The following is a 57,671-nucleotide window of genomic DNA, read 5'->3' as shown; positions in this document are numbered from 1 at the left end:
GCGTCGTGGCCGATATTCGCCGCGAGGTGTTCAACCATCTGGTTTATCTGCACCCAGGCTTCTACGAGAACAACCGCAGTTCGGAGATCCAGTCGCGGCTGACCGCCGACACGACGTTGCTGCAATCGGTGATCGGTTCGTCGCTGTCGATGTTCCTGCGTAATCTGCTCATGGTCATCGGTGGCGTCATCCTGCTGTTCGTGACCAACGCAAAACTCACCAGCATCGTGGTGATTGCCTTGCCGTTCGTGGTGGCGCCGATTCTGATTTTCGGTCGGCGTGTACGAAACCTGTCGCGGTTGAGTCAGGACCGGGTTGCCGATATCGGCAGCTATGTATCGGAAACCCTCGGCCAGATCAAAACCGTGCAGGCCTACAACCATCAGGTGCAGGACGAACAGCGCTTTTCGGCGACGGTGGAGGACGCTTTCGACACCGCGCGCAAACGCATTTTCCAGCGCTCATGGATGATCACCATGGTGATCGTGCTGGTGCTGGGCGCGGTGGCGGTGATGTTGTGGGTCGGTGGCATGGACGTGATCGCCGGGCGGATCACCGGCGGCGAACTGGCGGCGTTTGTCTTTTACAGCCTGATCGTTGGCAGTGCGATCGGTACTTTGAGCGAAGTGATCGGCGAACTGCAACGCGCTGCCGGTGCTGCCGAGCGCATCGCTGAATTGCTGCGTTCGGAGAACATCATCCAGTCGCCGACCACGGGCCTTGTGACCTTGCCGGCGCGCGTGCGCGGTGAGTTGCAATTGCAGGATGTGCGTTTTTCCTACCCCTCGCGTCCTGAAAGCTACGCCGTCAACGGCTTGAATCTGACTATCCGCGCCGGAGAGACGCTGGCGCTGGTGGGGCCGTCCGGTGCTGGCAAGTCCACGGTGTATGACTTGCTGCTGCGCTTTTATGACCCGCTGGAAGGACGGATCCTCATCGATGGCGTACCGCTGACCCGTCTCGACCCGTTGGACCTGCGCCGCCACTTCGCCTTGGTGTCACAGTCGCCAGCACTGTTTTTTGGCAGCGTTGAAGAGAACATTCGTTACGGCAACCCGGGGGCAACGCTGGACCAGGTCAAGCAAGCGGCAAGAATTGCCCATGCCCACGACTTCATCGAGAAAATGCCCAACGGTTACCAGACCCATCTCGGCGATGGTGGTCTCGGCCTTTCCGGCGGCCAGCGGCAACGTTTGGCGATTGCCCGTGCGTTGCTGGTCGACGCGCCGATCCTGCTGCTGGATGAAGCCACCAGCGCCCTCGATGCGCAAAGCGAGCATCTGATCCAGGAAGCTCTGCCAAGCCTGATGGAGAACCGCACCACGCTGGTGATCGCGCATCGACTGGCCACGGTGAAAAACGCTGACCGGATTGCGGTGATGGACCAGGGCAAACTTGTGGCCATTGGCACCCATCAGGAACTCATCGTCAGCAATCCGCTGTATGCGCGGCTCGCATCTTTGCAGTTCAACGATGGAAATAGCGCTTCAATGAATGCTGTTACCGATCCTGTAATTCACTAAACAACCGATCAGGTCGTGCACATAAAAAATGCCCGTATCTCGCGATACGGGCATTTTTCGTTACTCGGCATCAGCCGCGTGATCACTGATCGTCGAAGTAGCGCTCGTGCCAATCCACCAGCGGCTGTGGTGAATTGAGCTTCTGGCCGTAGATCACAGAATAAGACAGCACGTTCTGCACGTACTGACGGGTTTCGTCGAAGGGAATGCTTTCCACCCAGACGTCGAAGCTCAAGTGATCAGCGCCGCGCAGCCATTGGCGTACGCGACCGGGCCCGGCGTTATAGGCGGCGGAAGCGAGGACGCGGTTGCCGTTGAACTGGCTATGGACCTGGCTCAGGTAAGCGGCGCCGAGCTGGATGTTCTTGTCGGGATCGAGCACCTGCTGTGGCGAGGCCAGCGGAATGCTGAACTTGCGCGCGGTTTCCTTGGCGGTGCCGGGCATCAACTGCATCAGGCCACTGGCGCCGACGCCGGAGCGAGCGTCGTCCATAAACGCACTTTCCTGACGGGTGATCGCGAACACCCAGCTCGAATGCAGCCCACGTACCTTGGCTTCACGCACGAGGGTTTCGCGGTGGGCCATCGGGAAGCGGATATCCAGATCGTCCCAGTATTGCGCCTGACTGATCGTGCGGATCGCCGGGAAATACCATTTCAGGTCGTAGGCGAGTTTGGCCTGGGCGACCATTTCGTCGCGATTGAAGTGGCGGCTGACGTGATACCACTCGCGGCGACCGTCGACGATCTGCCCGCGGGCATGGAATTCCAGCGCACGGCGCACGCCCGGCGTGTTGCGCACTTTGTTGATTAGCGCCTGGCTCAGCACCAATGGCTTGTTGTTGAGCGAGTAGGGCGACTGCGAGCGGTCAGCGGCGAGGAAACCGTAGAAGTCCCGTTCCCGCGCCAGATTTTTGTACAGGGTTTGTGCTTGCGGGTTCTGCGGCTGGGCCAGTTCAAGGCTACGCGCCTGCCAGTAGCGCCAGCGGTTGGTGGTGGCCAGATCTTGCGGAAGACGCTTGGTCAGTTCGTATGCGTCGTCCCAGCGAGCGAGGCGCAGCAATAGGCGCAAACGCCATTCCGAGACGGTGTTGTCGCGTAACTCCGGGTCGTATTTGGTCATCACGTCCAGCGCGCGGCTGTCGAAACGCCGAGCGAGGGTCAGACCGATTTCCCGGGCAATCGCGACTTTTTCATCGCGGGAGAAATGCATGCTGCTGGCGTAACCGTCGAGCAATGCCATGGCCTTGTCCGGATCCTGACGTGCCAGGCGGCGCAAGCCGAGGCTGACCACATCGGACATCGGCTCATCGGCCGGGGTGAAGCGCGAAGGTTGATTGAGCAACTCCGGTTTTTGCGCCACATCCACCAGCAAACGACCGCGCGGGGCGAGGGTGGTCAGGCCGTTGACCAGACTGTTGGCCAGTGGATAGTTGCGTGCCTGGGCGGCGAGCTTGGTGCGTTCCCAGCGTTTCTGTTCGGTGAGCTGGCCATCGGCGGCCCAGATGCCGAATAGCGCGTCACACGCGGCGGGTTGCGATTTGCCGGTCAGCCACAGTTTGTCGGCATTGGCATAGCCTTCGGCCTTGTGGCCGCTACTGATCTGGTACTGCGCATTGAGGCAGTCGAGTTCAGTGAAGTTGAGTTTCGGGTCGTAATATTTGACGAAGGTGGCCCAGTCGCCACGGTCGGCGAGCCAGCGCAACCAGCGCAGCTTCATCCAGTTGGCCTGGGGCAGGTCGCCGTGCTCGGCGAGGAATTTCTCGATTTCGGCGTTGCTCGCGGTTTTCAGGCGCGCGGTCAGTTCGTCGTAAGCGAGGTATGGTTCCAGCGGATAATCGGCCAAGGCCTGGCTGTAGCGGAAATACGGCCCGGTATCGCCCTTGGCCAGCGCGCGTTTGGCTTCATCGTAATACTGGCGTTGGGTGGACAGGTCCACCGCCTGGGCGGATTGAGCGGCAGCGGCGGTAAGTAGCAAACAGGACAAAACACTGAGAAGGCGACTGCGCATGAGACATCCGGGCAGAGAAATCATGACAAGTGCCGACCTGAATCAGCACTGAATTGTCTGTAGCTTAGCCTTTTGCCAGCAAGCGGCGAAAGCTTTGCGGGCCTCACAGCACAAGTTCGCAACAAATGTTGTGCAGAGTGCTTCGACAGACAAATTGCCGGCCTGCTGAAGCCCTAAGTCAGGTAGAATGCGCGCCCGGTTTTTGGAGAAGCTCATGACCCTGCTCAAATTCAGCGATGTGTCCCTTGCATTCGGCGCGATGCCGTTGTTGGACAAGGTGTCCTGGCAGATCGCCCGTGGTGAGCGGGTGTGCATCATCGGCCGCAACGGCACTGGCAAGTCCAGCATGATGAAACTGGTCAAGGGCGACCAGAAGCCCGATGACGGCTCGGTGTGGCGTGCCCCCGGTCTGAAAATCGGCGAATTGCCGCAAGAATTGCCAGTGGCCGACGATCGGACTGTGTTCGACGTGGTTGCCGAAGGCCTCGATGGTGTGGGCGCGTTGCTCGCCGAGTACCATCACCTTGCGCAGAACTGCGTCACTGAAGAAGACCTCAACAAGCTGATGCACGTTCAGCAAGACCTCGAAGCCCGTGATGGCTGGCGCTTGCAGACCCTGGTCGAAAGTACCCTGAGCCGCCTGCAACTGCCGGCCGACAAGACCCTCGCCCAGTTGTCCGGCGGCTGGCGTCGTCGCGTGCTGCTGGCGCAGGCGCTGGTGTCCGAGCCGGATCTGCTGCTGCTCGACGAACCGACCAACCACCTGGACATCGGTGCGATTGCCTGGCTTGAAGAAGCGCTGAAAGATTTCCAGGGCGCTGTGCTGTTCATCACGCACGACCGTTCCTTCCTGCAAAACCTTGCCACGCGCATCCTTGAACTGGATCGCGGCGGTCTGATCGACTGGAACGGCGACTACGCCAGTTTCCTCGTGCACAAAGAAGCTGCGCTGGCGGCCGAAGAAACCGCGAACGCGTTGTTCGACAAGAAACTGGCTCAGGAAGAAGTCTGGATTCGCCAGGGCATCAAGGCCCGTCGCACCCGTAACGAAGGCCGCGTCCGTGCTCTGAAAGCCCTGCGTGTTGAGCGCAGCGAGCGTCGTGAGCGCACCGGCAAGGCCAACATTCAGCTGGACACTGCCGACAAATCCGGCAAGCAGGTGATGGTGCTCGAGAATGTGAGCTTCGCTCACCCGGGCGGCCCGTTCCTGATCAAGGATTTCTCGATGGTCCTGACGCGCGGTGACCGTATCGGTTTGCTCGGCGCCAACGGTACCGGCAAGACCACTCTGTTGAAGCTGATGCTCAGCGGTCTGCAACCGACCAGCGGCACAGTGGAAGAGGGTACGCGGATCGACGTGGCCTACTTCGACCAGTTGCGCCATCAACTGGATCTGGAAAAAACCGTTATCGATAACGTTGCCGAAGGTCGCGACTTCATCGATATCGACGGCCAGAGCCGTCACGTACTGAGCTACCTTGGCGACTTCCTGTTCAGCCCGCAGCGCGCCCGCACGCCGGTCAAGGCGCTGTCGGGTGGTGAGCGTGCGCGTCTGTTGCTGGCCAAACTGTTCAGCAAACCGGCGAACCTGCTGGTCCTCGACGAACCGACCAACGACCTCGACGTGGAAACCCTCGAGCTGCTCGAAGAAGTGCTGCTGACCTTCAACGGCACCGTGCTGATGGTCAGTCACGACCGGGCATTCCTCGACAACGTGGTCACCAGTACGCTGGTCTTCGAAGGTGAAGGCAAGGTGCGTGAATACGTCGGTGGCTATCAGGACTGGATCCGTCAGGGCGGCTCGCCGCGCCTGCTGGGCGTGACCGAAAGCAAGTCGGGCAAGGCTGACCTGAATTCGGCGGTGGTCACTGCTGAGCCTGCTGTGGTCGCAGCGCCTGCCGCCGCTGCCCCGGCTGCCAAGAAGAAGTTGAGCTACAAGCTGCAACGCGAGCTGGAAGCGTTGCCGGGCGATATCGACGCCAAGGAACAGCAGATCGCTGCTGTTGAGGCTGAAATGGCTGAAGCCGGTTTCTACCAGCGTCCAGCGGCTGAAACGGCCAAGGTGATTGCTTCGCTGGAGCAGTTGCAGGCTGAGCTGGATGCGTTGGTGGAGCGCTGGGCCGAGCTGGATGCCTGATTGTCTCTGATGTGAAAAAGCCCGGCGTTCAGTGATGAACGCCGGGCTTTTCATATGCGATGCGAGCTACAGGTCGATGCGGATCCATTGTTGGGGCGGGCTGCTCGCTCCCACAGGTTATGTATCTCAGCGTTTGACCAAGTGTACCGCCAACACATCGCAAGGTGCGCCGTGCAGTACATCGTTGGCGGTCGAGCCGAGCAGCAATGCCAGACCGTGGCGACCATGGCTGCCGACCACGATCAGATCGCACGCCTGTTCCTTGGCGAAATGATGGATTTCCTGGCGTGGCTGGCCGTAGGTCAAGTGGCAGTTGGCGCCTTCGAGTTCGGAGTACTTGAGTTTCAAGCGCTCAAGCCGCTCTTTGGCTTGATCGAACTGTTGCTGTTGCAGTTGTGACAGGTCCATTGGCACGTCGCCACCGAACGCCATGGCCATCGGCTCGACGATATGCACCAGCGACAGCTTGGCGCCGTTGCTCACCGACAGCTCTCGGGCGCGGTGGATGACAGGGTCGCACTCTTCAGTCAGGTCTACGGCGACCAGGATGTGGTGGTAGGGCATGAGGTGCTCCTCGTGAGGGTTCAATATTGTTAAGTATGGCTGGTTTCAAGCGCATTGGTTCCAAAGTGACGCAATGGGCTCATCAAGATTCGGGAGTACAGATATGACGGTCTGGATAGTGGTGTCAATCCTGCTGGTGGTATTGAGTCCGCTGGCGTGGTTGCGTCCATCGCGCGCGCAGAGCGGGCGCATCGCCCTGCGGATGGAGGCGCGGCGCATCGGGCTGGCCATGCAACTGGCGCCTCAGGAGTGGCCGCATTGGCTCTCGCAAGAGCCGCCAAGCCCCTGCGCGCAGTACCATCGCCCGCGGCGTGGCAATCAGCCGGCGTGCTGGACTTACTGGCAAAAATCGCCGGGTGTCTGGGTCAATCAGTGGCAGGAGGTCTGCGAGGATCGGGCACTGCTCAATCATTTCGAAAAATTGCCGGACAATGTCTACAAGGTCGAGGCGGATAAACAGATGATCGCCTTGTATTGGGGCGAGAAGGGCGATGCAACGGTTCTGCAGGATATCGACGCCACACTGAAAGCGCTGGCATGACGCGCGGACTTTTCGCACTGCAATGGTGTGACGCGTCCGGCAGACGAGCAATAAAAAGCCCGACATGATTCATCGGGCTGGGTTGGCCAGGCAGGCCGGAAACTTTTTTTGATGCCAGTCGCGTCGAGCGGCACGCGCACTTTCTCTGTAGTCCCAGCCAGCGTAGCCTTTTAAACAGGGCTCGTTGCGAATTAGGGCGAATTTTCTAACTATTGATTCTATGAATGGCTTCACATGCAGACGCGTGTTGCCGGTCTTCGTGGTACGGAAATGACCGCAAAGTCGCATTTCAACCCGTATTTTGGGCGATTGACAATTGTCGGAAATTCCGTGAAGGTGACGTACCCAAATCAAACGGGCGTATGAATTGAGCGTTTGTCTTACAGACCGCTCCTACAGAATCCCGACTATCGCGTTGGCGGGTGTGCCGGGTGGATTGGCGTCAGCATCGACGAAAAAGCGTCCTGCCAAGCCATTCGCCTGCGTCCGACGTGTACTGTTCAGCTTCCATATCGTGGAGATCAGTTGATGATTTACGAAGGTAAAGCCATCACGGTTAAAGCTCTTGAAAGTGGCATCGTCGAATTGAAATTCGACCTCAAGGGTGAGTCCGTCAACAAGTTCAACCGTCTAACCCTGAACGAACTGCGTCAGGCCGTAGACACCATCAAGGCAGATGCTTCGATCAAGGGCGTGATCGTCAGCAGTGGCAAGGACGTGTTCATCGTCGGCGCCGACATCACCGAATTTGTCGACAACTTCAAGCTGCCGGATGCCGAGCTGGTTGCTGGCAATCTCGAAGCCAACAAGATCTTCAGCGATTTCGAAGACCTCAACGTTCCGACAGTAGCCGCGATCAACGGCATTGCTCTCGGTGGTGGTCTGGAAATGTGCCTGGCGGCTGACTATCGCGTCATGTCAACCAAGGCCAAGATCGGTCTGCCGGAAGTCAAACTGGGCATCTACCCAGGCTTCGGCGGCACCGTGCGTCTACCGCGTCTGATCGGTGTCGACAACGCCATCGAATGGATTGCCGCCGGCAAGGAAAACCGCCCTGAAGACGCCCTGAAAGTCAGCGCCGTCGACGCCGTGGTTGCTCCTGAGAAGCTGCAGGAAGCTGCCCTGGAACTGATCAAGCGCGCTATCTCCGGCGAGTTCGACTTCAAGGCCAAGCGTCAGCCGAAACTTGAAAAACTCAAGCTGAACGCCATTGAACAGATGATGGCTTTCGAAACCGCCAAAGGTTTTGTCGCCGGTCAAGCTGGCCCGAACTACCCGGCGCCGGTTGAAGCAATCAAGACCATCCAGAAAGCCGCGAACTTCGGTCGTGACAAGGCGCTGGAAATCGAAGCTGCAGGTTTCGTCAAGCTGGCCAAGACCTCTGCCGCGCAGAGCTTGATCGGCCTGTTCCTGAATGATCAGGAACTGAAGAAAAAGGCCAAGGCCTACGACGAAATCGCCAAAGACGTGAAGCAGGCCGCTGTGCTTGGTGCTGGCATCATGGGTGGCGGTATCGCCTACCAGTCGGCCTCAAAAGGCACGCCGATCCTGATGAAGGACATCAACGAGCACGGTATCGAGCAGGGTCTGGCCGAAGCCGCCAAGCTGCTGGTTGGCCGCGTTGATAAAGGTCGCATGACCGCTGCGAAAATGGCTGAAGTGCTCAACGGAATTCGTCCGACCCTGTCCTACGGCGACTTCGGTCACGTTGATCTGGTTGTCGAAGCTGTGGTCGAGAACCCGAAGGTCAAGCAAGCCGTACTGGCTGAAGTCGAAGCCCAGGTCAAAGAGGACACCATCCTCGCGTCCAACACCTCGACCATTTCCATCAGCTTGCTGGCCAAGGCCCTCAAGCGTCCGGAAAACTTCGTCGGCATGCACTTCTTCAACCCGGTGCACATGATGCCACTGGTAGAAGTGATCCGTGGCGAGAAGTCCAGCGAGCTGGCCGTCGCCACCACTGTTGCTTACGCCAAGAAAATGGGCAAGAACCCGATCGTCGTCAATGACTGCCCGGGCTTCCTGGTCAACCGCGTGCTGTTCCCGTACTTCGGCGGTTTCGCCAAACTGGTCAGCGCCGGTGTCGACTTCGTCCGTATCGACAAAGTCATGGAAAAATTCGGCTGGCCAATGGGCCCGGCCTACCTGATGGACGTAGTCGGCATCGACACCGGTCACCACGGTCGTGACGTGATGGCTGAAGGCTTCCCGGATCGCATGAAGGATGACCGTCGCTCGGCCATCGACGTGCTTTACGAAGCCAAGCGCCTGGGTCAGAAGAACGGCAAGGGCTTCTATGCCTACGAGGCCGACAAGAAAGGCAAGCAGAAGAAGGTCGCCGATCCGTCGGTGCTGGAAGTGCTCAAGCCGATCGTTTACGAGCAGCGTGAAGTCACTGACGAAGACATCATCAACTGGATGATGATCCCGCTGTGCCTGGAAACCGTGCGTTGCCTGGAAGACGGCATCGTTGAAACTGCCGCCGAAGCCGACATGGGTCTGGTCTACGGCATCGGTTTCCCTCCATTCCGTGGCGGTGCGCTGCGCTACATCGATTCGATCGGTGTTGCCGAGTTCGTTGCCCTGGCTGACCAGTACGCTGATTTGGGCGCGCTGTACCACCCGACCGCGAAGCTGCGCGAAATGGCCAAAAACGGCCAGAGCTTCTTCGGTTAAGCGCCCCCAACTAGAGTGAGAGTGAACTTATGAGCTTGAATCCTAGAGACGTCGTGATTGTCGACTTCGGTCGTACTCCGATGGGCCGCTCCAAGGGCGGCATGCACCGCAACACCCGCGCCGAAGACATGTCGGCGCACCTGATCAGCAAATTGCTGGAACGCAACAGCAAGGTCGATCCTGCTGAAGTCGAAGACGTGATCTGGGGCTGCGTCAACCAGACCCTGGAGCAGGGCTGGAACATCGCGCGCATGGCGTCGCTGATGACCCAGATTCCGCACACTTCGGCTGGCCAGACCGTCAGCCGTCTGTGTGGCTCGTCGATGAGCGCGCTGCACACCGCTGCGCAAGCGATCATGACCGGCAACGGTGACGTATTCGTGGTTGGCGGCGTCGAGCATATGGGCCACGTGAGCATGATGCACGGTGTCGATCCGAACCCGCACATGTCGCTGTACGCGGCGAAAGCCTCGGGCATGATGGGCCTGACCGCTGAAATGCTCGGCAAAATGCACGGCATCACTCGCGAACAACAGGACGCTTTCGGCGTGCGTTCCCACCAGCTGGCCCACAAGGCAACTGTGGAAGGCAAGTTCAAAGACGAAATCATCCCGATGCAGGGCTACGACGAGAACGGTTTCCTGAAACTGTTCGACTACGACGAAACCATTCGTCCGGAAACCACCCTGGAAAGTCTGGCGGCCCTCAAGCCTGCCTTCAATCCAAAGGGCGGCACCGTGACTGCCGGTACTTCGTCGCAGATCACCGATGGTGCTTCGTGCATGATCGTGATGTCGGCGCAGCGTGCGCAGGATCTGGGTATCCAGCCGATGGCAGTTATCCGTTCGATGGCAGTGGCGGGTGTGGATCCGGCGATCATGGGCTATGGTCCAGTTCCGGCAACACAAAAAGCCCTGAAGCGTGCGGGCCTTGGCATCAACGATATCGACTTCTTCGAGCTCAACGAAGCTTTCGCTGCACAGGCTCTGCCAGTGCTGAAAGATCTGAAAGTGCTCGACAAGATGAACGAGAAGGTTAACCTGCACGGCGGCGCGATCGCCCTGGGTCACCCGTTCGGTTGCTCCGGTGCCCGTATTTCCGGCACCTTGCTGAACGTGATGAAGCAGAATAGCGGCACCTTCGGGGTGGCCACTATGTGCATTGGTCTCGGCCAAGGCATCTCCACCGTCTTCGAACGCGTTTAAGCGTCTCGTCGATGGAAGCCGGGGCCAAGTGCCCCGGTTTTTGTTTTTGTGGATTTATTTTGTTTTTATTTTGAAAAAATTTGAGTGAGGGCCGAAGCGTGCCGATACAACCTGGGCTCTACCAACATTACAAAGGTCCGCAGTACCGCGTATTCAGTGTTGCGCGGCATTCCGAAACCGAAGAAGAAGTGGTGTTTTACCAAGCCCTGTATGGCGATTACGGCTTTTGGGTTCGCCCCTTGAGCATGTTTCTCGAGTCGGTCGAGGTTGACGGCGAGCAGGTGCCACGCTTTGCTTTGGTGCAAGCCGAACCGAGCCTTTTTTCCAGGGCATAAGGCGAGTTCGCACAGAACCCTGTGCTTGACCTCACCTTGTATCAACTATATATAGCGGTGCCGCGTCAGGCGCCAACCGCCTTTCACTTCTAGAATTCAGGAATTTTCTGATCCATGGGCAAATCGCTGGTCATTGTGGAATCCCCGGCTAAGGCCAAGACCATCAACAAGTATCTGGGTAACCAATACGTGGTGAAGTCGAGTATCGGCCATATCCGAGACCTGCCCACCAGCGGTTCGGCTAGCGCCAGCAAAGAGCCAGCCGCCAAGCGCGGCAAGGCTGCTGCGGGCGAAGGTCCGGTGCTCTCGCCGAAAGAGAAAGCGCGCAAGCAGCTCGTCTCGCGTATGGGTGTCGATCCCGATCATGGGTGGAAAGCCCAGTACGAGATCCTCCCGGGCAAAGAGAAGGTCATCGAAGAGCTGCGCCGGCTCGCCAAAGATGCTGACACCATCTATCTCGCAACCGACTTGGATCGCGAGGGGGAAGCCATTGCCTGGCACCTGCGCGAAGCCATCGGTGGTGACGACAGCCGCTACAAGCGCGTGGTGTTCAACGAAATCACCAAGAAGGCGATTCAGGAAGCCTTCTCGGAACCGGGCGAGCTGGATATCGATCGCGTCAACGCACAACAGGCGCGTCGTTTCCTCGATCGCGTTGTGGGTTACATGGTTTCGCCGCTGCTGTGGGCGAAGATCGCCCGTGGCCTGTCCGCCGGTCGCGTGCAATCGGTTGCCGTGAAGCTGGTGGTCGAGCGTGAGCGCGAAATTCGTGCTTTCAACCCGGAAGAGTACTGGGAAGTGCATGCCGATCTCGGCACCACCAAAGGCTCGACCGTGCGTTTCGAAGTCGCTCGCGAAAAGGGCGAAGCCTTCAAGCCGCTGAACGAAGCTCAGGCCATGGCCGCGCTGGAGAAGCTCAAGGCTTCCAGCTACAGCATCGTCAAGCGCGAAGACAAACCGACCAGCAGCAAGCCGTCGGCGCCGTTCATCACGTCCACTTTGCAACAGGCTGCGAGCAATCGCCTGGGCTTCGGCGTGAAGAAAACCATGATGATGGCCCAGCGTCTGTACGAAGCCGGCTACATCACTTATATGCGTACCGACTCGACCAACCTCTCGGCCGATGCCGTGACGATGGCACGTGCTTACATCGAAGACGAATTCGGCAAGAAGTACCTGCCGGAAACGCCGAACGTCTACAGCAGCAAAGAAGGCGCACAAGAGGCTCACGAAGCGATTCGTCCGTCTGACGCCAACACCATCCCGAGCAAGCTGGCGGGCATGGAGCGCGATGCTGAGCGTCTCTACGAGCTGATCTGGCGTCAGTTCCTGGCGTGCCAGATGCTACCGGCGCAATACCTGTCGACTACAGTCAGCGTCGGCGCTGGTGACTTCGAGCTGCGTGCCAAAGGCCGTATCCTCAAGTTCGACGGTTACACCCGCGTGATGCCGCAGATTGCCAAGCCTGGCGATGACGACGTTCTGCCAGACATGGCGCAGGGCGACGTGATGAAGCTGATCAAGCTTGATCCGTCCCAGCACTTTACCAAGCCGCCGGCCCGTTACTCCGAAGCCAGCCTGGTCAAGGAAATGGAGAAACGCGGCATCGGTCGTCCTTCGACCTACGCAGCGATCATTTCGACCATCCAGGATCGCGGCTACGTGACCCTGCACAACCGCCGTTTCTACTCGGAAAAGATGGGCGACATCGTTACCGAGCGTCTGTCGGAGAGCTTCTCGAACCTCATGGACTACGGTTTCACCGCCGGCATGGAAGAGAACCTCGATGACGTGGCTCAGGGCGAGCGCGACTGGAAAAACGTGCTGGACGAGTTTTACGGCGATTTCAAAAAGAAACTCGAAGTAGCCGAAAATCCGGAAAATGGCATGCGTGCCAACCAGCCGGTCATGACCGATATTCCGTGCACCACTTGCGGTCGTCCGATGCAGATCCGTACTGCTTCGACCGGCGTTTTCCTCGGTTGCTCGGGCTACAGCCTGCCGCCGAAAGAGCGCTGCAAGGCCACGGTCAACCTGGTGCCGGGCGATGAAATCGCTGCGGACGACGAAGGTGAGTCGGAATCGTTGGTACTGCGTGGCAAGCATCGCTGCCCGATCTGCAGCACGGCGATGGACGCCTACCTGCTCGACGAGAAGCGCAAGCTGCACATCTGCGGTAACAACCCGGATTGCGCCGGCTACGAAATCGAAGAGGGCAGCTATCGCATCAAGGGCTACGAAGGTCCGAGCCTGGAATGCGACAAGTGTGGCAGCGAGATGCAGCTCAAGACTGGCCGTTTCGGCAAGTTCTTCGGTTGCACCAATCCGACGTGCAAAAACACCCGCAAACTGCTGAAGAGTGGTGATGCGGCGCCGCCGAAGATGGATCCGGTGAAGATGCCTGAGCTGAAATGCGAAAAGGTCAACGACACCTATATCCTGCGTGACGGTGCGTCCGGCCTGTTCCTGGCGGCCAGTCAGTTCCCGAAAAACCGTGAGACCCGTGCTCCACTGGTGATCGAGATTCTGCCGCACAAGGATCAGATCGATCCGAAGTACCACTTCCTGTGCGATGCGCCGCAGAAGGATCCTGATGGTTTGCCAGCAGTGATCCGCTACAGCCGCAAGACCAAGGAGCAGTACGTGCAGACTGAAGTCGACGGCAAGCCTACCGGTTGGAAGGCGTATTTCGACGGTGGCAAGTGGACGGTTGAAGACAAGCGCAGTGCGAAGGCCAAGGCCGAGTAAGCGTTAGTCAGGTACTGAAAAGGCCGTATGACAACCTTCGGGTTTTCATGCGGCCTTTTTGTTTTGTGCTTGCGGTGGGATCGGCTGATCCATGACACTGTCCGGCCTGTGTGAAGCAATTATTTCGTTGTGGAGAGCGCCGTCATGGCTCACGAACTCTATACCCGTACCAATCAGAAGATCTATTTCGCTGGCCTGTCGCTCGAAGCCTTGGCTCGCGCTGAAGAGGGGCGGGCGATGAATTCTCTGGCGTTGATTCAGGCCGGGCGTGAATCGGCGCTGTTTCACCTGTACGGCGCCTTGCTGGGTCTTTGCCATGAGATCGCGGGTTTTTATCGTCTGCCGCAAGCCAATGCGCCACGGGCCGAGATGCTGCTGACGCGTGAAGTGCTGGAGTCGATTGCGATTCCCGAACTGGCCGAAATGGTTGAGTTGGCGGGCAACTCTGAAACCTGGCTGGCAAAACTGCTGGCTGCACACTCGGCAATGTTTCAGCCACCACGGGTGCCACACAAACCAAAGGGCGACGTCACGCAGCCGTTGATTCAGGCAGTCAATCTGGATGAAGAAGAGGCGCCGCAAGAGCTAAGTCGAGAGGAACTGGAGAGCTGGCGGCAGAACTTGAAAGGTCTGGCGATACGTTTCCGCGAAGGCTTGAACGAGTGCTGAGGGCGATTGACACGGTGGCAATCTGAAACATGCTGCTGGTCAAGATCCCGAGCGAAGCCTGAATGATGTCTATATAATCCCTGCCTTTCGTGGAGAACAGACCTATATGCCAACGTCCTTTCTAGAAATTGTCGAGTTACCCGACGGCCGAATCGAACTGCGCAGGGCTGAGGACGAGGGTTCTCTGGTGACTCTGGATTTCTCCGAGGATGCCAAGACATTCCTGCAGGGTCAGCATGTGGAAATCGCCAAGGCGATGCTGAGCGTCGGCGTGCAGATGGCAGGCCGGATGATCGAGGGTGAGTTTGATAAAGAAGAGGGGCCGCGGGTTCTTCATTGATTCCCGGCTGCTTCAGGTTCTTGTCGATACCGCTTCAGATCGGCTTCTCTGTCCTTGGAGAAGCCCTGCGCTTAACACAGCGCGCTTAACTTGTGATCAACCCAATCGAATGTTCAGGCTTTGAGCGTCGCCCATGCGTGCAGCGCTGATCAGTTGTTGCCGTGAACTTGTGTTCAACGGGTTGAGCCAAGTGACCACTGTGTGGCTGCGACCCAGGCGCAAGGCTTCGCAAGCGAGTTGCTGAGCGCTTTGAATGCCTCGCGGTTGCAGCAGCAAAATGCGTTCGCGGTTAAGGCCAGCATCGCGCAGCCACGATTGGGTCAGGCTGGCAGGCGGCGCGATCAGTGTCAGCCAGCGTGCGTCCTGATCGTCGCTCAATTCACGAAGGATCGGGGCCAGCAGGTTCAAACAGTTCCCGGTCGCACCGCGCAGTGACAGCTCACTGAATACTTCAGGTTCGGCATTCCAAGGGCGTTCGACCACATCTTTCAGGATCGGCGCCATCGGTTGCGCCAGAAACGCTTCGAATAAAGGCAGTTGTGTTTGCTGAGGGGTGTGTGGGAACTGCATAAAGCCTCCTTTAGCGGCGGATTACGCCGACACTCAAGCCTTCGATCACCAGTTCCTGATCTTTCAGGTCGACTTCGATAGGGGCGAACTCAGGGTTTTCGGCAATCAGCCAGACTTTGCTACCTTCACGCTTGAAGCGTTTGACGGTCACTTCATCGCCGATACGGGCGACGACAACCTGACCATTACGTGCTTCGCGAGTGGTATGAACAGCGAGCAGATCGCCGTCGAAAATGCCGATGTCCTTCATGCTCATGCCGTGCACGCGCAGCAGGTAGTCGGCGCGAGGGTGGAAGAACGCTGGATTGATGTTGCAGGATTCCTCGATGTGCTGCTGGGCGAGGATCGGTGCACCGGCAGCGACCCGGCCAATGATTGGCAGGGTAGAGTCGTCGGGCTTGGCTTCAAAGCCGGGGATGCGAATGCCGCGAGAAGCGCCAGGGGTCATTTCGATGGCGCCCTTGCGGGCCAGTGCCTTGAGGTGTTCTTCCGCCGCGTTGGGCGACTTGAAACCCAGCTCCTGAGCGATTTCCGCGCGGGTTGGCGGGTAGCCGTTGTCTTCGAGGCAACGTTTGATGAAGGCCAGAATCTCGGCTTGGCGTGGCGTCAGCTTTAGCATAATCATCGCTCTGTCTTTTTATACAGTGACTGGGATTATATACAGTGAAGCGGTCTTGGCAATGCTCGTTTTTTTGCACGCCGCCGGACGGTCGACCTATCGGCTTATTAATGCGTTGACCTTGTGTGGTTAAATAGCTGACCGACCATTCCCAAAACGAACCGGCAGGCTTGACAACGCACAGGCTGAAACGTATGTTTCAAACAAGTGTTTGTCAGGCGGAGTAGCCATGGCCCAGTCGGAAACCGTTGAACGCATTCTTGATGCTGCCGAGCAGTTGTTCGCGGAGAAAGGTTTCGCTGAAACCTCATTGCGTTTGATCACCAGCAAGGCTGGCGTCAACCTGGCAGCGGTTAACTATCACTTCGGCTCCAAGAAAGCGCTGATTCAGGCGGTTTTTTCGCGGTTTCTCGGGCCGTTCTGCATCAGCCTCGACAAAGAGCTGGAGCGCCGTCAGGCCAAGCCTGAAAACAAGCCGACTCTGGAAGAACTGCTGGAAATCCTCGTCGAACAGGCCCTCGTGGTTCAACCACGCAGCGGCAACGATCTGTCGATTTTCATGCGCTTGCTGGGCCTCGCGTTCAGCCAGAGCCAGGGCCACTTGCGCCGTTATCTGGAAGACATGTACGGCAAGGTGTTCCGCCGTTACATGCTGCTGGTCAACGAAGCGGCACCCCGCATTCCTCCTATCGAATTGTTCTGGCGCGTGCATTTCATGCTCGGCGCCGCAGCGTTCAGCATGTCCGGCATCAAGGCCTTGCGTGCGATTGCCGAGACCGATTTCGGCGTCAACACCTCCATTGAGCAGGTCATGCGCCTGATGGTGCCGTTCCTCGCTGCGGGCATGCGCGCCGAAACCGGTGTCACTGATGCGGCCATGGCGACTGCGCAACTGCGGCCTCGCAGCAAGTCAACGCCGGTAGCCGCCAAGGTTTAACCGCGCACGGGTGGGCGCGGCAGCTTGTATCCGCTAAGCTAGCCGCCCATGCCGACTCTCGTTCTGAACCCGTTCTCCATCGATATCGCCGACCTGCCGGGCGCCGCCCTCGGTGGCGATTTCGTGCGGATCGGGTTTTTAGTTTTCAAGGAATCTCTATGACTGCTGGCCTGCAAGGCTCGTTGATGGTGGACGTCGCCGGTACCTGGCTGACGGCTGAAGATCGCCAATTGTTGCGTCAGCCCGAAGTGGGTGGCCTGATCATTTTTGCCCGCAACATCGAGCACCCACGCCAGGTGCGTGAGCTGAGCGCGGCGATCCGCGCGGTTCGCCCGGATCTGCTGCTGGCGGTGGATCAAGAGGGCGGTCGCGTGCAGCGTCTGCGTCAGGGCTTTGTACGTCTGCCGGCCATGCGCGCCATCGCCGACAATCCGAATGCTGAGTATCTGGCCGAGCAATGTGGCTGGATCATGGCCACCGAAGTGCTGGCAGTCGGGCTCGATCTGAGCTTCGCACCTGTGCTGGATCTCGATTACCAGCGTAGCGCCGTGGTCGGCACCCGTTCCTTTGAGGGCGATCCCGAACGTGCCGCGCTGCTCGCCGGGGCGTTCATTCGCGGCATGAACAGCGCAGGAATGGCTGCCACCGGCAAGCACTTTCCGGGTCATGGCTGGGCCGAGGCCGATTCCCACGTCGCCATCCCCAACGACGAGCGCAGTCTCGAAGAGATCCGCGCCAACGACCTCGTGCCGTTCGCCAGACTCAGCAAGCAACTGGCCGCCGTCATGCCGGCTCACGTCATTTACCCGCAAGTCGATTCGCAGCCAGCCGGCTTCTCCCGGCGCTGGTTACAGGACATCCTGCGCGGCGAATTGCAGTTTGACGGTGTGATCTTCAGTGATGACCTGTCGATGGCTGGCGCCCATGTGGTCGGCGATGCTGCCAGCCGCATCGAGGCGGCGCTCAGCGCCGGCTGCGATATGGGCCTGGTGTGCAACGACCGCGCCGCTGCCGAACTGGCCCTGAGCGCCGTGCAACGCATGAAAGTCAAGCCGTCTGCGCGTATCGCGCGGATGCGCGGCCAGTCGTTTGCCAGCACCGATTACCGTCAGGATCCGCGCTGGCTCACCGCCATCGGCGCGCTCAAAGACGCTCAACTGATTGATTAAGGATTTTTCGCTATGACGGTTTACGCAATCATCGGTGGCACCGGCCTGACTCAGCTTGAGGGCTTGAGCATTCGCCAATCGCTGGCGGTAGATACGCCTTATGGCGCACCCTCCGCCGAAGTGCAGATTGGCGAATACGCCGGCAAGGAAGTGCTGTTCCTCGCCCGTCACGGTCACCCGCATCGCTTCCCGCCGCACAAGGTCAACTACCGCGCCAACCTGTGGGCGTTGAAGCAGGCCGGCGCCGAAGCGATCATCGCGGTGAATGCCGTCGGTGGCATTCACTCAGCCATGGGCACCGGGCATTTTTGCGTGCCACATCAGATCGTCGACTACACCAGCGGTCGCGAGCACACCTATTTCGCCGATGATCTGGAACACGTCACTCACATCGACTTCAGCTTTCCCTACAGCGAGCCGCTGCGTCAGCAGTTGATCGCCGCCGTGGCTGCTGAAGGCTGCGAGTACAGCGATCAGGGCGTTTATGCCTGCACCCAGGGCCCACGCCTGGAAACGGTCGCCGAAATCATGCGTCTGGAACGAGATGGCTGCGACATCGTCGGCATGACCGGCATGCCGGAAGCAGCGCTGGCCCGAGAGCTGGATCTGGATTATGCGTGTCTGGCGCTGGTGGTGAATCCGGCAGCGGGCAAGACCACGGAAGTGATCACCATGGCCGAAATCGAGCAGGCGTTGCATGACGGAATGGGCAAGGTGAAGTCGACGTTGGCGCGGGTGCTGGCTGGCTAGGGACTGCCCATGAGCATTCTCATCGAACAGCTTAAGTCGTTGGCCTGGGCTCGGGCATTCACTAGCAATGCCCTGGTCAAGGCTCGGGCTTATGCCGCCGGTGATCGGGTAGAGATCATCGCGATCGATGACAGGAAGATCGAGGCGTTCTGCGTCGGCTCGGAAGATCAGGCGTATGAACAAACCATTTACCTGTCCGAAGATCGGCGGGGTTCCGTCAACTTGCGTTGCCTGTGCACCTGTCCTGTCGCAATCGACTGCAAGCACTGCGCTGCGGTGCTTTATCACCTGCAGGGCAGTGATCATGAGGCGTCTGAAAATGACGCACAGATCCAGTTGGGGCGGGCGCTGGAACATTGGCTTTCGACCATCCCCGTGCCGGCCAAGCCCGCTGAAGAAGGCGCGCAAACCGCAGGCACGCGCCTGTTTTACAAGCTCAAGCCAACGTCAGTGAGCGGCAAGTGGCTGCTCGATATTTTCAAGGTCTCCCAGCTTAAGAGCGGCGAGTTACGCGAAGTCAAACCGATGTATTCGCTAGCGGAAATGCTCACGCGTCAGCCCGGCTACCTGTCCGAGCTGGATCTGCGCGTCGCCAGGCTGCTGGTTGCCATGCACTCGCACCACGCCTATTACAGCGGCTATCCGCTGGAAGGCAGCAGCGGTGCCGAACTGCTGGAAATGCTCCTGCGCACCTCGCGGCTTTTCCTCGATTTCGTGGATTTGCGACCGTTGGTGCCGGGCGCGAAACGCATAGGCCAGTTCGCCTGGGCCGAGCAGGCCGACGGCGGGTTCCGCGCGCAGTGGAGCAGTGCCGAGGCAGCGCAGGAAACCGTGCTGGCGCTGGAGCCGCTTTATTACCTGGATCGTGAACAGCGGCAGATTGGCCTTCTGTTCAATGAGCTGGAAGAAAAACTGGCCAGTCATTTGACTCTGGCGCCAGACATTGCGGCGCGTCAGGCCATGCAGTTCAGTCATCGCATGAGCGCTGCAACGAGAATCCCGCCGCCCCACCAACTGACCGAACGAGTCATCTACGACGTACTTCCGCAGCCGCAACTCACCCTCGTCAGCGGTCGGGAGCGCTCGCGCTGGGAATACGTTCTTGAGCACCGCGCCGCTCTGGTGTTTACCTACAACGGCCAGCCGACGGTGGATCGCAACCCGGAAGTAATGATCCTCAACGGTACCGAAACCCAGCGCATTCAACGCCAGCCTGCGGTGGAAAAGAAACTGCGCCAGATTCTGCAAAAGCACGGCTTCAAGAAAGCCACCCGCAAGAGTTCGCTGGATCGTCCCGGCGAGATGTTCACGTTGCCGGATGATTCCGCCTGGCTCGGGTTTATGCACGAAGGGCTTGCCACGCTGTGCGCCTTGAACTGGGAAGTCGAGATCAGTCCCGGCTTTCATTTCAATGTGCAGCCAGTCGAGCATTGGTACGCCGAGGTCGAGGAAGAGGCTGGCCATCAGTGGTTTGATTTGCAGTTGGGTATTGTCGTCAATGGCCAGCGCTATAGTTTGCTACCGATCCTTCTGCACTTGTTGCGCACCCAGCCGCGCTTGCTTGACCCGGTCAATCTGGCACAACGCAGCGATGACGAAAAACTCCTGATCGAACTGAAGCCCAGCGGTTTTGGCGACCCATCGGGCGCCAAGGTCGCGCTGCCGCTGAGTCGGGTCAAACCGCTGATGGCCACACTGGGCGAGTTGTATCTGGGCGGTCATCAGGGCGATGCACTGCGCTTGAGTGTCCCGGACGCCGCGCGCTTGAGTATGCTCGATGGCGTACCGCTGGATTGGCAGGGTGGCGAGCGGCTGCGCACCTTTGCCAAGCGCCTGCAGAACGCCAGTCACACCCACGTCGCTGCGCCGGCCGGCCTTAACGCGCAACTGCGCCCGTATCAGCTCGAAGGTCTGAACTGGATGCAAACCCTACGCGAGCTTGAAGTAGGCGGCATTCTGGGCGATGACATGGGTCTGGGCAAAACGCTGCAAACCTTGGCGCATCTGCTCACGGAAAAACACGCCGGACGCCTCGATTGCCCGGCACTGGCGGTGATGCCGACCAGCCTTATTCCCAACTGGCTCGACGAGGCCGAGCGTTTCACCCCCCAGTTGAAAGTATTGGCGCTGCACGGCTCGGGGCGGCAAAAGGATTTCGCTGATCTGGCTGAGTACGATTTGGTACTGACCACTTACGCGTTGTTGCCGAGGGATCTGGAGGTCTTGCAGCCGCAGACGTGGAGCGTGCTGATTCTCGACGAAGCGCAGAACATCAAGAACCCGCTCAGCAAAGCCGCGCAGGCCGCGCGCGACTTGCAGGCCCGCCAGCGCTTGTGCCTGAGCGGCACGCCATTGGAAAACCACTTGGGCGAGCTTTGGTCGCAGTTTCATTTCCTCATGCCCGGTTGGCTCGGCGACAGCAAGTCCTTCAATCGCGATTACCGCACGCCAATCGAGAAGCACGGCAATGTTCAGCGCATGCAGCACCTGACAGCGCGCATCAAGCCGTTTTTGCTGCGCCGCAAAAAGGATCAGGTCGCCACTGAATTGCCACCGAAAACCGAAATTGTCCATTGGGTCGATCTCAGCGACGGCCAGCGCGACGTCTATGAAACCGTTCGTGTGGCGATGGACAAAAAAGTGCGCGACGAAATTGCCCGCAGTGGCGTGGCGCGCAGTCAGATCATCATTCTTGATGCATTGCTCAAGCTGCGTCAGGTCTGTTGCGACTTGCGCCTGATCAACATGCCGCTGACGGCGAAGGCGCTGCGCTCCGGCAGTGGCAAGTTGGTCAGCTTGATGGAAATGCTTGAAGAGCTGCTCAGCGAAGGTCGCCGGATCCTGTTGTTTTCGCAGTTCACCTCGATGCTCGCCTTGATCGAGGAAGAATTGCAGTAACGTGACATTGGCTATTCGCTGCTGACCGGCGAAACCACGGATCGACGCACGCCGGTGAAGGATTTTCAGGGCGGCAAGGTGCCGCTGTTTCTGATCAGTTTGAAGGCCGGAGGTACCGGTTTGAACCTGACCGCTGCGGACACGGTGATTCACTTCGACCCTTGGTGGAATCCGGCGGTGGAAAATCAGGCCACTGATCGGGCGTATCGAATCGGGCAAAACAACCCGGTGTTCGTCTACAAGTTGATTGCACGAGGCACTGTAGAGGAAAAAATTCAGGCGTTGCAGCAGGAGAAAGCGGCGTTGGCCGGAGCGGTGCTTGAGGGCGGAACGACGGGTGGCTGGAAATTGGAGCAGAGCGACATTGAGGCGCTGTTTGCGCCGTTGCCTGTTTCCAAGGATTGATTACCTAAATCTGAGGCCATTATCGGAGGGCCCCATCGCTGGCAAGCCAGCTCCCACAGGTTTCGTATCGTTCACAAAATAGTGTTCAACCCTAAATCACTGTGGGAGCTGGCTTGCCAGCGATGGCTATTTATCTGAAAAAGCAGATCTCAGCGCTTGTCGAGCTTATCCGGCAACGGCGCAAACAATGCTTCGATATCGTCGTTCTGCAGCTTCCAGTCTCCAGCCTTGCGCCCGTCCAGCACGCCGGCTGCGAGGTCGGACTTTTCCCTTTGCAGATGCTGAATCTTCTCTTCCACCGTGCCCCGGGCAATCATCTTGTAGACGAACACCGGCTTCTCCTGGCCGATCCGATACGCGCGATCGGTGGCCTGGTTCTCGGTCGCCGGATTCCACCACGGGTCGTAGTGAATCACGGTATCCGCTTCGGTCAGGTTCAGGCCGACACCGCCAGCCTTCAGACTGATCAGAAAGATCTGACGCTTGCCGCTCTGGAATTCCTTCACCGGTGTGCGCCGATCACGGGTCTGGCCCGTCAACAGCGCGTAGGCGACATTGCGTTTTTTCAGCTCTTTTTCGATCAGTGACAGCATCGACGTGAACTGCGAAAACAGCAGAATCCGCCGACCTTCCTCGAACAATTCCTCAAGCATTTCCATCAAGCTATCGAGCTTGCCCGACGTGCTGCCGCGGGCGGGCAGCGTGGCGTCGTTGACCAGGCGCAAATCACAGCAAACCTGACGCAGCTTCAGCAAGGCTTCGAGAATGATGATCTGACTGCGCGCCACGCCTTTGCGGGTGATCTCGTCGCGGACTTTCTTGTCCATCGCCAGGCGCATGGTTTCGTACACATCGCGCTGGGCTTCGTTGAGATCGACCCAGTGGATGATTTCCGTCTTCGGCGGCAGTTCAGTCGCAACCTGTTCCTTGGTGCGGCGCAGCAGAAACGGTTTTATCCGACCATTGAGGTGCTGAAGTCTGACTTCGCTGCCGCGCTTTTCGATGGGCACACGGTAATCGGCGTTGAAGCTTTTGACGTCACCGAGCCAGCCTGGCAGCAGGAAGTGGAACAGCGACCACAATTCACCGAGGTGGTTTTCCAGCGGCGTACCGCTCAGGCACAGGCGCTGGCGGGCATTCAGTTCGCGTGCTGCCTGAGCCGCTTTGCTGTTCGGATTCTTGATGTATTGCGCTTCGTCCAGCACCAGTACGTGCAGCGGCTGTTGCGCCAGACGCTCGACGTCCTTGGGCAGCAGGGCATAGGTGGTGAGGATCAGGTCGAAGTCGGCCAGATTGTCGAAGTGTTTTTTGCGACCGGCCCCGTACAGCGCCACCACTTTAAGTTGCGGTGTGAAGTGCGCCGCTTCATCGAGCCAATTCGGAATCAGGCTGGTGGGCATCACCACCATGCAGGGCCGATCAAGTCGTCCGGCGTTTTTCTCGCTGAGAATATGCGCCAGGGTCTGTAGGGTTTTACCCAGGCCCATGTCGTCCGCGAGAATCCCGCCGACTTCCAGTTGTCGCAGTGATTGCATCCAGCTCAAGCCTTCGAGCTGATAGGGGCGCAGCGTCGCGTTCAAGCCTTCTGGCGCTTCTGTGCTGAAGTCGCGGATGTCGCGCAGACGTTGCGCAAATGTGCGGATCTGCTCGCCGCCCTCCCACAGCAGCGGAATGCCCTCCAGCGAGTTAAGGCGCGTTGCGTCGGCCCTGCTCAGGCGCAGGGTGGTTTCACCCGGTTCCTGCAGGTAGAACTCGCCCAGAGTTGCCAATACCGGCTTCAATCGCCCGAGTGGCAGCGCCACTTGCAGCGGCCCGTGCTCGTTGTTGCGCTGCGGAATATTGACCAGAATCAGCTCGTCATCGCGACGGCGCGCAAGGCGTTCCGGGTTGAGGATTTCCGCGTGCGAACGCATCAGATTGAGCAGGATCGGCAAGAGGCTCAAGCGCTCGCCGTTGACGATGATGCCCAGTTCCAGATCAAACCAGTCGCGTTCCGGCGCCTGCTCGACCGTGGCGTACCAGTCATCCACCGCCGTCAGATCAAAGCCGAATTCCTCATCGATCTGCAATTCCCAGCCATGGGTGCGCAGCTTCGGCAAATCGTTAAGGGTAAAGGTCAGCCACGCGCTGTCATTGACCATCTCATACAGTTCGCCGGCACTTTCCGGCAGTGCCTTGCTCTGACGGGTGGCGATACGGAAGCCGAGGATTCGTAACTGCTCCCGGTAGGACTGTTCGACTTCCGGATGGCGTTTTATCCGCAGTGTCTGGGTTTCCTGGCGAATCAGGATATCGCTGTTCTTCTGCCCGCTGACGTACTCGTCCAGATAGCTGAACGACAGCGCTGCGCGATGCTGAATGTAGCGCTGCATCTTGCCGTTGCGCGGCTCGAAGGCGCTGAACTCGACACTGGCCAGCCACAGGCGTGGCACCGGCTGCACGTTGTCCACCAGCACTTGTGGTGGCGCTTTCGGGCTGCGGTTTTCCAGTACGGCCTGGAGTTTTTCCAGCAGTTCGGCGTCTTTCGCGGCGGCGGGGTAGTCGAGGGTTTCCTGGATTTGCAGCAATACCGCTGCGCAATGTTTGCAGTTGGTGCGAACCGGGCAGGTGCAGGCGGCGTCGACCAGCAGCAAAGTGCCTTTGGCTGACTCGCGCAGGTGAATGGTCTGACGGTAGACGTTACCGCCAGAGCCTTCGCAACTGGCGGTGATGGTTGCATCGCCGACCTGGGCGATGCGTACCCGGTTTTCCAGGGCGTAGCGGCGGCCACGCTCCAGGCTCTGTTCCTTGAATCGGCTGACCCAGGAGGGTGCCAACGGTTTACTCAGGGGCGCGGACATAAGGACTTCGATCAGTCCGGAATGGCTTCAGGCGCTTCCCGTGGCGCAGGCGCCGTCAGGGAAGTGATCTTGATCAGCAGGGCCAGGTGACCGTTATCGAGGTAGTTGAGTTGACCGTTTTTGGTGTGGCTGTCCTGTTTCAGGCGTTCGCTGGCGGTGACCATGCCGTTGGCGTCGATCTGGTTCACCCAGAAGTCGGCATTCACATCGGTGAAGCGCCCGAGTTTCATTTCCAGGGTGCCCTCGATCGGGAACTGGCCGAACTGTTCCTTGCCATCGCTGACGGCCACCTTGGTCGGTGTCTCGCCGAGGGTCTGTTGCCAGGCATTATGCAGCAACACGCTGTATTCGCCGCTGGCGGTGAGTTTGTTGGCGACGTCGTTCAGCGCCGGAGTGCGCTGGCTGTCATCGGCCAGGCGCTGAGCGCCGGCAGCCCAGTCTTCCGGCGCAGCGCGGCTGACAATGGCCGGAACTGCGTTCTGACGGACCAGAATCATTTCGACCTGATACAGGTCATCGGCAAACGCCATCGGTGCTACGAAAGTGAGTAGCAGGGTCAGTGAGCGAAACAGGCGCATGCGGCGTCCTTCAAGCAGTTTTCGGGATGAGGCGCTCGAACAGCGCCTCTACAGTATTAAAGCGCTCTTCCGGGCGCTCCATCGGCACCTGGAACTTGAACATGGTGGCGCCTTCGAATTTGTAGCGTTTCGGCTGACTCTGGATCAGTTTGATCAGGGTCATCGGGTCGACCGGCGTCTGCGCGGCGAACTCGATGCGTCCACCCTGCGGGCCGCCGTCGACCTTCTTGATGCCCAACTGTTCAGCCTGCAACTTCAAGGCCGTGATGCGCACCAGATTCTTGGTCGGCTCCGGCAGCAGGCCGAAACGGTCGATCATCTCGACTTGCAGATCCTTCAAACCTTCCTCGTCGGTGGCCGACGCGATGCGCTTGTACAGAATCAGCCGCGCATGCACATCCGGCAGATAGTCTTCCGGAATCAGCGCCGGCACCCGCAGGTTGACTTCCGGGCCGCCGCCGAGTGGTTGATCAAGGTTCGGTTGCTCGCCCTTGCGGATCGACTTCACCGCACGTTCAAGCATTTCCATGTACAGCGTGAAGCCCACGGCTTGAATCTGCCCGCTCTGGCCATCGCCGAGCAATTCGCCGGCGCCACGGATTTCCAGGTCGTTGGTCGCCAGGACGAAACCGGCACCGAGATCCTGGGTGTTGGCAATCGCCTCCAGACGTTTTTCCGCGTCCGAGGTGATTTGCTGGCGTGGCGGTGTCAGCAGGTAAGCGTAAGCCTGGTGGTGACTACGGCCGACACGGCCGCGCAACTGGTGCAGTTGCGCCAGGCCGAACTTGTCGGCGCGCTCGATGATGATGGTGTTGGCGCTCGGCACGTCGATGCCGGTCTCGATGATGGTCGAGGCGATCAGCACGTTGAAGCGCTTGTGGTAGAAGTCGCTCATCACCTGCTCGAGTTCGCGCTCGCGCATCTGCCCATGGCCGATGCCGATTCGTGCTTCCGGGACCAGTTCGGCGAGGTCGGCGGCGCATTTCTCGATGGTCTTCACATCGTTGTGCAGGTAATAAACCTGACCGCCGCGCAGCAGTTCACGGAGCAAAGCTTCTTTGACCGTGCTCTTGTTCTGCTCCATGACGAAGGTGCGCACTGACAGGCGGCGCGCCGGCGGCGTGGCGATGATCGACAGGTCACGCATGCCCGACACCGCCATGTTCAGCGTGCGCGGAATCGGCGTGGCAGTCAGCGTGAGAATGTCGACTTCGCTGCGCAGGGCCTTGAGCTGCTCTTTCTGGCGCACACCGAAACGGTGTTCTTCGTCGATGATCACCAGGCCGAGGTTTTTGATTTTGACGTCATCGGACAGCAGCTTGTGGGTGCCGATAACGATGTCGATCTTTCCTTCCGCCAGATCGGCGATCGCAGCGTTCACTTCCTTGGCGGATTTGAAGCGGCTCATCACTTCCACAGTCACTGGCCAGTCGGCGAAACGATCGCGGAAGCTGTTGTAGTGCTGCTGGGCGAGGAGGGTGGTCGGTACCAGAATCGCCACTTGGCGACCACCATGCACAGCGATGAACGCCGCGCGCATGGCCACTTCGGTCTTGCCGAAACCGACGTCGCCGCAGACCAGTCGATCCATCGGTTTCGGCGCGAGCATGTCTTCGCGCACGGCTTCGATGGTCGACTGCTGATCCGGCGTTTCTTCGAACGGGAAACCGGCGCTGAAGGTCGCGTAATCGGCTTTCGGGTCGGCAAACGCGTAGCCTTCGCGAGCGGCGCGGCGGGCATAGATGTCGAGCAGTTCGGCGGCGACATCGCGCACTTGTTCAGCGGCTTTGCGCTTGGCTTTCTGCCAGGTTTCCGAGCCGAGACGGTGCAGCGGGGCCAGCGAATCGTCGCTACCGGTGTAGCGGGCGATCAGGTGCAGGTTGGCCACCGGCACGTAGAGCTTGGCGTTCTCGGCGTATTCGAGGGTGAGGAACTCGGCAGCCTGATTGTCGATTTCCAGAATCGTCAGGCCCAGGTAGCGGCCGACACCGTGGTCGATATGCACCACCGGCGCGCCTTCACGCAACTCGGTGAGGTTCTTGATCACCGCGTCGTTGTTGGCATCCGCGCGCTTTTCACGACGGCGACGCTGCATCACGCGTTGCCCGAACAGCGGACTTTCCGCGACCAGCGCCAGCGCCGGATCGTCGAGCATCAAGCCTTCATCGAGCGGCGCGATGGTGATCGCCAGGCGATCCTTGCTCGCAACGAAGTCCGGCCAGCTGTCGACGGTTTTTGGTCGCAGCTTCAGGCGTTCGAGCAGCTCCAGCAAGACTTCGCGACGCCCCGCCGATTCGGCGGTGAACAGCACGCGTCCGGGGAATTCATCAAGGAAGTTCGACAGCGCTGCCAGCGGTTGAGTGGCTTTGGCTTCGATGGCCAGATTCGGCAGTGCCTGGGCCGGAAAGCGTTCGCGACCGACGCCGGTTTCCACGTCCTGCTGGCTGGCGACCACTCGCGGCCAGCTCTTCAGGCGGGCGAAGCAGTCCTCCACCGGCAGGAACAATTCGGCTGGCGGCAATAGAGGGCGCGATGGATCGACGCGGCGCTCCTCATAGCGATTGCGCACGTCGTTCCAGAAGTTTTCCGCCGCCTGCTCGATGCCTGGCAGCGAGAACACTTGCGTGTCCTGCGGCAGGTAATCGAACAGGGTCGAGGTTTCGTCGAAAAACAGCGGCAGGTAGTACTCGATGCCGGCGGGCGTGATGCCGCTGCTCAAGTCCTGAAAGATCGGGCAGCGCCGGAAGTCGACATCGAAACGCTCGCGGAACCGCGCCTTGAAGCGGGTGACCGCATCTTTTTGCAGCGGGAACTCACGGGCCGGCAACAGCTTGACCGAATCGACCTTGTCGATGGAGCGCTGGTTTTCCGGATCGAACGTGCGCAAGGTTTCGATTTCGTCGTCGAACAAGTCGATGCGATACGGCAGTTTGCTGCCCATCGGGAACAGGTCGATCAGCGCCCCGCGCACGGTGAATTCGCCGTGCTCGTACACCGTGTCGACGTAGCGATAGCCACTGGCTTCAAGCCGCGTGCGCATCTGTTCGACGTCGAGCTTCTGGCCGACATCCAGCACCAGACTGCTGCCGAGCAGGAATTTGGTCGGCGCCAGTCGATGCAGGGCCGTAGTGATCGGCACCACCAGCACGCCATGTTCCAGCTCCGGCAGTTTATAAAGGCTGGCGATGCGCTGGGAAATGATGTCCTGGTGCGGCGAAAACAGGTCGTACGGCAGGGTTTCCCAGTCGGGGAAATGCAGAACGGGCAAATCCGGGGCGAAGAAACTCAGCTCCTGTTCCAGCCGTTCGGCACTCTGGCTGTCGGCGGTCAGTAGCAGGGTGAAGCGCTTGGCAGCGCTGGCAGCCTCGGCAATCGCCAGGCTCAGGGCGGCACCGGGCAAGTTGCCCCAATGCTGTTTACCTGCCGCGGCAGGGAGAAGCGGTAGACGCAGAACAGGCACGGAAGGTTGAGCTCCAGGCGTTGCGACAAAGTCGGTAATTGTAGCGGCGTCCGGTGCTGCCTGTCAGTTGCAGACTGTGTCTATCTTCGCTGTTTGCACGAAATGTAGTGGTAACCATAAAAAAGAGCACTTTTTTGAGGGTTATGTAGTGCCGAAATCGAGTGGTGTTACGGAGGGTTACAGACATCGTCTAACACTTGTCGAAAAATTGACTGTGCTGGAGGCCCCGGTTTTACTGGGCTGGAGAGCGGCGTTATTTTTTGTGACGGAATTTTGTTACCGATTGCGCGACAAGCGCGCATTGCTACAAGAGGTTCTGGGCGGCATAATGTAGCCCCTTTTTTCTGCCCCTACATGTGGAAGGTTCCCGTGACTCAGAAGCCCGACCAGTGTCTTGGTGAATGGATCGACCGTGAAGCACTCGCAGAAGCGATGATTCCGCTTATCGGTCAGCTCTACCGCAATAACAACGTGGTGAGCTCGATCTATGGCCGCAGCCTGATCAACCAGTCTGTCATCGCGATTCTCAAAGCTCATCGCTTTGCTCGTCATCGTTCTGCCGACGACAGCGAACTCTCCGTCCACGAAACATTCCCACTGCTCAAGGCCATGAGCGAGCTCAAGCTCGGCGCGGCTTCGGTGGATCTGGGCAAGTTGGCGTTCAAATTCCGCAGCGAAGGCAATGGCCGCACCGCCGAGCAATTCGTTCGTGAAGAAATGGCTGACGTGGTTGGCCAGCAAAACGCTTCGGCCCGCAAAGGCACTGATGTTGTGCTGTACGGTTTCGGTCGTATCGGCCGTCTGCTGGCGCGCATCCTGATCGAGAAAACCGGTGGTGGCGACGGTCTGCGTCTGCGTGCCATCGTCGTGCGCAAAGGCGCCGACAACGACCTGACCAAGCGCGCCAGCCTGCTGCGTCGCGATTCGGTACATGGTTCGTTCAACGGCACCATCACCATCGACGAAGAAAACAACACCATCACCGCCAACGGTAACCTGATCCAGGTGATCTACGCGAAGAACCCGACCGAGGTTGATTACACCCAGTACGGCATCAAAGACGCGCTGCTGGTGGACAACACCGGTGTATGGCGTGATGCGGATGGCCTGGGTCAGCACCTGGCCTGCCCGGGTATCGACCGCGTTGTTCTGACCGCGCCTGGCAAAGGCAAGCTGAAGAACATCGTTCACGGCATCAACCACGGTGAAATCACCGCTGACGACAAGATCGTGTCCGCCGCTTCCTGCACCACCAACGCCATCGTGCCGGTGCTGAAAGCGGTGAATGACAAGTTCGGCATCATCAACGGTCACGTCGAAACCGTTCACTCGTACACCAACGACCAGAACCTGATCGACAACTTCCACAAAGGCGATCGCCGTGGTCGTTCCGCTGCGCTGAACATGGTAATCACCGAGACCGGTGCTGCCACTGCTGCTGCCAAGGCTCTGCCTGAACTGGCTGGCAAGCTGACCGGTAACGCGATCCGCGTTCCGACGCCAAACGTGTCGATGGCCATTCTCAACCTCAACCTTGAGAAAGCCGCCACCCGTGAAGAGATGAACGAGTACCTGCGCTACATGGCGCTGCACTCCGATCTGCACAAGCAAATCGACTTCGTCAACTCGCAGGAAGTGGTTTCGACCGACTTCGTTGGCTCGCGCCACGCTGGTGTGGTCGACGCTGAAGCGACCATCGTTCAGGACAACCGCGTTGTTCTGTACGTCTGGTACGACAACGAGTTCGGTTACAGCTGCCAGGTTGTTCGCGTGATGGAAGACATGGCCGGGGTAAACCCGCCAGCGTTCCCGCGCTAAGCCTTAGCTGCAAATGAAAACGCCCCGACTTTGGTCGGGGCGTTTTTTTATGCCTGGTAAATATCTGTTGCCTGTTGCGGCCTCATCGCTGGCAAGCCAGCTCTCACAGTGGTTTAGGTCGTTCACAAAGGTGTGTACACCAAAGAAACCTGCGGGAGCTGGCTTGCCAGCGATGGCGTCCTATCGGGCGCCGCCAGGTACAGCCGCTTGCGCCGTGCGCAGCTCATGTTTGTTACCCCGGAACAACACCAGCGTCGCAATCAACCCCAGCACGGCCGCGCCACTGAGCCAGATCCCCGGCGCAGCCTTGTTATCCAGTACATGAATCAGATAAGTACACGCTGCCGGCGTAAACCCGCCGAACGTCGCTGTCGCCAGGCTGTAGGCCAGCGAAAACCCGGTCGTCCGCACTTCCACCGGCATGATCTCGGTCAGCGCCACGACCATCGCGCCGTTGTACGAGCCGTACAGGAACGACAGCCACAACTCGACGATCAGCAAATGGCTGAAACTCGGGTTCGCCACCAGCCACGACAGGGCAGGGTAGGCCGTCAGAATCGCCAGAATCGTCGCAGCGAGCAGTAGGGGTTTACGGCCGATCTTGTCGGACACCGAGCCCATCACCGGCAGCCAGAAGAAGTTCGACAGGCCGATACACACCGTCACCAGCAAGGCATCGAAGTCCGACAAGTGCAGTTCGGCCTTGCCGAAGGTCGGGGTGTACGCGGTGATCAGATAGAAGGAAACCGTGGTCATCACCACAAGCGCCATGCCGGCGATGACGATGCCAAAGTTCTGTCCGATCGAACGGACGATTTCCCGCAGGGTAGGGCGATGCTTGCGTGCCTGGAATTCCGGGGTTTCTTCCAGTGAGCGACGGATCACGAAAATGACCGGCACAATCATGCAACCGATCAGAAACGGCACACGCCAGCCCCAGTCACCCATTTGTTCCGGGCTCAGCCAATGGTTGAGAGCAACACCCAGCAGTCCGGCAAAGACCACCGCCGCTTGTTGGCTCGCGGATTGCCAACTGACGAAGAAGCCCTTGCGCCCCGGTGTGGCGATTTCTGCCAGATAAACCGACACACCACCCAACTCGACGCCAGCGGAGAAGCCTTGCAGCAAGCGGCCGAACAACACGATCAGCGGCGCGGCGACGCCGAGTGTGGCGTATCCCGGAACGCAGGCAATCAGCACCGTGCCGGCAGCCATCAGGGCCAGCGTGATGATCAGGCCCTGGCGGCGACCATGCCGGTCAATGTAGGCACCGAGGAAAATAGCCCCCAGCGGACGCATCAGAAACCCGGCGCCGAAGGTCGCGAGCGAAAGCATCAGCGAAGCGAAGGCGCTGTCGGCCGGGAAGAAGGTCTTGGCGATGGCCGTGGCATAGAAGCCGTAGACCATGAAGTCGAACATTTCGAGGAAGTTGCCGCTGACAACGCGGAAAATCGCTTTGCCTTTGCCCGTGGTGGTGGACATGTTCAGTTACTCATTATTGGATTTTATAAACGCGTAGCATCCGTTGGGAGCGAGCGGGCCCTTTAATCCATAATGGCCGTCGCGGTTTTGCAGGGAGATGAATAATTGTTCACTGGACGGTGGTTTGGACTTGTGATTTTGGCTGGCATATTGGCCGGCTGCGGCAATGGCGACTCAATGGAAAGCTTCGCAGGCCCGACCATGGGTAGCACGTATTCGATCAAGTACGTGCGCCACGCAGGCCTTGCTGAGCCAGCGCAGGTGCGCAGCGAAGTGGAGGGCATCCTCGGCGAAGTCGACCGACAGATGTCTACTTATCGCAGCGACTCCGACATCGAACGCTTCAATGCATTGCCCGCTGGCCGCTGTAACACCATGCCTGCGCCAATCCTCGAATTGATCCGCGTGGGCGAGCAACTGTCAGAGCAAAGCGAAGGTTCCTACGACCTCACTGTCGAGCCGCTGATGAACCTCTGGGGTTTTGGCCCACAAGGTCGCGAAGAAAAGGTCCCGAGCGCTGCCGCACTGGCAGAGGTGTTGCAGAAAGTCGGCCATCAACATCTGCACATCGACGGCGATCAGCTGTGCAAGGACGCCGCTGTCGAAGTCGACTTCAATAGCATCGCCGCCGGTTACGCTGTTGACACGATCGCCGCCAGGCTGGATGCCATGGGCATCCACGATTACCTCGCCGAAGCCACGGGCGAGCTGAAAGCCAAGGGCAGGAAACTCGACGGCTCGCCGTGGCGCATTGCTCTGGAAGAGCCTCGCGATGATCAGCAAGTCGCCGAGCGCGTGATTAGTGTCGACGGCTACGGCGTTTCCACCTCCGGCGACTACCGCCACTATTTCCTGCAGGGCGGGCGGCGCTATTCCCACACCTTCGATGCGCGTAGCGGCGCACCTGTCCTACACAACCTGGCGTCAGTCACGGTGATTCATCCTTCAGCGTTGATGGCCGATGGACTATCGACGCTGTTGCTGATTCTCGGGCCTGAAAGGGCTTGGGACTATGCCGAAAAGCATGACATTGGTGCATTCTTCGTGATTCGTGCCGATACAGGTTTTGTCATCCGCACCAGCAAGGCTTTCGAGCGCCTCAGTGGCGCAAAAATTGACTGAGAACAGTACGAAAGCTGGCGTTGTAGTGCAGGCAAAAGTAGCCTACGACGCGACCAAGGGTTAATGTGCGCGGCGTTGACGCTTCTATAGACTGTGTCCGGGTTCTTGATTGACCCCCAATTGTTCCTTCGCGCCGCCGTTCGGCGTGATTTAGCCGCCGGTGCTGCTGGCACCGCGGCCTGTTCTGAGGAGTACGCATGGCTGTCTACAACTACGACGTGGTGGTGCTGGGTTCCGGCCCGGCGGGAGAAGGCGCGGCAATGAACGCCGCCAAAGCAGGGCGCAAGGTCGCGATGGTCGACAGCCGTCGCCAGGTCGGCGGCAACTGCACCCACCTCGGCACCATCCCGTCCAAGGCACTGCGTCACTCGGTGCGGCAGATCATGCAGTTCAACACCAATCCGATGTTCCGGGCGATCGGCGAGCCACGCTGGTTCTCCTTCCCGGACGTGTTGAAAAGCGCCGAGAAAGTCATTTCCAAACAAGTCGCTTCGCGTACCGGCTACTACGCCCGTAACCGCGTCGACGTGTTCTTCGGCACCGGCAGCTTCGCCGACGAGCAAACCATCGAAGTGGTCTGCGCCAACGGTGTGGTCGAAAAACTGGTGGCCAAGCACATCATCATCGCCACTGGCTCGCGCCCGTATCGTCCGGCTGACATCGATTTCCACCACCCGCGCATCTACGATAGCGACACCATCCTCAGTCTCGGCCACACCCCGCGTAAACTGATCGTTTACGGCGCCGGCGTGATCGGTTGCGAATATGCCTCGATCTTCAGTGGTCTGGGTGTGCTGGTTGAGCTGGTGGACAACCGCGGTCAGCTGCTGAGCTTCCTCGACTCGGAAATCTCCCAGGCGTTGAGCTACCACTTCAGCAACAACAACATCACCGTGCGCCATAACGAAGACTACGATCGTGTCGAAGGCGTGGACAACGGCGTGATCCTGCACCTCAAGTCCGGCAAGAAGATCAAGGCTGACGCCTTGCTCTGGTGCAATGGCCGTACCGGTAACACCGACCAGTTGGGTCTGGAAAACATCGGCGTCAAGGTCAACAGCCGTGGTCAGATCGAAGTCGACGAGAACTACCGCACCTGCGTGCCGAACATTTATGGCGCAGGCGACGTGATCGGCTGGCCGAGCCTGGCCAGTGCCGCCCACGACCAGGGGCGTTCGGCCGCTGGCAGCATCGTCGACAACGGTAGCTGGCGCTTTGTGAATGACGTGCCGACCGGCATCTACACCATTCCGGAGATCAGCTCGATCGGCAAGAACGAGCAGGAACTGACTCAGGCCAAAGTGCCGTACGAAGTCGGCAAGGCGTTCTTCAAGAGCATGGCGCGTGCGCAGATCGCCGGCGAGCCGCAAGGCATGCTGAAGATCCTGTTCCACCGTGAAACCCTGGAAGTGTTGGGCGTTCACTGCTTCGGTTATCAGGCGTCGGAGATCGTCCACATCGGTCAGGCGATCATGAGCCAGCCGGGCGAACTGAACACCCTGAAATACTTCGTCAACACCACGTTCAACTACCCGACCATGGCCGAAGCCTATCGGGTAGCGGCGTACGACGGCCTCAACCGGCTTTTTTGACGGGCTCCGGCCGGTGGCCTGAGCCGGCCGGGGAGACCGATTTCAGCAATTCTCGAGGGTGGCAGTGGCCAAACCGGGAAAGTCTGTAATCAGGCTGTCAACGCCGAAGTCGGCGAGTCTGCGCATCAGCGCAGGCTCGTTGACGGTCCACACTGACACATGCAGCCCCTGACGCTGCGCCTTCTGCAGGCGTTCCGGCGTACACAGCGTCCAGTTCAGCGCGAGAATTTCGCAGCCATAGCTTGCCGCGACCTTCAACGGGTCGAGCCAGGCGTATTCGGCCACCAGTCCCCGTGACACATCCGGCACCAGATCCAGCGCCGCTTTCAAGACTTCCCGCGAACTCGAGGTGATTGTCACCTTGTCCAGCAGGCCATGTCGCTGCGCCATTTCACGAATGGCCAGCACGGTGGTTGCCGCGCGAGTACGCGAAGCGCTTTTGACTTCAAGCTGCCAGTGCTCGAAATCACACTTCTCGAACAACTCCTCCAGTGTTGGAATCGGGCACGGCTTGATCCAGCCCGGGCCGCCCTTGCGTGCGTCGTAGGTCACCAGTTCGGCGGCGGTATGCTCGACGACTTTGCCACGGCGGTCGGTGGTGCGCTTGAGGGTCGGGTCGTGAATGACCATCAACTCGCCGTCCTTGGACAGGTGCAGATCGAGTTCGCAACGGCGCACGCCGTGCTTGAGACATTCCTGAAAACTGCTCAGGGTATTTTCCGGTGCTTCGCCCTTGGCGCCGCGGTGGCCGTAGATGAGGGTCACGGTTCTTCCTTAATTTAAATGCCTGATTCGTTCTGTTCGCGGGCCAGACGTCGTTCCTGGGCCTGCTTCTGCAAGATATAGCGGGCGAGCAACTGGCGCTGGGCATCGGTCAAGTGTTCGAACTCGGTACCGACGTCATAACCCTCGCCCTTGCGGTCGCAATGGGTGACGCGGGCGCGCAGCAACAGGCCCAGTGCCTGCGGCATGAGCACCAGTTTCACTGACAGGTGTGCACCCGTGGCGATCGGCGTCGGGTACTGAAAGTCGATCCCGCCTTCGGAAATGATCACCGGTTGCGGCTCGCCGATATGGCCGAGCACGGTCAGGGCGACCACCTGACTGAGCAGGTCGATGCGTTTGTTCTGGGATTTCAGAAACGCGGCGATGGCCCGGTCGCGTTCACTGATCTGGCGCAGCAGGTGCTGCGACTCGAATTCGCTCAGGTGCAGTTCGCTGAGCAGGTTGAACAGCGGGGAAGCATCCTGCAACACTTCCTGGCCTGCGGCTTCGGGAGCGGACAGGGGCCGAATTTCCAGTGCGATCGTGTCCTCGATACGGTAGTATTCGCGGCGATCTTCTTCATCTAATGTCGACATGGCGAACCCATGGTAGCGGCGGTGGTCTGAGTGTAAAGCTGGTTATCGACCCCCGCCACAAGGACGTTCCTTTTCCCTCCGAACAAGCCCCGACATGTTCAGACCTCTCTTCGTATTTATCGGCACGCGTTATACCCGTGCAAAGCGTCGCAATCATTTTGTGTCATTCATTTCCCTGACTTCGATGATCGGGCTCGCGCTTGGCGTGGTCGTGATGATCGTCGTGCTCTCGGTGATGAATGGCTTCGATCATGAGATGCGCACCCGCGTGCTGGGCATGGTGCCCCACGCGACCATCGAATCCACCGAGCCGATCAGCGATTGGCAAAGCCTGGCCACCCAGGTCAAGCAGAACCCGCAGGTGACGGCCGTCGCGCCGTTCACCCAGATGCAGGGGCTGCTGACCAATAACGGTCAGGTGTCCAAGGTGTTGCTCAACGCCATCGACCCTGCGCTTGAGCGCAATGTGTCGATCATCGATAACTTCATGAAGCAGGGCAAACTCGACGATTTGACGCCGGGCAGCTTCGGCATCGTGGTTGGCGATAAAGCCGCGACCAAGCTCGGCGTGGGCATCGGTGACAAGATCACCTTCGTCGCGCCGGAGGTCAGCGTGACCCCGGCCGGGATGTTCCCGCGCATGAAACGCTTCACCGTGGTCGGCATTTTCCATGTCGGTGCCGGCGAGCTCGATGGTTATCTGGGCGTTACCAACCTGCAGGATCTGGCGAAAATGCATCGCTGGAAGCCTGAACAGGTGCAGGGCATTCGCCTGAAGTTCGACGATCTGTTCCAGGCACCGCGCGTGGCATGGAACATCGCCCAGCAGCTTGGTGAAGACCATTACTACGCCCGCGACTGGACGCGTACGCACGGCAATCTGTATCAGGCGATCCGCATGGAAAAAGCCATGATCGGCCTGCTGTTGCTGCTGATTGTTGCCGTGGCGGCGTTCAACATCATTTCCACACTGGTGATGGTGGTGAATGACAAGAAAGGCGACATCGCCATTCTGCGTACATTGGGCGCAACACCGGGCACGATCATGCGCACGTTCATGGTTCAGGGCACGGTCATCGGCGTGGTCGGCACGGCGATTGGCGCAGTGGTCGGGATCTTCGCCGCGCTTAATGTCAGCGCCGCGATTTCCGCCCTTGAAGGGCTGATCGGCCACAAATTCCTTAATGCTGACGTGTATTTCATTGATTATCTTCCGTCGCAGGTGCAGAGCCAGGATGTCGTAATGGTCTGCGCCGCGGCGTTGGTCTTGAGTTTCCTCGCCACCCTGTATCCCGCTTGGCGTGCCGCGCGCACCCAGCCGGCGGAGGCGCTACGTTATGAGTGAGTCGGGCATGAGTGAAAAAGCAATTTTGAGCTGCCGCAACCTGGGCAAATCCTATGAGGAAGGCCCGGAGTCGGTGCAAGTGCTGGCCGGTCTGCAACTGGAGTTGCACCCGGGCGAGCGAGTGGCGATTGTCGGCACCTCGGGTTCGGGCAAAAGTACCTTGCTCAACCTGTTGGGCGGCCTCGACACGCCAACCAAGGGCAGTGTCTGGCTCGACGGTGAAGAACTGTCGGCGCTGAGTGAGAAAAAGCGCGGTCTGCTGCGCAATCGCGCGCTGGGTTTCGTTTACCAGTTCCACCACTTGCTGCCGGAATTCACCGCGCTGGAAAACGTCTGCATGCCGTTGCTGATTGGCAAGACGCCGATCCCGGAAGCCCGTCAGCGTGCTACCGCGTTGCTGGAGCGGGTAGGGCTGGGCCATCGCCTTGAGCACAAACCGGCGGAACTGTCCGGTGGCGAGCGTCAGCGTGTCGCCATCGCCCGCGCGCTGGTGAACAAGCCGGGTCTGGTGATGCTCGATGAGCCGACCGGCAACCTCGACTCCCACACCGCGCAGGGCATTCAGGATCTGATGCTGGAACTCAGCACCTCGATGCGTACCGCGTTTCTGGTAGTGACCCACGACATGAACCTGGCCCGCCAGATGGATCGCGTACTGCACCTGCAAGAAGGTTGCCTCACGCCCATCTGACGGGTTGAAACCCGGCGCCTGAAAAGGCGTCGGGTCTTTTATTTTTATACGGTGCCCCAGCGAATGTTCAGACCGTTATCGATCTTTATCGGCGCGCGCTATACCCGAGCCAAGCGCCGCAATCGCTTTGTTTCGTTCATTTCGATGACCTCGATGATCGGCCTCGCCCTCGGCGTGTTGGCGATGATTGTGGTGTTGTCGGTGATGAACGGCTTTCAGCGCGAAATGAGCTCGCGCATCCTCGGCATGGTGCCGCACGCGACCATCGTTGGCGTGAAGCCGATTGATGACTGGCAGCCCGTGGCCGCCGCCGCGATGAAAAATCCCGAAGTGACCGCCGCCGTGCCGTTCACCGAAATGGAAGGCATGCTTTCCTACAAGGGTTTGATGCAGCCGATCCAGATCAACGGTGTCGATCCGGCTCAGGAGGGCAAAGTCTCGATCGTCGCCCAGCACATTGTTCAGGGCCGGCTCGATGCCTTGAAGCCCGGTGAGTTCGGCGTTGTCATCGGTGAGATTACCGCCCGCCGTTTCCGTTTGAATGTCGGCGACAAGATCACCCTGATCGTGCCGGAAGTCAGCACCGCACCGGGTGGCATCACCCCGCGTATGCAGCGGCTTAACGTGGTGGGTGTGTTCAAGGTTGGCGCGGAACTGGACGGCTCGATGGGTCTGATTCATGTGGCCGATGCGGCGACCATGCAGCACTGGGAACCGAATCAGGTGCAGAGCGTGCGTCTGGCGGTGAAAGACCTGTACGCCGCGCCGAAAGTCTCCTCGGACATCGCCGTCGGCCTCGGCGCCGATTTCAAGGCTGACGACTGGACCCACACCCAGGGCAGCCTGTTCAGTGCGATGAAAATGGAAAAAACCATGATCGGCCTGCTATTGCTGATGATCGTCGCGGTGGCGGCGTTCAACATCATCGCGACGCTGATCATGGTGGTGAACGACAAAGGCGCGGACATTGCGATCCTGCGCACCATCGGCGCCACGCCCCGGCAGATCATGGCGATCTTCATGGTGCAGGGCACGGTGATCGGCATTGTCGGCACCTTGATTGGTGGCGTGCTGGGTGTGATCGCGGCGCTGAACGTCAGCGAACTGGTCGGCTGGGTCGAGCGGGTGAGCGGGCAGCACATTTTCAGTTCCGATGTGTATTTCGTCAGCAACTTGCCTTCCGAATTGCAGGGCGGGGACGTGCTGTTGATCTGCTCTGCCGGGTTCATCTTGAGCTTCCTGGCGACGGTGTATCCGGCGTGGCGGGCGGCGAAGATCGAGCCGGCTCATGCGCTGAGATACTCGTAAGCTTTGAATTTGTTATCGCGGGCAAGCCCGCTCCCACAGGGTTTTGAGTCGGGCACGAATTTTTAAAACGACTCGGAACCTGTGGGAGCGGGCTTGCCCGCGATGGGGCCGGAACGGCGAGCCTCAATCCTTCTTCGGTAACTCAATCACAAACCGTGTCAATCCAGTTTCTGATTCGCAATGAATCTGCCCACCATGGGCGCGGACTATTGATTGAGTAATCGCCAACCCCAACCCCGCATGCTCACTGCTGCCTTCCTGCCGCGCCGGATCGGCCCGATAAAACCGGTCGAACAGCCGTGGCAACAACTCCGCAGAAATCCCCTCGCCACTGTTCTCGACTGAAATGCGCACAGCGCTCGGTTGATCAACGATCCGCAAACTTACGTAGCCCTCAACCGGGGTAAAGCGCAGCGCGTTATCCAGCAAATTCGACAACGCCCGACGCAACATACTGCGATCACCTTCGATCCGCGCATGGCCCTCGCGCGTCAGCTTGACCCCGAAGTCCTCCGCCAGCGGCGCAAAAAACTCCAAAAGCACATTCGTTTCATCCGCCAGTTCCAGCGCCTCACGCTTGGGCATCAACAATCCGTGGTCAGCCTTGGCCAGATACAGCATGTCGTTGACCAGTTGCGCCATCCATTGCAGTTCTTCGAGGTTGCTGTGCAGTGCTTCGCGGTAGTCTTCCAGCGGTCGCGGGCGGGTGAGGGTGACCTGAGTGTGGGTCAGCAGGTTCGACAGCGGTGTGCGCAGTTCATGGGCGATGTCGGCAGAAAACGCAGACAGCCGTTGAAACGAGTCGTCGAGTCGTCCGAGCATGGCGTTAAAGCTGTGGGCCAGTTCCGTTAGCTCTGGCGGCATTTGCGCTTCCGGCAGTCGGGCATTGAGCGATTGGGCAGAAATCCCACGGGCCACAGCACTCATGCGCCGCAGTGGACGCAAGCCACTGCGGGCGGCCCAGGCACCGAGTAACGCGGTAGCCAGTGCAGAGAGGCCAACGGTCAGCCAGATCAAATGCTGCATGCGTTGCAGGAAATGCTGGTGATGGGTGATGTCCAGCAACAGGGTCAATTGTGGCGAGTCGCTTTTGTCCGGGTAGAGCGGAGCATTGAGCACACGATAATCGGTGCCCGCGTCGCTGATGGTCGACAAACCTCTGGTTTGCGGCAGATCGCGCGGTACATGAATCGAGCTGTCGTACCAACGTTGGCCGTCACCGCCAGTGATGCGCAGTGACAGATCGGCCTGGCGACTCAGTTCGTCCGCCAACCGCGCCTCACTTTCATTGGCCTGAACATCCTGCAAGGCGCGGCGCAGGCCGATCAGTTTGCCGTCCAGCAATTGCTGGTCGAGCTCAATGAAGTGTGCCTCGCTGGCGCGGCTGAACAACACCCCGGCAAACAGTGATACCACGGCGGTGCAAGCGGCAAACAGCAGGGCCAGACGCGAACTCAAGGACAAGCGGCGCATCAGGCTGGACGCTCTTCAAGCACATAACCCATGCCGCGTACGGTGTGGATCAGTTTGTTGGGGAATTCGTCATCGACCTTCAAGCGCAAACGGCGGATCGCCACTTCAATCACGTTGGTGTCGCTGTCGAAATTCATGTCCCACACCTGCGAGGCGATCAACGACTTTGGCAGCACTTCGCCCTGACGGCGCAGGAGCATTTCCAGCAAGGCGAATTCCTTGGCGGTCAGGTCGATGCGTTGACCGCTGCGCTCGACCCGGCGGCGAATCAGGTCCAGGCGCAGGTCGGCCAGTTGCAGGCTGGTTTCCTGCGGTGTGGCGCTGCCACGACGCAGCAGGCTGCGCACCCGCGCGAGCAGTTCGGAGAAGGCGAAAGGCTTGACCAGATAATCGTCGGCGCCGAGTTCGAGGCCGTGAACCCTGTCCTCCACAGCGTCTTTGGCTGTCAGAAACAATACTGGCGTGTCGAGACCGGCGCTGCGCACCGCGTGCAGGATCTGCCAGCCACTGCGCCCGGGCAGCATCACGTCGAGGATCAACAGCGCGTAGTCGCCGCTCAAGGCCAGTTGCTGCCCGCTGTTGCCGTCGGCCACCAGTTCGGTGTTGAAGCCGGCTTCGGTCAGGCCTTGGCGCAGGTATTGCCCGGTTTTCGCTTGGTCTTCGACGATCAACAGTTTCATGGGTAACTCGGGTGGGTTCGGTTGTAATAACGAAAGCTTTATACCGTGAGAGCAGGCGATAACCGCCAACCTGACAAAGTTGTAATCTGCCTGTCAGGCAGATGCCAGCGCAGACCGGCTAAAGTTTCCCACAGGCTGAACCTTATCTTGTTGGAGTAGGACTATGTTTTTGCGCAACTCTTTGGCCGTGGCGGCCTGTTTGCTGGCGCTGAGTTCACCGGTCTGGGCCGGACCTGCGCACAGCTACGATTTCGGCCAGCCGGCGCCCGCCGCGAAGGCTACACGCAGCGTCGAGGTGGTGCTGAACGACATGTCGTTCGATCCGAAGTCGATTCAAGTCAAAGCGGGTGAGACGATTCGCTTTGTATTGGTGAATAAAGGCCAGTTGCTGCACGAATTCAACCTCGGTGACGCGGCGATGCACGCCGCACATCAGCAGGAAATGTTGCAGATGCAGCAAAGCGGCATGCTCACGCCTACTGGCATGAAAGAAATGTCCCACGACATGGCGGGCATGGATCACGCTGCGATGGGCCATGGCATGAAGCATGACGATCCCAACAGTGTGCTGGTCGAGCCGGGCAAAACCGCCGAGCTGACCTGGACCTTCAGCAAGGCCACCAGCCTGGAGTTCGCCTGCAATATTCCCGGGCATTATCAGGCCGGCATGGTCGGCAAACTGACAGTCAGTCAGTAAGCACTCAAAGGCGCGAGCAAAGGCTGGTAGAATCCGCTGATTCTTCAGTCAGGTTTCCGCCATGCATCCCGCAGCCGAACATTCGCCGCTGGGCAAGTCCAGCGAATACATCGCCACCTACACGCCGTCCCTGCTGTTCCCGATTCCGCGTACCGCGAAATGGGCCGAATTGGGCCTGACCGCCGAAACCCTGCCGTATAAAGGCGTGGATTTCTGGAACTGCTTCGAATTGTCGTGGCTGCTGCCGTCGGGCAAGCCGGTGGTAGCGATCGGTGAGTTCAGCATACCGGCGGATTCGCCGAACATCATCGAATCGAAGTCGTTCAAGCTGTACCTGAACTCGCTGAACCAGACCGCGTTTGCCGATATCGCGACGTTGGAAGCGACGCTGGTCAAAGACCTGTCTGCCGCTGCCGGCAAGCCGGTCGGTGTGCGGGTTCGCAGCCTGAAAGACGTTGAGGCGGAAGGTGTTGTGGCACTGCCCGGCGTGTGCATCGACGATCTGGATATCAGCGTCAGCAACTACGAGCACCCGCGTCCGGAACTGCTGCGCTGCGATGATTCGCGCATCGTCGAGGAAAGCGTGCACAGCCATTTGCTCAAGTCCAATTGCCCGGTGACCAGTCAGCCGGACTGGGGCAGTGTGGTGGTGGAATATCGCGGCTCGGCGCTGGATCACGCCAGTCTGCTGGAATATATCGTCAGCTTCCGCCAGCACTCGGACTTCCATGAGCAGTGCGTGGAGCGGATCTTTCTTGATCTGCAGCGGTTGCTGAAGCCGGAGAAATTGACGGTGTTTGCGCGTTATGTGCGTCGCGGTGGGCTGGATATCAACCCGTATCGCAGCACCGAAAGCGTACAACTGCCGAACCATCGCTTGGTTCGTCAATAAATTAACCAATGTAGGAGTGAGCCTGCTCGCGATAGCGGTGCAGCAGTCGACATCAACGTTGAATGTCGGTCAGCTATCGCGAGCAGGCTCACTCCTACAGGGTATTGCATTGCCACAGTAGAAATGAAAAAGCCCTGCCAGAAATGGCAGGGCTTTTTGCATGCGGGGGAATCAGATCCCCATGCTGCCCAGCGCATTGACGATGTTGCGCAAGGTGCCGGCAATGGCCGGGTGTTCGAGTTCGAAGCGATCAACTGCCAGATTCACGCCATCGGCGATGCTGGCGTCCTGAGTAGCCGACTCCAGTTTGATTTCAGATTCAATCTGCGCCATCAGCGCATGCAAATCTTCACGTTCGACTTCCGACAGCGGCGGATTCTGCTCCAGCTGCTCGCGCAGGGTATCGAGCTGTTTTTGCAGTTCTTGGGCGGGCATGGTGTTTTCCTTTTATCGAGAGGCACTGGCATTGACCGCAGCCGCGCGCCAAAGGTCTATGGCTGACCTTTAGATTAATCCACTCTCGTACAACCTGCATGATCCCGATCAGGGCTTTTCGCCTTTGAGACGGCGCAGGCTGATGTCCGCCAGACAGGTCTCCAGCTCGCCCAGATGATCGATCACCGAGTGCACGCCGAGCCCGAACAACTGCACCGTCGCCTTGCCGCGCAGTTGCTCGCGTTCCTTCTGGCTCAATGCCTGCCACTCGCCCGGTGCCAGGCCGCAGAGCGAACCGCAGGACGCAAGGCCAATGGTCCATAACCCGGCATTCAGCCCCGATTGCAGCAGACGTGGTTCGCCGCTGACCAGGACGCAACCGTCCAGGCTGCCGACGTTCAAGTCCATCAGCGCCTGCCAGCACGCGTTGGGAGCGGGCCACGGATTGATTGTTGCCGAATGTTGCGCAGGCTTGATCCACGCCGGCAAAGTCGCCGACAGCGGCAGTGCAAGGGCAGGGGGCAACTCATCGATCCAGGCGCAGGGAATCTGCTGGCGCTGCAAGTTGTGCAGGCTCTCAAGTGCGCCCGGTGTGGCTTCGGCCTGTTCGGGCAGGGAAATGGTCTGTTGCCGGGCGCGAGCACCGAAATCCACCAGGCATCCGCTGAGACCGAACAATACGGCGGTCAGGCCGGGTGCAGCGAGGGGCAAGGTTTCGGCATGTGACATGGCAGCGTCCCTGAAATAACCATAAGGCTAGGGCGCGCCGGTGACAGTTGGATGACAGGCTTGTGAACAGGGCGCTGGAAACGTCCTACAAGTAGCTTCATTCCCAGACTGCCCAAAAGACCTTTTGCGCTTATACTAGCGGCCTTACGCCCGGGCGAAGCTGCTCGCGCCAGTACAAATCCAAGGAGTTTTTCTATGCGCTGGAGCCCTTCGCTCGCTCAGCTTTGTGTATATGCCGGCTTGTTGCTGGCGCCGTTCGCCACTCAAGCGGCAACGGAAGAAGACCCTTGGGAGAGCGTCAACCGTCCGATCTTCGAGTTCAACGACTTCGTCGACACCTACGCGCTGAAGCCGCTGGCGCAAGGCTACGAGTTTGTGACGCCGCAATTTCTCGAAGATGGCATCCACAACATGTTCCGCAACGTCGGTGATGTCACCAACCTGGCGAACAACATCCTGCAGGCCAAACCGGCTGCGGCTGGCGTCGACACCGCACGCTTGATCTTCAACACCACGTTCGGTCTGCTCGGCTTCTTCGATGTCGGCACCAAAATGGGCCTCAATCGCAGCGACGAAGACTTCGGCCAGACCCTCGGCTACTGGGGCGTCGGCAGTGGTCCATACGTGATGCTGCCGCTAATGGGCCCAAGCACCCTGCGTGATGCGCCGTCGAAATACGTCGACAGCTACACCGGTCCTTACCGCTACATCAACGACGTGCCGGTGCGTAACTCGGTGTTCGGCCTGAACATCGTCGACACCCGCGCCAGCCTGCTGTCGAGCGAGAAGTTGATCAGCGGCGACAAATACACCTTCATCCGCAACGCCTACTTGCAGAACCGCGAGTTCAAGGTGAAGGATGGTCAGGTCGAAGACGATTTTTGATTTCGACCGATAGAATGAAGAAGGCGACCTCCGGGTCGCCTTTTTTGTGTGCGCTTATGTCATCTGCAGAATGGTCAGGCCGAGGCGCTGAGTCTTGTCATCCTGCGCCTTGACCCAGACGACTTCGGTTTCGGCCTCAAGGCCGCTGAGTGCCGCATGATCGGAGTCGATGCGTACGCTCAAGCGGTCGCCAACCGCGAACTGACGCGGCGCCTCGACCTGCATGCCACTGCTCGAGAGGTCGATGCACACCGCTGAAACCTCATCACCTGCATGAATCAACACGACATCGGCATCGACCCGCATGCGGATGAAATCGCGCTTTTCGCTGTAGTCCCGACCGGTTTGACTCATGGTTTCGTCCTTCCATTGGGTTACGGTTTGAGCTGTTCTTATAACTCTCGGTGATTTGACAAGTAAAGTCGTCAAGCGACCATCGGCGCATGCTTGAAACGCCCCGCGGATGGGAGTACCGTCTGCGCCTTAGAAGGGCACCTCTGGTGCAACCGTGTACGGAGCTAACGCTCGAAAGCGGTGCAGCAGAGAGGCTAGAAAGCGAATCCAGTAGTCAGTGCAGGGCCAGTCGCCCCGCCAACTACGCCAACCTAATTCTGGCGCCGTTTGCCCACATGCCAAAAACCAGTGCCACGCTGCTGATAATCGATGATGACGAAGTAGTGCGCGCGAGCCTCGCGGCCTATTTGGAAGACAGTGGTTTCAGCGTCCTGCAGGCCAGCAACGGCCAACAGGGTCTTCAGGTATTCGAGCAAGACAAGCCCGACTTGGTCATCTGCGATCTGCGCATGCCGCAGATGGGCGGTCTCGAACTCATCCGTCAGGTCACCGAGCTGTCGCCGCAAACTCCGGTGATTGTGGTTTCGGGTGCCGGCGTGATGAACGACGCGGTCGAGGCCCTGCGCCTGGGCGCGGCGGATTACCTGATCAAGCCTCTCGAAGATCTGGCTGTGCTCGAGCACTCCGTGCGTCGGGCCCTGGATCGTGCGCGCCTGCTGCTGGAAAACCAGCGCTATCGCGAGAAGCTGGAAAAGGCCAACCGCGAGCTCGAAGCCAGCCTGAACCTGCTCCAGGAAGACCAGAACGCCGGTCGCCAGGTGCAGATGAACATGCTGCCGGAAAGCCCGTGGAGCATCGACGAGTTCAAGTTTGCCCACCAGATCATCCCGTCGTTGTACCTTTCGGGTGATTTTGTCGACTATTTCCGTGTCGACGAGCGCCGGGTTGCGTTCTACCTGGCGGATGTATCCGGTCATGGTGCCTCATCAGCCTTTGTCACCGTGCTGCTGAAGTTCATGACCACGCGCTTGCTGTTCGAGTCCAAGCGCAACGGCACCTTGCCGGAATTCAAGCCTTCGGAAGTCCTTGGTCATATCAACCGGGGGCTGATCAGTTGTAAGCTGGGCAAACACGTCACAATGGTCGGTGGAGTCATCGACGAGGAGACCGGTTTGTTGACCTATAGCATCGGCGGCCATCTGCCTTTGCCCGTGTTGTACACACCTGACAGTGTTCGTTATCTGGAAGGACGTGGTCTGCCGGTGGGGCTTTTCAATGAAGCCACTTACGAAGATCACGTGCTTGAGCTGCCGCCGACGTTCAGCCTGACGCTGATGTCTGATGGCATTCTGGATCTATTGCCAGAACCTACGCTCAAAGAAAAAGAAGCGGCTTTGCCCCAGCGGGTGAAGTCAGCGGGCGGCAGCCTGGATGGTCTGCGGCAAGTGTTTGGATTGGCCACGCTAGGGGAGATGCCGGATGATATCGCCCTGTTGGTGTTGAGCAGGAATCTTTAATGAGTACCGGTAGAATCCAGTTCGCCGAGCAGGATGGCACCTTCGTCCTGAAGTTCGTCGGTGAAGTTCGCCTGACCCTGTGTTCGGCGTTGGATGCGACTATTGAGAAAATCTTCACCGCGCTGAATTTCAACGCGATCGTGATCGATTTGACCGAAACCCGCAGCATCGACAGCACCACGCTGGGCCTGTTGGCCAAGCTGTCGATCCTGTCGCGGCAGAAGGTCGGCCTGCTGCCGACCGTCGTCACCACCCACGATGACATCACCCGTCTCCTGCAATCGATGGGCTTCGAGCAGGTGTTCAACATCGTCAACCATCCCGTGCCGTGCCCGGAATGCCTGGACGATCTGCCTGATCAGGATCAGTCGGAAGAAGTGGTGCGGATCAAGGTGCTGGAAGCGCACAAGATCCTCATGGGGCTGAATGATTCCAACCGTGAAGCCTTCCATGATCTGGTGAATGCCCTCGAAAGACACTGATCTGTTGAGAGAGAAGGTGTTTGAGCCGGCCTCATCGCTGGCAAGCCAGCTCCCACAGTGATTGAGTGACCCCGGAGTATCTGTTCCACACATGACCCTGTGGGAGCGGGCTTGCCCGCGAAGGCGTCAGTTCAGACAATGCATCTTCCGGCACTGCATAAAAAAGGGCGAACCCGACCGGGTTCGCCCTTTTTGCATTCCTGCGACTCAGATCACAGCTTGGCCTGCAACAGCGCCTCAAGCTTCTCCTGGTCACGGGCAAACTGGCGAATGCCTTCTGCCAGTTTCTCGGTGGCCATCGCGTCTTCGTTGGACAACCAGCGGAACTGCGCTTCGTTCAAGCTCAGGCGCGCTTCACCGGCATGACCCGGGGCCAGTTTGCGCTCCAGCTTGCCAGTGTCCGCCGCCAGCTTGTCGATCAGGTCCGGGCTGATGGTCAGGCGATCGCAGCCGGCCAGTTGTTCGATCTGATTGAGATTGCGGAAGCTCGCGCCCATGACCACGGTCTTGTAGTCATTGGCTTTGTAGTAGTTGAAGATGCGCGTTACCGACTGCACACCCGGATCATCGGCGCCGGTGTAGTCGTTGCCGTTGGCCTTCTTGTACCAGTCGTAGATACGGCCCACGAACGGCGAGATCAGGAATACGCCGGCATCGGCGCAGGCTGCCGCTTGCGCAAAGGAGAACAGCAGGGTCAGGTTGGTCTGGATGCCTTCCTTCTCCAGCACTTCGGCAGCGCGAATGCCTTCCCAGGTCGAAGCGATCTTGATCAGTACGCGGTCGCGGCCAATGCCGGCCTTGTCATACAGCTCGATCAAGCGATGCGCACGCTTGAGCACGGCGTCTTTGTCGAACGACAGGCGCGCATCCACTTCGGTGGAGATGCGGCCCGGGATCACTTTGAGAATTTCCTGACCCACGGCGACACCGAAACGGTCGCTGGCCAGGCCGACATCGCCCTTGCAGTCGCTGACGCAGGCGTTCAGCAGCTCGGCGTAACCAGAAATGGCCGCGGCTTTAAGTAGCAGGGAAGGGTTGGTGGTGGCGTCGACCGGTTTCACCCGGGCGATCGCTTCGAAGTCGCCAGTGTCGGCAACCACGGTGGTCATTTGTTTGAGTTGTTCCAGCTTGGAAGTCATGTGTGTGCTCTGTCCTGTGGGTTTGACGACATTACCCGAGCGCTGACAGCCACTCAAGGGCGCGTACGTGTATCGATAGCCCTCGCGGCAACAACCTGAAAACGATTGTTTGAATGGTGGGGGCGCGGTATCGATGAATACGATGCCAAAACGGCTCACAGGTTCAAAGCAACTGACCTGCGTACAGGTCAGTCGCACGCGGACTACTGGGCATTCAATTGAGTTGCAGCGGCTATTTTCGCGGGCTTCGGTTGGCCGTCAGAGGTCAGCAGGCCGAAGTTCTTTTCGCGCTCGTTACTCCCCGAGTCGCTGTTTCGCCATTCATAGAGGGATGTCAGCGGGATACCGAGCTTTTTCACATCGGCGATGAAGGCGCCGACTTTGCTGGCCTGGCCGTCGTTGCCGCCATTGGAGCTGAGCGCCGATATGCCCCATTCACTGATGACCCCCGGCAAATGGAAGTTTTGCTGAATAAACGCCTGCGCGTTGCTGATCTGCGTGGCTGTCATGCCGTAAGGGTGATAGGAAATCGCGCTCAGGCATTTGGGGTATTCGCTGACGATGCGGTTGAGCGCCACGGTTGAAGCAGAGCCGGCAGTCGGTGGCCGGGCGAAACCGTAGCCGACCAGCGGCGTCGATTGCGCTGAGCCCTGTAGCGACTTGCACACAGCGCTCATGAAAGGCACGAACGTCGTGTCGAAATTACGCGTCGGCCAATAGGTCTCAAGATCTGGCTCATTCCAGATCTCAATCGCCACCAGTTGTGTGCTGTAGGAGTTTTCCAGACCCGACAGCGCATTGGCAAACGATTCGCCGGCGGTTGCCAGATCGGTGGCTGAGGTGGCGGGCAAAGGCTTGATGGCACGCACGGTCAGCAACACCGGCAGGCCCGCTGATTTAGCCGCGGCGAAGGCATCGCTGACCTGTTTTTGATAAGCCTTGGCAGTCAGGCTGTCGCTCCACACGCCGAAGCGCACAAAACTGAATCCGGCGTCTTTGATGTGCGCGGCGTCCTCAGCGGAGAAGTTCTGGATCTTCACCTGGACACCGATGGTCTTGGCGGGGAGGTTGGGGAAGAGCTCACTGGCGTGAACTTGAGTGAGGGCACTGAGTGCCAGCAACGCAGGGGCGAGCCGTTTGAGATGGGCTGGTTTCATGTCTGTTCTCCCGATGGGAATGACAACGGCGAATAGTTATCTCGTTACATGAATTACGAAACTAACAATGGCACTAAGTGCATGAATGTTATTTTTTGTCAGGAAGTGATTGGCTGAAAATCACAGTTATTTTTAGTCCGCTAATTCCGATTGGGGTGCTTTTGGCGGTGTGGTACTTAATACGCTGCTACTAACAGGGTCAATCTATTTCCGAGTGCAGGAAGATCTTGCGGGTTCATTAAAAAACCGCTCTGGATGTTGGCAGTTTGATATTACACAGGAAAGAAAACCTTGTTCAAAAACATCCTTGTCGTCTGCGTTGGCAATATATGCCGAAGTCCGACAGCAGAACTTCTGTTGCGCAAAGCGCTGGCGCCGGCAGACATCTCGGTGACCTCCGCAGGCCTCTCGGCGCGTGTCGGTGAAGGCGTGGAGGCATCGGCCCGGCAGGTTCTGCAAGACCACGGGCATAACCCCGAAGGCTTCAAGGCGCGGCAACTGACGCCGGATATCGTCAATGAATCAGATCTGATTCTGGTCATGGAAAAACAGCACGTTAATCAAGTATTGAAGATTGCCTCTCACGCGCGGGGCAAAGTGTTTTTGCTCGGCAAATGGCAGAGCGAGCGAGAAATACAAGATCCCTATCGTCAAGGCAAGGCCGCTTTTATTCATGCCCATGCATTGATTGAAGATGCTGTCAGCTCATGGGCACAACGTCTCGCACGTTGATGAATATTCTTCAGATCAGTGAATGGTAAGAACAGACTTATGCAGTTACCGTCAGTAATCGCCAACCGTGATAACGATCAAGACAGTATTGATCTGCTCGGCATATTCGGCAGTTTGATCGACCAGAAATGGTTGATCGGTGCGTTTACCGGTGCCTTCATGGCTGCCGGTGTTGCCTATGCCGTTTTGGCCACGCCGGTATACCTGGCAAACGCGCTGGTTCAGGTCGAACCGAAAAAGAACGACATGCTCGGTTTTTCCGATCTCAACAGCATGCTCGGTGGGCAATCGCCGTCCGTGACCGAAATCGGCATCATCAAGTCCCGCGCAGTGATCGGCAAAACCGTCGATGACTTGCGTCTGGACATCGACGTCACCCCAAACACCTTCCCACTGATCGGCGGTTTTCTCGCCCGTCGTTATCGTGGCGAAACCGAGTTCAGCGTGGCGCCGCCACGTTTCGGCCTGAACAGCTACGCGTGGGGCGGCGAGAGGGTGGAGATCACCCGGCTCGACCTGCCGAAAGAACTGCTCGGCAAGAAACTCACGCTGATCGCTGGCGAGCAGCATCACTTCCAGTTGTTCGATGAAAACGACAACGTGCTGGTTGACGGCGTCACCGGTGAAGCCTTCGCGCAAGACGGCGTAGAAGGGCTGATCACGCAGCTGTCGGCCAACCCGGGCACTCGCTTTGAAGTGGTGCGCAATCCACGGATCGTGACCATCCAGGGCTACCAGGATGCGCTGGATATTTCCGAGCAAGGCAAGGAGTCGGGGATTATTCGCCTGGCACTGGCTAGTTCCGACGCTGCCGAGGCGGTGAAGATTCTCAACAAGATTGCTGCGCTGTACGTCGAACAAAACGTGCGCCGCACCTCGGCGGAAGCCGCGCAGAGTCTGGCCTTCCTGCAAAGCCAGTTACCGCAGGTCAAACGTGATCTGGCCAAGGCCAGCGATGCGCTCAATGCCTACCAGACTCACGGCAAGACCGTGAACATCTCGCTGGAAACCCAGTCGGTGCTCGGTCAGTCCGTGGCACTCGAAACGCGGATTTCCGAGCTGAAAATGCAGCAGGCGGAGATGGACCGCAAATTCACCCGACAACATCCGGCCTATCGCGCATTGATGAGCCAGATCGGCGAATTGACCCAGCAACAGAAGTCGCTGGAAGGCAAAGTCGAGGACCTGCCGGCCACGCAGCAAGAGCTGCTTAACCTGACCCGCGATGTCGAAGTCGCCTCGCAGATCTACACACAACTGCTGAACAAATCCCAGGAGCTGGACATCATCCGCGCCGGTGCCGTCGGCAACGTGCGCCTGGTCGACACGGCGGATGTCGACCTGACCAGCCCGGTCAAACCGAAAAAAGCCCTGATTGTGCTGATTGCGACCTTTCTCGGCGGGTTCCTCGGTGTGGCTCTGGTGTTGTTGCGTAAATCCCTGAGTCGCGGTCTGGAAGGTCCGGAAGCCATCGAGCAACTCGGTTTGCCGGTGTACGCCTCGATTCCTTACAGCGCATTGCAACAGGAAGAGGACGGCAAAAAAGGTCGCGCCCGTGATGGCGTCGACAAACCGGCGTACCTGTTGGCATTGCGCAATCCGACTGATCTGTCCATCGAATCGATCCGCAGCCTGCGCACTTGCCTGCACTTCGCCGCCCTGGACTCGACCAACAACCGCATCATGATTTCCGGGCCGAGCCCGCAGGTCGGCAAGACGTTTGTGTCTTCCAACCTTGCTGCGGTCATGGCGCAAAGCGGTCAGCGCGTGGTGCTGATCGATGCCGATATGCGCAAAGGGCATTTGCACAAAACTCTGAATGTACCGATCGCCAATGGTCTGTCAGACCTGTTGGTCAAGCGCTGCACCATTGAGCAGGCGATCAATAAAGTCGAAGGCGCCGACCTGCACTTCATCAGTCGTGGTCAGGTGCCGCCCAATCCTTCCGAGCTGCTGATGCACGCCAACTTCCGCGAACTGCTGGCAGAACTCAGCGAGCTGTACGACGTAGTGATCATCGATACGCCGCCTCTGCTGGCAGTGACCGATGCAGCGATTGTCGGCCGTGAAGCCGGCATCAGCCTGATCGTCACGCGCTTCGGGGTGAACCCGGCCAAAGAGATCGAACTGACCATTCGCCGCTTCGCGCAGAACGGCATCGAGTTGAAAGGCGCGGTGTTCAACGGCGTCGAGAAGCGCGCAGCCAGTTATTACGGCAATGGCGGCTACGGCTATTACAACTACGAATACGCCTCCGACAAGTCCTGAGTCAGCGATCGTTCTTACATGTTTGAAGTGGGTGAGTTGTGAAAAAAATACTGCACGTGGCTGAAACGATCAAAGGTGGCGTCGCGACGGTGATCCGCACGATTTCGACGTCACCCGAAGACGACGCTGCCAGCTATGAGCTGGTCTATCTGGTCCCGCAGGATCAGGAAAAAGAGCTGCACGGCATTCCGGCGCAGCAGATCCGCACCTTCGCTCGAACCGGGCGCAATGTGCCGTCGCTGCTGCGTTTCGCCTGGCGTCTGATCCAGGTGATGCTCAAGGAAAAGCCTGATGTGGTGCATTTGCACAGCACCTTTTCCGGGGTGATCGGCCGTTGCGTGTGCGTGCTGTTGCGACCGTGGCGCAAGCCGAAAATCGTCTACTGCCCGCATGCCTTTTCGTTCCTGATGGAAAGCTCGCCGACCAAGCAGAAAGCTTATGCGTGGATCGAGCGGGTCTTGCAGAAAGTCACCGACGTGATCATTTGCGTCAGCCAGTACGAGCTCGACAAAGCCGCGAAGTTTGGCATCGAGCGCAAGCGCATGAAGCTGATCTACAACGGCATTCATCGCAAGGAAGACGCGTCGAAAACCAACGCTGCCGAGCCGATTCATCTGCTGTTTGTCGGCCGTCTCGACTACCAGAAAGGCTTCGATGTGCTGCTCAAGGCCTACGCCAAAGTGCAGCGCAACGACCTCAAGCTGACGGTGGTCGGCAGTGCGGTCAACGAGGATGCGGTCGAGTGCCCGCCAATGGCTGGTGTCGAATATTTGCCATGGGTGACGCCGACCGAAGTGCACGCGCTGTATCAAAAAGCCGATGCGCTGATTGTGCCGAGTCGCTGGGAAGGCTTTGCGATGGTGCCGCTGGAAGGCATGGCGATGGGCTTGCCGGTGATCGCCAGTAACTGCACTTCGCTGCCGGAACTGGTCACCCATGAAGTGTCCGGCTACGTCTTCCCCTCTGGCGATCATCAGGCCCTGGCCGATGTGCTGACGAACATCCAGAAGCCGCGTTTGCTCGACCTTGGCAACGAAGGTCGCAGCATCGTCCGCGAGCGCTTCAGCGCTGCCTTGATGATCCGCCAGACCTACGACCTGTATTGCGCTCCCACTTATTAAGTAGAACTCAGCTTATGAACGTAACGATTTTGCATGGCTACAGTGCGTCCAACTCCGGTGACGGTCTGCTGGTCGATCTGGCGATTGCGCTGGTGCAGCGCAACTTTGGTGAAGACACGTCGATCAGCGTCGTGGCTTCCGATCCCGAGTCCTTCAACTATCTGCCGCACCCGCGTTTTGACGCTCCGGTGATGGCCGCCAAGGGTTTGGGCCGGGTCAAGCAAGCGGTGTTTCTCAATCAGTCCTACGCCGGGCTCGCCGATCTGTTGAAGAAAACCGACTTGATCGTCGGCGTTGGCGGCGGCTACATGCGTTCGAAAAGTGCCTTCGAACACATCAAACTCAAGCTGGGCCACGCCAAGCAACTGGAAACCGCGATCCTCAGCAAAGTGCCGTCGGTGTACCTGCCGCAAAGCATCGGCCCGTTCCATGGCGAGAGCAGCAAGATTGTCGAGCACTACACCAGCGCCGACGCGGTGTTCGTGCGCGACAACCGCTCCTCGGCGATCTTCGATGCTTGCGAAAACGTCTATCGCGCGCCGGATCTCGCGGTGCAGTCGCTGGCCGGCAAAATTCTTCAGCAACCCAAGTTCACCCGTTGCGCAGCGTCGCCGGCCACGGTCTGCGTGGTGCTGCGCAAGCCGCCGGAGTGGAGCAAGGAAAAGAAGCTCGCCTACGTCGCCAACCTGAAATTGCTGCTGCAGCGTTTGAAGAACAAAAGCAAAGTGGTCTGCGCGGTGCAAAGCGCGGTGCGCGGTAACGATGACGGCGCGTTTTATCGCGAACTGGGCATTACTGAAGACTTGCTGTCGTTGAAGGCGACCATCGCCAAATACCAACCGGACCTGGTGATTTCCGTGCGTCTGCACGGCGCCATCGAGTCGCTGCTCTCCGGCGTGCCGGCGTATCACATCAGCTACGAGCGCAAGGGTTTTGGCGCCTATCAGGACATGGGTGTCGAGGACTGGGTGATCAATGGCGGCGATATCAATGTCGACACCATCATCGACACGGTCTACGCGCCGAATGCACTGTCGAACTTCGGCAAACGCCTGACCGACACCTGCCGCGAGATCGAGGCGAAAACCGTGGCCATGGACGAGATCATCAAAGGGATCGTTCGATGATATTTCGGCTATTGCTTCGCGGCGGAGCCTTGGGCGCGAAGTTTTTGCTGGTGTTGGCGATCACTCATTACCTCGGTTATGAGGCCTTGGGTTTCTATGGCGTGGTGGTCGCGGCGTCGTTGATCGCCTCGAAGTTTTACAGTGTCGGTTTCAGTTCGGAGATCAATCGGCTGATCAGCGTCGGTGGCAGTTCGCGCCGGGTGGTCGACAAGGTGTTGCTGTTGTACCTCGCTGTCGGATTGCTGTTGTCGGTGGCGACGGTGCTGATTTATTCGCTGTTCCAGCAGGTCGATGCGACAACCGCGCTGATCCTCTGCGTGACGCTGGTTTTGCTCAGCGAGCACCTGTCGTTCGAGATCAACTCGTTCGTGTTCTCCGCGCAGAAAGCCACGACGGGCGCCCTGTTGTTCTTCATCAAGACCGGCCTGTGGGCGTTGTTGGCCGTCGGCGGGATGATGCTCGGTTGGGTGTCGGAAATCGCCAGTGTGTTGTGGTTGTGGGTGGTCGCCAACGTGCTGGTGATCATCGCCGGTTACTGGATCGTGGTGAACGTTCATCACGGCCGGGAAGCAGGGTCACTGGCCACGGCCACCGTGTGGAAGGCCGGGCTGCCGTTCTACTTCGGCACCGGGCTGATCGCGCTGAGTCAGTACGCCGAACGCTTTCTGATCGCCGACCTCGAACCCTACGCCAGGCTCGGTCAATACGTTTACGCGTGGTCGGCGGCCAACACGTTGCAGGCGCTGTCGTACGCGGTGGTGGCGGTGGTGGGCATTCCGGTACTCGCCAAGCGTTTCCAGGCTGATCAACAGGCGTTCACGGTCAGGCAACTGTTCGTGAACAAATGGGTCATGCGCTCGCTGGTGGTCTCGGCTGCGGTGGCGGTGGCAATTTATCTGTTCTTCAACGTGGTGCTCGATTACGTCGCCACCAGCGTGCCGCGCCCGGACAACGCGATCCTCGGCGTGCTGATTTTCTCCTTCGCCCTGCGCGCGATTGGCGACATCGTCTGGGGTGGTTTGATCGCCTCGAAAAACAGTCGGGTATCTCTCGCCAGCGCGGCGATCTGCCTGCTGGTTTCAGTGCCGGTCAGCTACGTGCTGATCAAACACTATTCGATCTATGGCGCCGCCTGGGGCAACGTCTTCGCGATCATCGTGCAGCTCGGCGTGATTGCCCTGTTGACCCGTGTGACCGGCGCGAAAAAGGCTGCTGTGTCATGGGCCTGAAGCTGCCGTGCATCGAGTTTCGCGGCAAGAAACTCGATTCGTACGTCTCGTTCCTGATCCTCTTCACCGGGCTGTTTCTGTCGGTGGCGATGCCGCTGCTGATCCCCCGCGATCCGGGCCCGGATGCGATGACGTTGTGGTCGTCCTATGCGCGTGCCGACAACTGCAATTTCTGGAACCCGTTCTCGCCGGATCGTTCTTCTTACGAGTGTTCGGCGTTCCTGCTGCGACCCACCGGGATCAACCTGACCAACGCCTGGGCCTACGGGATGTTCTGCAACTTTTTCCTCACGGCGATTCCGGTGGTGGTCTTTCGGCGTATGCCGCTGGCGATCTTCGGCACCTTGTGTCTGTGGGGCATCGTGCGCTCGTTCTTCCTGGAAAACCTGACCAAGGAAATCATTGTGTCGGTGGCGGTGTTGAGCATTTTGCTCAGCTCGTTGACGCGCAAATATCGCGGCGGCTTTTTCCTCTCGGCGGTGATCTACGGCGTGCTGATCCGGCCCTACTGGATTCTGTTTTCGCTGTCGTGGGTTGGCGTCTGCGTGATGAAGAAGTACGTGTCGCGCACGACGTTCTTTTTGATGCTGTTCCTGTTCTACCTGGCGGTGGCGATGTCGATCCAGGTGGCGCTGGGTTTTCCGGTGTCGTCGATTCGCGCCAGCAACAACGAGTTGCGTACGGCGGGCGAGGAGGGTTCCAAATCGCTGATCGTGTCGTGGCTCAGCGGCAGTGACTTCGTCTCGCAGGCGCTGGACTCGATGATCATCTTCTTCCGGCTGTCGTTCCCCGTGGAACTGATTCTGCTCTCCGGGCCGGGTCAGGTGATCTTCGTCGCGTTGATGATCATGACCGCGTTGCTGCTGTTCAAAGTCATCACCTCGACCGACTACAAGGGCGCGCCGATCCAGACCAAACCCAAGGAACTGATCGCGATTCCGCTGGCGTTCTTGCTGGTGCAAGGCTTGTTCGAGCCGGACTTCGGCTCCTTCGCCCGACACTTTTCCATGGTCGTGCCGGTGCTGTTTGTCGGTTTGGGTTTGATGCTGCGGGCGAACAAACCGGTGCAGGTTGAATCAAGAATTCTGAATTGAGGCAGGTGCTTTATGTCGAGCAAGAA

At 58.9% G+C, this 57,671-nt stretch carries 47 protein-coding genes and 1 pseudogene (2 of these 48 only partly in view); 31 read left to right on the top strand and 17 right to left on the bottom strand.

Features of this window, described 5'->3' with window-relative positions:
* On the top strand, nt 1-1,523 hold the 3' portion of the coding sequence (locus AC3WMT_RS15755; protein WP_103305060.1) for an ABC transporter transmembrane domain-containing protein. 283 nt of this gene lie to the left of the window's left edge; 1,523 of the gene's 1,806 nt are visible here — the last part of the coding sequence; the start codon falls outside the window, past its left edge; it ends in the stop codon at nt 1,521-1,523.
* A gap of 82 nt (nt 1,524-1,605) precedes the next feature.
* Here AC3WMT_RS15755 and AC3WMT_RS15750 read toward each other — a convergent pair whose 3' ends face one another.
* Nucleotides 1,606-3,534 (bottom strand): transglycosylase SLT domain-containing protein, encoded by a 1,929-nt coding sequence (locus AC3WMT_RS15750; protein ID WP_103305061.1) that lies wholly within the window; start codon nt 3,532-3,534, stop codon nt 1,606-1,608.
* Nucleotides 3,535-3,748: 214 nt separating this feature from the next.
* On the opposite strand from AC3WMT_RS15750, the gene AC3WMT_RS15745 reads away from it, so the two are divergent.
* Nucleotides 3,749-5,671, top strand: coding sequence for an ATP-binding cassette domain-containing protein (locus AC3WMT_RS15745; protein WP_103305062.1), 1,923 nt, complete (start codon nt 3,749-3,751; stop codon nt 5,669-5,671).
* Nucleotides 5,672-5,797: 126 nt separating this feature from the next.
* Here AC3WMT_RS15745 and AC3WMT_RS15740 read toward each other — a convergent pair whose 3' ends face one another.
* Nucleotides 5,798-6,235, bottom strand: a complete 438-nt coding sequence (locus AC3WMT_RS15740) for a universal stress protein (protein ID WP_007910454.1) — start codon at nt 6,233-6,235, stop codon at nt 5,798-5,800.
* Nucleotides 6,236-6,338: 103 nt separating this feature from the next.
* Between AC3WMT_RS15740 and AC3WMT_RS15735 the strand changes: the two genes are divergently transcribed.
* The 7 genes from AC3WMT_RS15735 (at nt 6,339) to AC3WMT_RS15705 (ending at nt 14,749) form a co-directional block, all read left to right on the top strand.
* Complete coding sequence (locus AC3WMT_RS15735) at nt 6,339-6,776, top strand: hypothetical protein (RefSeq protein WP_103305063.1); 438 nt, start codon at nt 6,339-6,341, stop codon at nt 6,774-6,776.
* A gap of 528 nt (nt 6,777-7,304) precedes the next feature.
* Nucleotides 7,305-9,452 (top strand): fatty acid oxidation complex subunit alpha FadB, encoded by a 2,148-nt coding sequence (gene fadB, locus AC3WMT_RS15730; protein ID WP_103305064.1) that lies wholly within the window; start codon nt 7,305-7,307, stop codon nt 9,450-9,452.
* A gap of 29 nt (nt 9,453-9,481) precedes the next feature.
* Entirely contained in the window at nt 9,482-10,657 is a 1,176-nt protein-coding gene (gene fadA / locus AC3WMT_RS15725) for an acetyl-CoA C-acyltransferase FadA (protein ID WP_102356365.1), read from the top strand.
* 98 nt (nt 10,658-10,755) lie between these two features.
* A complete protein-coding gene (locus AC3WMT_RS15720; RefSeq protein ID WP_103305065.1) occupies nt 10,756-10,992 on the top strand; it encodes a DUF1653 domain-containing protein in 237 nt (78 codons plus the stop codon).
* A 114-nt stretch (nt 10,993-11,106) separates the two neighbouring features.
* A complete protein-coding gene (gene topA / locus AC3WMT_RS15715; RefSeq protein ID WP_103305066.1) occupies nt 11,107-13,740 on the top strand; it encodes a type I DNA topoisomerase in 2,634 nt (877 codons plus the stop codon).
* Between the two features lie 144 nt (nt 13,741-13,884).
* Nucleotides 13,885-14,409, top strand: coding sequence for a DUF6586 family protein (locus AC3WMT_RS15710; RefSeq protein ID WP_103305067.1), 525 nt, complete (start codon nt 13,885-13,887; stop codon nt 14,407-14,409).
* A gap of 106 nt (nt 14,410-14,515) precedes the next feature.
* Nucleotides 14,516-14,749, top strand: a complete 234-nt coding sequence (locus tag AC3WMT_RS15705; RefSeq protein ID WP_008082203.1) for a hypothetical protein — start codon at nt 14,516-14,518, stop codon at nt 14,747-14,749.
* Nucleotides 14,750-14,845: 96 nt separating this feature from the next.
* Here AC3WMT_RS15705 and sulA read toward each other — a convergent pair whose 3' ends face one another.
* Together sulA and lexA are read right to left on the bottom strand one after the other, a co-directional pair.
* Nucleotides 14,846-15,319: an SOS-induced cell division inhibitor SulA gene (gene sulA, locus AC3WMT_RS15700; RefSeq protein WP_103305068.1), complete on the bottom strand. Its 474-nt coding sequence runs from the start codon at nt 15,317-15,319 to the stop codon at nt 14,846-14,848.
* Nucleotides 15,320-15,329: 10 nt separating this feature from the next.
* Nucleotides 15,330-15,938, bottom strand: a complete 609-nt coding sequence (lexA, locus tag AC3WMT_RS15695) for a transcriptional repressor LexA (RefSeq protein ID WP_090284744.1) — start codon at nt 15,936-15,938, stop codon at nt 15,330-15,332.
* A 229-nt stretch (nt 15,939-16,167) separates the two neighbouring features.
* Between lexA and AC3WMT_RS15690 the strand changes: the two genes are divergently transcribed.
* The 4 genes and pseudogenes from AC3WMT_RS15690 to AC3WMT_RS15675 all read left to right on the top strand — a co-directional run bounded on the left by AC3WMT_RS15690 (nt 16,168) and on the right by AC3WMT_RS15675 (nt 22,097).
* Nucleotides 16,168-16,875 (top strand): TetR/AcrR family transcriptional regulator, encoded by a 708-nt coding sequence (locus AC3WMT_RS15690; RefSeq protein WP_007910473.1) that lies wholly within the window; start codon nt 16,168-16,170, stop codon nt 16,873-16,875.
* 170 nt (nt 16,876-17,045) lie between these two features.
* A complete protein-coding gene (gene nagZ, locus AC3WMT_RS15685) occupies nt 17,046-18,044 on the top strand; it encodes a beta-N-acetylhexosaminidase (RefSeq protein ID WP_177431424.1) in 999 nt (332 codons plus the stop codon).
* Between the two features lie 12 nt (nt 18,045-18,056).
* Nucleotides 18,057-18,794 (top strand): S-methyl-5'-thioinosine phosphorylase, encoded by a 738-nt coding sequence (locus AC3WMT_RS15680; RefSeq protein WP_103305070.1) that lies wholly within the window; start codon nt 18,057-18,059, stop codon nt 18,792-18,794.
* Nucleotides 18,795-18,803: 9 nt separating this feature from the next.
* Nucleotides 18,804-22,097 (top strand): annotated as a pseudogene (locus AC3WMT_RS15675) (DEAD/DEAH box helicase).
* A 149-nt stretch (nt 22,098-22,246) separates the two neighbouring features.
* Here AC3WMT_RS15675 and AC3WMT_RS15670 read toward each other — a convergent pair.
* The 3 genes from AC3WMT_RS15670 to mfd are packed head-to-tail and all read right to left on the bottom strand — an operon-like array spanning nt 22,247 to nt 28,975.
* Nucleotides 22,247-24,937: a DEAD/DEAH box helicase gene (locus AC3WMT_RS15670; protein ID WP_103305071.1), complete on the bottom strand. Its 2,691-nt coding sequence runs from the start codon at nt 24,935-24,937 to the stop codon at nt 22,247-22,249.
* A gap of 11 nt (nt 24,938-24,948) precedes the next feature.
* Nucleotides 24,949-25,515, bottom strand: a complete 567-nt coding sequence (locus AC3WMT_RS15665) for a CsiV family protein (protein ID WP_103305072.1) — start codon at nt 25,513-25,515, stop codon at nt 24,949-24,951.
* A 10-nt stretch (nt 25,516-25,525) separates the two neighbouring features.
* Nucleotides 25,526-28,975, bottom strand: a complete 3,450-nt coding sequence (mfd, locus tag AC3WMT_RS15660) for a transcription-repair coupling factor (protein WP_103305073.1) — start codon at nt 28,973-28,975, stop codon at nt 25,526-25,528.
* Between the two features lie 354 nt (nt 28,976-29,329).
* Between mfd and AC3WMT_RS15655 the strand changes: the two genes are divergently transcribed.
* Nucleotides 29,330-30,793 (top strand): glyceraldehyde-3-phosphate dehydrogenase, encoded by a 1,464-nt coding sequence (locus tag AC3WMT_RS15655; protein ID WP_103305074.1) that lies wholly within the window; start codon nt 29,330-29,332, stop codon nt 30,791-30,793.
* A 180-nt stretch (nt 30,794-30,973) separates the two neighbouring features.
* Here the strand turns inward: AC3WMT_RS15655 and AC3WMT_RS15650 are convergent, their stop codons facing one another.
* Complete coding sequence (locus tag AC3WMT_RS15650) at nt 30,974-32,275, bottom strand: MFS transporter (protein ID WP_103305075.1); 1,302 nt, start codon at nt 32,273-32,275, stop codon at nt 30,974-30,976.
* 177 nt (nt 32,276-32,452) lie between these two features.
* Between AC3WMT_RS15650 and AC3WMT_RS15645 the strand changes: the two genes are divergently transcribed.
* Both AC3WMT_RS15645 and sthA read left to right on the top strand, forming a co-directional pair.
* Entirely contained in the window at nt 32,453-33,397 is a 945-nt protein-coding gene (locus AC3WMT_RS15645; RefSeq protein ID WP_256583552.1) for an FAD:protein FMN transferase, read from the top strand.
* Between the two features lie 197 nt (nt 33,398-33,594).
* Nucleotides 33,595-34,989, top strand: a complete 1,395-nt coding sequence (gene sthA, locus AC3WMT_RS15640) for a Si-specific NAD(P)(+) transhydrogenase (protein ID WP_103305077.1) — start codon at nt 33,595-33,597, stop codon at nt 34,987-34,989.
* Between the two features lie 42 nt (nt 34,990-35,031).
* Here sthA and AC3WMT_RS15635 read toward each other — a convergent pair whose 3' ends face one another.
* On the bottom strand, nt 35,032-35,754 hold the full coding sequence (locus AC3WMT_RS15635) for a glycerophosphodiester phosphodiesterase (protein ID WP_025111067.1): 723 nt from the start codon (nt 35,752-35,754) through the stop codon (nt 35,032-35,034).
* Nucleotides 35,755-35,768: 14 nt separating this feature from the next.
* Nucleotides 35,769-36,350, bottom strand: a complete 582-nt coding sequence (locus AC3WMT_RS15630) for a PilZ domain-containing protein (RefSeq protein WP_016986736.1) — start codon at nt 36,348-36,350, stop codon at nt 35,769-35,771.
* 94 nt (nt 36,351-36,444) lie between these two features.
* Between AC3WMT_RS15630 and AC3WMT_RS15625 the strand changes: the two genes are divergently transcribed.
* From AC3WMT_RS15625 to AC3WMT_RS15615, 3 genes are all read left to right on the top strand, one after another.
* Complete coding sequence (locus tag AC3WMT_RS15625) at nt 36,445-37,695, top strand: lipoprotein-releasing ABC transporter permease subunit (RefSeq protein ID WP_103305078.1); 1,251 nt, start codon at nt 36,445-36,447, stop codon at nt 37,693-37,695.
* Nucleotides 37,696-37,702: 7 nt separating this feature from the next.
* Nucleotides 37,703-38,386, top strand: a complete 684-nt coding sequence (gene lolD, locus AC3WMT_RS15620; RefSeq protein ID WP_177431420.1) for a lipoprotein-releasing ABC transporter ATP-binding protein LolD — start codon at nt 37,703-37,705, stop codon at nt 38,384-38,386.
* 63 nt (nt 38,387-38,449) lie between these two features.
* Nucleotides 38,450-39,694 carry a lipoprotein-releasing ABC transporter permease subunit gene (locus AC3WMT_RS15615; RefSeq protein WP_103305080.1) on the top strand — a complete coding sequence of 415 codons (1,245 nt, stop codon included), beginning with the start codon at nt 38,450-38,452 and terminating at the stop codon, nt 39,692-39,694.
* 123 nt (nt 39,695-39,817) lie between these two features.
* Here AC3WMT_RS15615 and AC3WMT_RS15610 read toward each other — a convergent pair whose 3' ends face one another.
* Both AC3WMT_RS15610 and AC3WMT_RS15605 read right to left on the bottom strand, forming a co-directional pair.
* A complete protein-coding gene (locus AC3WMT_RS15610) occupies nt 39,818-41,167 on the bottom strand; it encodes a heavy metal sensor histidine kinase (RefSeq protein ID WP_103305081.1) in 1,350 nt (449 codons plus the stop codon).
* Nucleotides 41,167-41,847 carry a heavy metal response regulator transcription factor gene (locus AC3WMT_RS15605; RefSeq protein WP_103305082.1) on the bottom strand — a complete coding sequence of 227 codons (681 nt, stop codon included), beginning with the start codon at nt 41,845-41,847 and terminating at the stop codon, nt 41,167-41,169. The genes AC3WMT_RS15610 and AC3WMT_RS15605 overlap by 1 nt, the downstream gene beginning before the upstream one ends.
* A gap of 163 nt (nt 41,848-42,010) precedes the next feature.
* Between AC3WMT_RS15605 and copI the strand changes: the two genes are divergently transcribed.
* Together copI and queF are read left to right on the top strand one after the other, a co-directional pair.
* Nucleotides 42,011-42,544: a copper-resistant cuproprotein CopI gene (gene copI, locus AC3WMT_RS15600; protein WP_103305083.1), complete on the top strand. Its 534-nt coding sequence runs from the start codon at nt 42,011-42,013 to the stop codon at nt 42,542-42,544.
* Between the two features lie 61 nt (nt 42,545-42,605).
* Complete coding sequence (queF, locus tag AC3WMT_RS15595) at nt 42,606-43,436, top strand: NADPH-dependent 7-cyano-7-deazaguanine reductase QueF (protein ID WP_103305084.1); 831 nt, start codon at nt 42,606-42,608, stop codon at nt 43,434-43,436.
* A gap of 171 nt (nt 43,437-43,607) precedes the next feature.
* Here the strand turns inward: queF and AC3WMT_RS15590 are convergent, their stop codons facing one another.
* Both AC3WMT_RS15590 and pcrP read right to left on the bottom strand, forming a co-directional pair.
* On the bottom strand, nt 43,608-43,871 hold the full coding sequence (locus AC3WMT_RS15590; protein ID WP_103305085.1) for a DUF4404 family protein: 264 nt from the start codon (nt 43,869-43,871) through the stop codon (nt 43,608-43,610).
* 108 nt (nt 43,872-43,979) lie between these two features.
* The gene (gene pcrP, locus AC3WMT_RS15585) at nt 43,980-44,600 is read right to left on the bottom strand and encodes an HAD superfamily inactivated hydrolase PcrP (protein ID WP_103305086.1); all 621 of its coding nucleotides are present in this window, start codon (nt 44,598-44,600) and stop codon (nt 43,980-43,982) included.
* A gap of 195 nt (nt 44,601-44,795) precedes the next feature.
* Here pcrP and AC3WMT_RS15580 point away from each other — a divergent pair, with 195 nt between their 5' ends.
* Nucleotides 44,796-45,485, top strand: coding sequence for an MlaA family lipoprotein (locus AC3WMT_RS15580; RefSeq protein ID WP_103305087.1), 690 nt, complete (start codon nt 44,796-44,798; stop codon nt 45,483-45,485).
* Nucleotides 45,486-45,539: 54 nt separating this feature from the next.
* On the opposite strand, the gene AC3WMT_RS15575 is transcribed toward AC3WMT_RS15580, so the two are convergent.
* Nucleotides 45,540-45,839: a PilZ domain-containing protein gene (locus tag AC3WMT_RS15575; RefSeq protein WP_103305088.1), complete on the bottom strand. Its 300-nt coding sequence runs from the start codon at nt 45,837-45,839 to the stop codon at nt 45,540-45,542.
* Between the two features lie 275 nt (nt 45,840-46,114).
* Here AC3WMT_RS15575 and rssB point away from each other — a divergent pair, with 275 nt between their 5' ends.
* Complete coding sequence (rssB, locus tag AC3WMT_RS15570) at nt 46,115-47,296, top strand: two-component system response regulator RssB (RefSeq protein WP_047302218.1); 1,182 nt, start codon at nt 46,115-46,117, stop codon at nt 47,294-47,296.
* Nucleotides 47,296-47,778, top strand: coding sequence for an anti-sigma factor antagonist RssC (gene rssC / locus AC3WMT_RS15565; protein ID WP_042560140.1), 483 nt, complete (start codon nt 47,296-47,298; stop codon nt 47,776-47,778). Before rssB ends, rssC begins: the two co-directional genes overlap by 1 nt.
* Before the next feature lie 212 nt (nt 47,779-47,990).
* Here rssC and tal read toward each other — a convergent pair whose 3' ends face one another.
* Nucleotides 47,991-48,917, bottom strand: a complete 927-nt coding sequence (gene tal / locus AC3WMT_RS15560; protein WP_103305089.1) for a transaldolase — start codon at nt 48,915-48,917, stop codon at nt 47,991-47,993.
* A gap of 203 nt (nt 48,918-49,120) precedes the next feature.
* Complete coding sequence (locus tag AC3WMT_RS15555; protein WP_103305090.1) at nt 49,121-50,074, bottom strand: cellulase family glycosylhydrolase; 954 nt, start codon at nt 50,072-50,074, stop codon at nt 49,121-49,123.
* 291 nt (nt 50,075-50,365) lie between these two features.
* Here AC3WMT_RS15555 and AC3WMT_RS15550 point away from each other — a divergent pair, with 291 nt between their 5' ends.
* The 7 genes in view from AC3WMT_RS15550 to AC3WMT_RS15520 are tightly spaced (at most 39 nt apart) and all read left to right on the top strand, a layout consistent with a single transcriptional unit that may run on beyond the window.
* On the top strand, nt 50,366-50,806 hold the full coding sequence (locus AC3WMT_RS15550) for a low molecular weight protein-tyrosine-phosphatase (RefSeq protein ID WP_103305091.1): 441 nt from the start codon (nt 50,366-50,368) through the stop codon (nt 50,804-50,806).
* A gap of 39 nt (nt 50,807-50,845) precedes the next feature.
* On the top strand, nt 50,846-53,074 hold the full coding sequence (locus AC3WMT_RS15545) for a polysaccharide biosynthesis tyrosine autokinase (protein ID WP_103305092.1): 2,229 nt from the start codon (nt 50,846-50,848) through the stop codon (nt 53,072-53,074).
* Nucleotides 53,075-53,112: 38 nt separating this feature from the next.
* Nucleotides 53,113-54,195 carry a glycosyltransferase gene (locus AC3WMT_RS15540; RefSeq protein WP_103305093.1) on the top strand — a complete coding sequence of 361 codons (1,083 nt, stop codon included), beginning with the start codon at nt 53,113-53,115 and terminating at the stop codon, nt 54,193-54,195.
* A 14-nt stretch (nt 54,196-54,209) separates the two neighbouring features.
* The gene (locus AC3WMT_RS15535) at nt 54,210-55,322 is read left to right on the top strand and encodes a polysaccharide pyruvyl transferase family protein (protein WP_103305094.1); all 1,113 of its coding nucleotides are present in this window, start codon (nt 54,210-54,212) and stop codon (nt 55,320-55,322) included.
* Nucleotides 55,319-56,551 carry an MATE family efflux transporter gene (locus AC3WMT_RS15530; protein WP_103305095.1) on the top strand — a complete coding sequence of 411 codons (1,233 nt, stop codon included), beginning with the start codon at nt 55,319-55,321 and terminating at the stop codon, nt 56,549-56,551. Before AC3WMT_RS15535 ends, AC3WMT_RS15530 begins: the two co-directional genes overlap by 4 nt.
* Nucleotides 56,542-57,645 (top strand): hypothetical protein, encoded by a 1,104-nt coding sequence (locus AC3WMT_RS15525; RefSeq protein WP_103305096.1) that lies wholly within the window; start codon nt 56,542-56,544, stop codon nt 57,643-57,645. The genes AC3WMT_RS15530 and AC3WMT_RS15525 overlap by 10 nt, the downstream gene beginning before the upstream one ends.
* Before the next feature lie 12 nt (nt 57,646-57,657).
* Nucleotides 57,658-57,671 carry the 5' portion of an acyltransferase family protein gene (locus AC3WMT_RS15520; protein ID WP_103305097.1) on the top strand. 1,036 nt of this gene lie beyond the right edge of the window, so 14 of the gene's 1,050 nt are visible here — the first part of the coding sequence; its start codon is at nt 57,658-57,660; its stop codon lies off the right edge, out of view.

Source organism: Pseudomonas sp. FW305-7, assembly GCF_058786735.1.
The sequence above is the reverse complement of the archived record's forward strand: the minus strand, read 5'-3'. Positions and strand labels throughout refer to the sequence as shown.

Bases quoted from the DNA above. Each gene is read 5' to 3' on its own strand.
- AC3WMT_RS15705 (WP_008082203.1), top strand. From the start codon at position 14,516: ATGCCAACGTCCTTTCTAGAAATTGTCGAGTTACCCGACGGCCGAATC.
- AC3WMT_RS15545 (WP_103305092.1), top strand. From the start codon at position 50,846: ATGCAGTTACCGTCAGTAATCGCCAACCGTGATAACGATCAAGACAGT.
- AC3WMT_RS15610 (WP_103305081.1), bottom strand. From the start codon at position 41,167: ATGCGCCGCTTGTCCTTGAGTTCGCGTCTGGCCCTGCTGTTTGCCGCT.
- fadB (WP_103305064.1), top strand. From the start codon at position 7,305: ATGATTTACGAAGGTAAAGCCATCACGGTTAAAGCTCTTGAAAGTGGC.
- lexA (WP_090284744.1), bottom strand. From the start codon at position 15,938: ATGCTAAAGCTGACGCCACGCCAAGCCGAGATTCTGGCCTTCATCAAA.
- AC3WMT_RS15735 (WP_103305063.1), top strand. From the start codon at position 6,339: ATGACGGTCTGGATAGTGGTGTCAATCCTGCTGGTGGTATTGAGTCCG.
- AC3WMT_RS15740 (WP_007910454.1), bottom strand. From the start codon at position 6,235: ATGCCCTACCACCACATCCTGGTCGCCGTAGACCTGACTGAAGAGTGC.
- AC3WMT_RS15745 (WP_103305062.1), top strand. From the start codon at position 3,749: ATGACCCTGCTCAAATTCAGCGATGTGTCCCTTGCATTCGGCGCGATG.
- rssB (WP_047302218.1), top strand. From the start codon at position 46,115: ATGCCAAAAACCAGTGCCACGCTGCTGATAATCGATGATGACGAAGTA.
- AC3WMT_RS15605 (WP_103305082.1), bottom strand. From the start codon at position 41,847: ATGAAACTGTTGATCGTCGAAGACCAAGCGAAAACCGGGCAATACCTG.
- AC3WMT_RS15625 (WP_103305078.1), top strand. From the start codon at position 36,445: ATGTTCAGACCTCTCTTCGTATTTATCGGCACGCGTTATACCCGTGCA.
- sthA (WP_103305077.1), top strand. From the start codon at position 33,595: ATGGCTGTCTACAACTACGACGTGGTGGTGCTGGGTTCCGGCCCGGCG.
- AC3WMT_RS15645 (WP_256583552.1), top strand. From the start codon at position 32,453: ATGGAAAGCTTCGCAGGCCCGACCATGGGTAGCACGTATTCGATCAAG.
- AC3WMT_RS15670 (WP_103305071.1), bottom strand. From the start codon at position 24,937: ATGTCCGCGCCCCTGAGTAAACCGTTGGCACCCTCCTGGGTCAGCCGA.
- rssC (WP_042560140.1), top strand. From the start codon at position 47,296: ATGAGTACCGGTAGAATCCAGTTCGCCGAGCAGGATGGCACCTTCGTC.
- AC3WMT_RS15590 (WP_103305085.1), bottom strand. From the start codon at position 43,871: ATGCCCGCCCAAGAACTGCAAAAACAGCTCGATACCCTGCGCGAGCAG.
- AC3WMT_RS15650 (WP_103305075.1), bottom strand. From the start codon at position 32,275: ATGTCCACCACCACGGGCAAAGGCAAAGCGATTTTCCGCGTTGTCAGC.
- AC3WMT_RS15680 (WP_103305070.1), top strand. From the start codon at position 18,057: ATGACGGTTTACGCAATCATCGGTGGCACCGGCCTGACTCAGCTTGAG.
- AC3WMT_RS15575 (WP_103305088.1), bottom strand. From the start codon at position 45,839: ATGAGTCAAACCGGTCGGGACTACAGCGAAAAGCGCGATTTCATCCGC.
- AC3WMT_RS15710 (WP_103305067.1), top strand. From the start codon at position 13,885: ATGGCTCACGAACTCTATACCCGTACCAATCAGAAGATCTATTTCGCT.
- lolD (WP_177431420.1), top strand. From the start codon at position 37,703: ATGAGTGAAAAAGCAATTTTGAGCTGCCGCAACCTGGGCAAATCCTAT.
- tal (WP_103305089.1), bottom strand. From the start codon at position 48,917: ATGACTTCCAAGCTGGAACAACTCAAACAAATGACCACCGTGGTTGCC.
- copI (WP_103305083.1), top strand. From the start codon at position 42,011: ATGTTTTTGCGCAACTCTTTGGCCGTGGCGGCCTGTTTGCTGGCGCTG.
- fadA (WP_102356365.1), top strand. From the start codon at position 9,482: ATGAGCTTGAATCCTAGAGACGTCGTGATTGTCGACTTCGGTCGTACT.
- queF (WP_103305084.1), top strand. From the start codon at position 42,606: ATGCATCCCGCAGCCGAACATTCGCCGCTGGGCAAGTCCAGCGAATAC.
- AC3WMT_RS15530 (WP_103305095.1), top strand. From the start codon at position 55,319: ATGATATTTCGGCTATTGCTTCGCGGCGGAGCCTTGGGCGCGAAGTTT.
- AC3WMT_RS15525 (WP_103305096.1), top strand. From the start codon at position 56,542: ATGGGCCTGAAGCTGCCGTGCATCGAGTTTCGCGGCAAGAAACTCGAT.
- AC3WMT_RS15750 (WP_103305061.1), bottom strand. From the start codon at position 3,534: ATGCGCAGTCGCCTTCTCAGTGTTTTGTCCTGTTTGCTACTTACCGCC.
- topA (WP_103305066.1), top strand. From the start codon at position 11,107: ATGGGCAAATCGCTGGTCATTGTGGAATCCCCGGCTAAGGCCAAGACC.
- AC3WMT_RS15555 (WP_103305090.1), bottom strand. From the start codon at position 50,074: ATGAAACCAGCCCATCTCAAACGGCTCGCCCCTGCGTTGCTGGCACTC.
- AC3WMT_RS15690 (WP_007910473.1), top strand. From the start codon at position 16,168: ATGGCCCAGTCGGAAACCGTTGAACGCATTCTTGATGCTGCCGAGCAG.
- AC3WMT_RS15630 (WP_016986736.1), bottom strand. From the start codon at position 36,350: ATGTCGACATTAGATGAAGAAGATCGCCGCGAATACTACCGTATCGAG.
- AC3WMT_RS15615 (WP_103305080.1), top strand. From the start codon at position 38,450: ATGTTCAGACCGTTATCGATCTTTATCGGCGCGCGCTATACCCGAGCC.
- AC3WMT_RS15655 (WP_103305074.1), top strand. From the start codon at position 29,330: ATGTGGAAGGTTCCCGTGACTCAGAAGCCCGACCAGTGTCTTGGTGAA.
- AC3WMT_RS15580 (WP_103305087.1), top strand. From the start codon at position 44,796: ATGCGCTGGAGCCCTTCGCTCGCTCAGCTTTGTGTATATGCCGGCTTG.
- pcrP (WP_103305086.1), bottom strand. From the start codon at position 44,600: ATGTCACATGCCGAAACCTTGCCCCTCGCTGCACCCGGCCTGACCGCC.
- AC3WMT_RS15665 (WP_103305072.1), bottom strand. From the start codon at position 25,515: ATGCGCCTGTTTCGCTCACTGACCCTGCTACTCACTTTCGTAGCACCG.
- sulA (WP_103305068.1), bottom strand. From the start codon at position 15,319: ATGCAGTTCCCACACACCCCTCAGCAAACACAACTGCCTTTATTCGAA.
- AC3WMT_RS15535 (WP_103305094.1), top strand. From the start codon at position 54,210: ATGAACGTAACGATTTTGCATGGCTACAGTGCGTCCAACTCCGGTGAC.